Here is a 56,122-nt window from a genome sequence, read left to right as displayed (position 1 = left end):
GCGGCGGTGGGCAGCCGGTCACCCTCCTCCAGCGCGCCCATGCGCAGCGCCTGCTCGACCTGCCGGACGATCTGGAGATAGGTCGCCACTCCACTGCGCCGGTCGATGCGGAACACGACCACGGACTTCACCTTCCGCTCGATTGCGACACTTCATGTGGGGGGAGAGGTCGATGTTCACACCGGGCGGCGGGTGACCCGCCACAGGGTGAACGCCGTGAGCAGGGCCGTTCCGGCGAGCAGGATGCCTGCCGCGGTCCACTGCATCGGCGCCATCTGGCTGTAGTCGAGGTATTCGATCACGTCATTGACGATGCCGTGCTCCTTGATGCACGCGTTCTGCGCCTTCTCGGTCGCCTCGGCGCAGGTGCCCCAGCCGTACAGGGTCCCGTCGGCGCTGCCGACCCAGCGGTCCACCTCGTACGCCTCCGCGTAGCGGGCCGGGAGTTCGGTGTCCATCGGGTAGGTGAAGATCTGCGTGTCGCCGAGGCGTACGCGCAGCTCGTCCCAGACGAACATGGTGGTGATCGTCGTGAAGAGGAACGTGACCACCATGGCCGGGAGCACCCGGCGGATGAGGGTGCCGATGGTGATGCCCGCCGCGGTGAGGAAGAGCAGGAACGCGGGCAGGACGGGCCCGGTGTTGTCGAAGATGGCGCCGTCGATCCAGTCGCTGAGGAAGACCGAGCGGTACGGCTTCCACCACCAGGTGAACAGCGCCGAGAGCACCACGCCGGAGACCAGCGCGAGGGTGTAGGCCAGGACCAGCTTGGCGATCAGCCACTGGCGGCGGGTCGCCGACTGGGTGGTGACGAGCTGCGCGGTGCCGTTCTCCTGGTCGCCCGCGATCAGCGGGGCGCCGATGAAGACGGCGAGGATCAGGGGGAGGCCGCCGAGGATGGAACCGACGTACTCGTAAACGCGGTTGTTCTCCATCGGCTGACCGGCATCCTTGTCCGGCCAGCCCTTCGCGTCGAGCAGCTGGACCAGCTCGTTGCGCCCGTACAGGATCAGGAGCGCGCCCACCAGCGTGAGGCCGAGGACGCAGACCAGCGCGACCCGGTGCTGGCGTACGACGAGCCACGGCATCCCGCGCAACAGGCGGCGTCCGGAGTCGGTTTCGGCGGGCTTCTCGGTGAGGGTGGTGCTCATGCGGCCTGGGTCCCTTCGGCCTCGACGCGGGCGCCCTGGGTGTAGAGCGAGGGCGCGTCCGGGGAGCGGAGATGGGCGAGGAGGACTTCCTCCAGGGAGGGCTCGGCGCTCTCCCAGTCGGCCGGGAGCGGAGCCTTCGGCCGGATCATCGCCTGGAACTGCCGCCCCTGGAGGCGGGTTTCGACGACGGTGTGGTCGGCCAGCTCGGGCGGCAGCGAGCCGTCCCGGGCCACCCCGGTGACCAGTGCGTGGGCCGGGACCAGCGCGTCGGCGTCACCGGCCATCCGGATCCGGCCCTCGGAGACGACCAGCAGGTAGTCGCACATGTCCTCCAGCTCGGTGAGCATGTGCGAGGACATCACCACCGTGGTGCCGCGTTCGACGGCCTCCGCCATCAGCAGGGTGCTCATCTCGTCGCGGGCCAGCGGGTCGAGGTCCGACATCGGCTCGTCCAGGAGCAGCAGGTCCGGCCGCTTGCCGAAGGCGAGCGCGAAGGCCACGCGGGTGCGCTGGCCGCCGGAGAGCGTGCCGACCCTCGCGTGCAGCGGGACGTTGCCCGAGCGGACGATGCGCGTCGCCGCCGCCGCGTCCCAGCCGGGGTTCAGCTCGGCGCCCATGCGCAGGGTGTCGGCCACGGTGAACCGCTTGAACAGCGGCTTCTCCTGGCCGAGGAACGCGAAGGTGGGCATCACGGCGGGGTCGTCGACCGGCACGCCGAAGATTCGCAGTTCGCCGGTCGTCGGCTGCACCTGCCGGGTCGCCAGGTTGAGCAGGGTGCTCTTGCCCGCCCCGTTCGGGCCGACCAGACCGCAGATGCGGCCGGCCGGGATCCGGAAGGAGCAGTCGCGCAGCGCCCAGCCGCGTCGGTAGCGCTTGCCCAGGCCGCGGGCTTCCAGCGCCCAGCTGCCGGACGTCGCGTTCGGAGTGCCCGTGTCCGCCACGCGCCTCACCTCAATTCCATTAGTCAATTAATGGAATCATGGAGTCGTGGGGGAATGACTGTCAAGCCGGGGAGGTCGCCGGGTGTGGCGTGCGGGGGTGTGGGCGTGCGGGCGTGCGGGGGCGCGCCGGAGGTGACGTGCGGGGGCGGCGGATGCCGGGGGAGGTGCGGTGGGCTCAGCCGCGCAGGAACGCCAGGACCGCGAGCACCCGGCGGTTGGTGGCGTCCGAGACGTCGAGGTCGAGCTTGGCGAGGATCGACCCGAAGTGCTTGCTGACCGTGCCCTCGCCGACGTGCAGGGCCTCGGCGACGGACGCGTTGGACCGGCCCTCCGCCATCAGCGCGAGCACCTCCACCTCACGGGCGGTGAGCCGGGCGAGCGGGTCGCGGCGGCGCCGGATCAGCTGCCGTACGACCTCGGGGTCCACCACCGTGGCGCCCTCGGACACCCGGCGCAGTGCGTCGGCGAACTCCTCGACGTGGCCGATGCGCTCCTTGAGGAGGTAGCCCACCCCCGTACCGTCCGAGGCGTCCAGCAGATCCTCGGCGTAGGTGCGCTGGACGTACTGGCTGAGCACCAGCACCGGCAGCCCCGGCAGCTTCTCGCGCAGCCCGACCGCGGCCCGCAGTCCCTCGTCCGAGAAGCCGGGCGGCATCCGGACGTCGGTCACCACGATGTCCGGGCGGTGCTCCAGGGCGGCGGCCGTCAGCTCGTCGGCGGTGCCCACCGAGGCGAGGACCCGGTGCCCGAAGCGTTCCAGCAGGCCGACCAGGCCCTCGCGCAGGAGCACGCTGTCCTCGGCCAGTACGACGCGCAGCATCAGGTCCTCGAATCCGCGGGCGGGCAGGGAACCTCCAGCCGGAACACCGTCGGCCCCCCGGGCGGACTGGACAGTAGCAGGGTGCCGCCCAGCACCGAGAGCCGATCGGCGACGCCCTGGAGGCCCGTCCCGCCCCCGCTCCCGCGCTCGTCCTCCTCGGCGTCCGCCGTCCCGCCCAGCCGCGCGCCCCCGCGCCCGTCGTCCTCGACCTCCACCGTCAGCCACTTCCGTACGGTCACGCCGGTCACCGTCACACGGCTCGCCCCGCTGTGCTTCGCCACGTTCGTCAGCGCCTCGCTGACCGCGAAGTAGACGGCGGTCTCCACGGCCTCGGGCAGCCGGCCCGGTACGGCCATGAGCACCTCGACCGGGACCGGCGAGCGGTCCGCCAGATCCTCGACGGCGGCCTCCAGGCCCCGGTCGGTGAGGATGTGGGGGTGGATTCCGTGGATCAGCTCGCGGATCTCCACCAGCGCGACCGACGCCTCCTCGTGCGCCCGGTCCAGCAGCCCGCCCAGCGGTTCGGCGGGTCGCTCCAGCCGGGCGAGGCCCAGCGTCATGGAGAGGGCCACGAGCCGCTGCTGCGCCCCGTCGTGCAGATCGCGCTCGATACGGCGGCGTTCCGCCTCGAACGCGTCCACCAGCCGCGTCCGCGACCGGTCCAGCTCCGCGATCCGGGAGTCGAGCGCGGAGTCCGGCGGGGAGAGCAGCGCCCGGGTCAGTACGGCCCGGCCCCGGGCCACCACCCCCAGCGGCCAGGTCAGCAACGGCAGCAGCACCACCCCCGCCAGCAGGACCGCGAACGCCTCCGGCCAGGAGTCGGCGAGCCAGAGCTTCAGGACGCGCGCCTCCCCGTCCCCGCCCGCCGCCATCATCACCGGGGTCCCGATCAGCCCGCCGCACACCAGCAGTACGCTGCCGACGGCCAGCGCCTCCAGCGGCCACAGGACGAACGCGAAGAGCAGCGAGTACGCCAACTCCCGCCAGGTGCACCGCTCCTGGAGCCGGGTCCGCAGCCAGGACGTCAGGCCCGGCTCGGGCGGTTCGCGGTGCGGGTCGAGGAGGGGCACCGGGTCGATCAGCCGGAGCCTGCGCCGCTCCAGCGCGGCCAGCGGAATCCCGGCGAGGACGAGCGTCAGCAGCAGCGGCACCCCGATGACGAGGACGGTCAGCGCGCTGCCCACGACAGCCAGCAGGAGCAGCGCCACCAGCGTCGCGACGCCGAGGGGCACGCTGGTCAGGAGGTAGAGCGCGGCACGCCACGGCCGGCCGCCGAGGAGCCGACGGGACAGCGTCCGGGGGAGTGACCCGGGGGCGGCCCGGACGCCGGGGTCGGCCCGGGGCGGGGCCGGCCGGGGCCCGGAGGACGCGGTCGGACCGGGCTTCGGGGACGTGGGCGGTCCGGGTTCCGGCGACGGAGACGGCGGGCTGGGGGAGAGCATGCCGGGCACGCTACGAGACGGTTCCCCGGGCGGCCACCCCGTTCTCTGCCCCTCCCATGGTGGAGCTGGCTCCACCATGGGAGCCCCCTCTCGCTGCGATGTGCCGGGCGAGCGCCGCCGGTTGAGTGGACCCCATGAATCCAGCAGCAAGCACCGACCAGGTACCGGCCGTTCGGCTCCGGTCCGTGACCCGTTCCTACGGCCGCGACGGCAGCACGGTGAAAGCGCTCGACGACGTCAGCCTGACCATTCGCCGCGGCACGTTCACCGCTGTCATGGGGCCCTCCGGCTCCGGCAAGTCGACGCTCCTGCACTGCGTCGCGGGCCTGGACCGGCCGACCGGCGGCCGGGTGCTGCTGGGCGACACCGATCTGACCGGGCTGAGCGAGGCCCGGCTGACCCGGCTGCGCCGGGGGCGGATCGGCTTCGTCTTCCAGGCGTTCAACCTGCTGCCCTCCCTGACCGCAGCGCAGAACGTGGCCCTGCCCCTGAGGCTCGCCGGCCGACGGCCGCGCAAGGCCGAGGTCCTCCACGCGCTGGACCAGGTCGGCCTGCGCGGCCGGGCCGGCCACCGGCCCGGCGAGCTCTCCGGCGGCCAGCAGCAGCGGGTGGCCATCGCCCGCGCCCTGGTGACCCGGCCCGAGGTGCTCTTCGGCGACGAACCGACCGGGGCCCTGGACTCCACCGCCGGGCGCGTGGTGCTCGGCCTGCTCCGCGCGATGACCGACGAGGGGCGCACCGTGATCATGGTGACCCACGACCCGGTCGCCGCCTCCTTCGCCGACCGGGTCGTCTTCCTCGCCGACGGCCGCATCAGGGACGAGCTGGACGCGCCCACGGCGGAGCGGGTCGCCGCCCGCATGGCGGCGGGCGCGGCCCCGGCTTCCCCGACAGCCCCGTCGGCCCTCTCCGCCTCCCCGGCGGTGGTCCCGTGCTGATGCTGGCACTGAGCGGGATGCGCACGCGCTGGATCACCTTCGTCGGTTCGTTCGTCGCCCTGGCCCTGGGAGCGGGCCTGATCGCGGCCACCGGACTCGCCCTCGCCGCGACGTTCGACGCCCCGGAGCGGGGACCCGAACGGTTCGCCGCCGCTCCCGTCGTCGTCCGGGCCGCCGATCACCTCCGGGTCGACACCCCGACCGGGACCCGGACCAAGCCGCTCGACCACCCCGGACCGGTCGGCCCGCGGACCGCCGACCGGCTGGCCGCCCTCGGCCGCACGGTGGAGGACCGGACGTTCCCGGCGGACGTCACGGCTGCTCGTACCGGTGCGGACACGAAGGCTGCTCGTTCCGGCGCGGACGCGAAGCAGCCGCGCACCGGCCCCGATGTCACGGCCGCCCGTACCGGCGCCGACGCCGGGAAGTCCCGTCCCGGCCAGGACGCCGAGGCCCGGGTCGGGCACCCGTGGCCGGTCGCCGCCGCGGCCCCGTACCGCCTCACCTCGGGCCGGGCCCCCGCCGCCCCCGGCGAGGTCGTCGTCACCACCCGGCCCGGCGGCGCCCCGCTCCGTACCGGTGACCGTGTCCTGGTCCGCACCCCGGCCGGGAACGCCCCCCGGACCGTCGTCGGCACCGTGGCCGGCCGGGGCTTCGAGGACGCCGTCTTCTTCACCGACGACGAGGCCGCCCGGATCTCCCCGGACATCGACGCCCTCGTCGTGCACGCCGACGCCACCGCCGTACGCAGGGCGCTCGGGCCGGACAGCGGCATGGACGTCCTCACCGGCCACGACCGCCGCCGCGCCGACCCCGACCCCGACCGCGACGCCCGGGCCCTGGTCTCCGTCAACGCACTGCTCGGCACCGCCGCGGGCATCACCCTGTTCGTCTCCGCCGCCGTCGTCGCCTCGACGTTCTCCTTCGCCGTGGCCCAACGGCGGCGGGAGTTCGGCCTGTTGCGCACGGCCGGAGCGACGCCCGGCCAGATCCGCCGTACGGTGTGCGCCGAAGCGGTCCTCGTCGGCGTCCTCGCATCGGCCGCGGGCGTGTGGCTCGGAGCCGGGGGCGCGCCCCTGCTCGTCGGCCGGATGACCGGAGCGGGCCTCGCACCGCCCTGGTTCGCCCTCGGCGACGCCTCCTGGCCGCTGCACACCGCCTTCTGGACCGGAGTGTTCGTCGCCACGGCCGGGGCGCTCGTCTCCTGCCACCGGGCCGGGCGGACCGCCCCGACCGAGGCGCTGCGCGAGGCGGCCGTCGACAGCCGCGTCATGCCGGCGAGCCGCTGGGCGGCCGCCGTCCTGGTCTTGCTCGCCGGACTGGGCCTGCCCGCACTGGCGTTGGCCGTCGACCCCGGCGATCTCCTGGGCCGCAAGTCCTACATCACCCGGCCCATGCTCCTCGTCGTCGGCTTCGCGCTCCTGGCCCCCGTCCTGGTGCGCCCCGTCGGCCGGCTGCTGACCTGGCTGCCCGCGCGGCTGCCCGGCGCCACCGGCGTACTCGTCCGGGAGAACACCGCCGCCGGGGTGCGCAGGACCGCGGCCGTCGCCGCGCCCGTCCTCATCACCGTCGCCCTCGCCGCCACCCTGACGGGCACCGTCGCCACCCTGGAGGAGGCCAGGGCCGCCGAGGCGCGCACCGCCACGACCGCCGATTTCGTGGTGACGTCGGGGCAGGAGGGCCGGCCGATGGCGCCCGCCTTCGTGGAGCGGGCGCGGGCCGTCGAGGGGGCCGTGGTCAGCGTCTCGCGGTCCACGGCCGTCACCGTCCTCGAAGAGGACACGGCCCTCGTGACCTCGGAGGCGCGCGCGGTCGACCCCGCCCGGCTGGCCGCCGTGTCGGAGCTGCCCGTGACGGCCGGCCGGCTCTCCGACCTCGACGACGGCGCGATCGTCGTCAACGAGGAGTGGCTGACCACGCGGGTCGGCGACCGGGTCACCGTCTGGCTGGGCGACGGCCGTAAGGCCTCGCTGCGGATCGCCGCCGTCCTGGCCACCGGAACCGGCGACAACGGCGTCTACGTCACCCGGCGCAACGCCGGGGGCGCGGGCGTCGACCGGATCGACGTCAAGGTCGCCGAGGGTGCCGACCGGCGTGCCGTCGCCGCCGCGCTGCAGTCCGCCGGGGCGGCCACCGGTACGCGGGTGACGACCCGTGCGGAGTGGCTGGCCGCGACCGGCCCGGGGACGAACGACCAGACCAGGACCGGGCTCCGGATGATCCTCGGCATCGCTCTTCTCTGTACGGCGACGGCCCTGGCCAACACCTTGGTCATGGCCACCTCCGACCGGGTCCGCGATCTCGCCGTGCTCCGTCTCGCCGGAGCCACCGCCCCCCAGGTCCTGCGGCTCGTCGCGGCCGAGGCGGTGGTGGCGGTCGGGGTGGGCGCCGTCCTCGGGGGCGTGGTCGCGGCGGTGAACCTGCTGGTGGTGTGGGGTGCGCTGGTGCTGCTGGGCGTCATGTCCGCCGTCGTGGTGCCGTGGGGAACGCTCGGCCTCGTCGTCGCGGCCGCCGCGCTCCTGGCCGCCGTCTCCGCCGTCCTGCCCGCCTCGCTCGCCCTGCGGACCCGGCCGGTCGAACTCGCGGGCGCCCGGGAGTAGTCGTCGTCGGCTGTTCACCGGCCCCGGGATCAGTCGTCGTCGGCTGTTCACCGGCCCCGGGATCAGTCGTCGTCGGCTGTTCACCGGCCCCGGGAGTAGTCGTCGTCGGCTGCTCACCGGCGCTCGTGAGCAGCCGACGACGCGTCCACAAGGCTCGTGATCAACCCGTTCAGGGCATAGGCTCGGCCCATGGGCAGCCACTCCGCACATCTGCCGAACCCGACCACCCCGGCCGGCCGCGAGGGGCTCGACGCCGTTCTCGCCCGGCCCGACCGCGCGGTCGTCGCCCTCGACTTCGACGGCACGCTCGCCGACATCGTCCCGGACCCCGAGCAGGCCCGCGCCCACCCCGGCACGGTGGCCGCGCTCGCGGCGCTCGCGCCGAAGGTCGCCGCCGTCGCCGTGATCACCGGCCGCCCGGCGGGCGTCGCGGTGCGCTACGGAGGCTTCGCGGGCGTCCCCGGACTTGAGCACCTCGTCGTGCTCGGGCACTACGGCGCCGAACGCTGGGACGCCGTGACCGGCACCGTGAACGCCCCCGCCCCGCACCCCGGCGTCGCCGCCGTCCGGGCCGAACTCCCGGGTGTGCTGCACGAGTTCGACTCCTGGCGAGGCACCTGGATCGAGGAGAAGGGGCAGGCCGTCGCCGTCCACACCCGGCGCGCCCAGGACCCGCAGGCGGCCTTCGAGACGCTGCGCGGCCCCCTCGGCGAGCTGGCCGCGAAACACGGGCTGATCGTCGAACCGGGTCGCCTGGTGCTGGAGTTGCGTCCGCCCGGCATGGACAAGGGCGTCGCGCTCGCCACGTTCGTCGCGGAACTGGACGCCGAGTCCGTGATCTACGCGGGCGACGACCTCGGGGACCTCGCCGCGTTCGCCGCGGTGGAGAAGCTGCGGACCGAGGGCCCGGACGGCATCCCCGGCCTCCTGGTGTGCAGCGGCAGCGCCGAAGTGCCCGAACTGGCCGAGCGCGCGGACCTGTCGGTGCCGGGCCCGGCCGCCGTGGTCGCGTTCCTGGCGGCGTTGGCCGAACGGCTGTAGGCGGCGGGGCCCCGGCGGACAGCCTCTGGGGCCCTTCGTCCGGATCAGGCCGGGCCCGTCAGCCGATCGGGCCGGGCGCGTGAGCCCTCACTCCTGCCGCAGTGCCTCCAGCTGGTCCAGGAACCACTGCTGGGGCGGCAGCGCGGTCGCCGCCTCGGCCAGCCGCTTCGTGCGGCCGGACCGCTCGTCCCCGCTCATCGTCAGCGCCTCGTGCAGGGCCTCGGCCGTGCCCGTCACGTCGTACGGGTTCACCACGATCGCGTCCTCGCCCAGCTCCTCGTACGCCCCCGCCTCCCGCGACAGCACCAGCGCGCAGCCGCGGTCGGAGACGACCGGGACCTCCTTGGCGACCAGGTTCATCCCGTCGCGGATCGGGTTGACCAGGGCCACGTCCGCCAGCCGGTACGCGGCCAGCGAGCGTGCGAAGTCGTCCTTGACGTGGAGCACGACCGGTGTCCAACTCTCCGTGCCGTACGCCCCGTTGATCTCCGTGGCCAGGGTCTGCACCGCCGCCGTGTAGTCCCGGTAGACGGCGAGGTCCTGCCGGGAGGGGTAGGCGAAGGCGATGTGCACGACGCGCTCGCGCCACTCGGGGTGGGCGTCCAGCAGGGCCCGGTACGCGTGCAGGCCGCGCACGATGTTCTTGGACAGCTCGGTGCGGTCCACCCGGACGATGGTCTTCCGGCCCTCGCCCACCTGCTCGCGCAGGGCCGCCATCCGCTCGTCCACGTCCGCCTCGTGCGAGCGCCGGCGCAGGAAGTCCGCGTCGGCCCCGAGGCCGTGCACCCCGATCCTGGTCCGGCCGGTGCCGCCGAGGATCTCCGTGCAGCAGCCGATGAACGCGTCCGCCCAGCGCCGGGTCAGGAACGCGGCCCGGTCCGCACCGAGGATGCCGCGCAGCAACTGCTCCGCGATGTCGTCGGGCAGCAGCCGGAAGTAGTCGACGGGCGCCCATGGGGTGTGCGAGAAGTGGCCGATCCTGAGGTCCGGGCGCAGCTCACGGAGCATGCCGGGGACCAGGGCCAGGTGGTAGTCCTGGACGAGGACCGACGCCCCGGGGCCGGCCTCCTCGGCGAGCGCCTCGGCGAAGGCCCGGTTGTACGTCTCGTACGAGGCCCACTGACGGCGGAACTCCGCGTCGAAGACCGGTTCCACGGGCGTCTGGTAGAGCAGATGGTGGACGAACCACAGCACCGAGTTGGCGATGCCGTTGTACGCGTCGGCGTGGACCTCGGCGTCGATGTCGAGCATCCGCACGCCCGCCTCGCCGACCCCGCGTCGCACCGCCTCGCGGTCCCCGTCGCCGAGGGCCGCGCAGACCCACAGTTTGTCGTCGACGGCGCTCAGCCCCGAGACGAGGCCACCGCCCCCGCGCTTGGCGTCGAGCGTCCCGTCCTCACCGAGCGTGTACGAGACCGGGCCGCGGTTGGACGCGACGAGGACCTGGGCGGTGGAGGCGGGTGCGGGTGCGGGTGCGGCGTGCTCGGAGACCATGTAGCGGAACCTAGCCCGTTCGGGAAGCCCCCAAACGCCTCCCGGACCGCCGCCCCGCACGCCGTACGGCGCGCACCGGCCGCCCGCAGCCCCCGCACGCCGTACGGCGCACACCGGCCGCCCGCCGCCCTCAGGCCGCGTGGCGCTCCGCGTACTCCGCGATCTCCCGCATCGGCGGCCGTTCCTCCGTGTCCACCGCATGGGTGCGGGGCACGAAGCCGTCCTCGCCGCGCTCGAACTGGGTCAGCGCGGGCCGCACCAGATGGCCCCGGGAGAGCCGCAGCTGCGCCGTGCGGTAGATCGCCGCCGCCATCCGGCCCAGCGCCTGCCCGTCCTGGTGGCGGTGGATGCGTACGCCGACGTCGACCTGGCCCAGGGCGTCCAGGCCCACCGTGTGCAGCGCGTCCACCAGCAGCCCCAGCTCCACTCCGTAACCGACCGGGAACGGCAGCCGCTCCAGCAGGGACCGCCGCACCGCGTACTCGCCGCCCAGGGGCTGCACGAACCCGGCCAGCTGGGGCCAGTGCAGATTGAGCAGCGGGCGCGCCACCAGCTCGGTGACCCGGCCGCCCTGACCTGCGGCGTCGCCGAGCGGGCGGTCGTACATCGCCTTGACGAACTGGACGCCCGGGTCGGTGAGCAGCGGCCCGACCGTGCCCGAGACGAAGTCCGCCGAGAAGTCCCTGAGGTCGGCGTCCACGAAGCAGACGATCTCACCGCTGGTCACCAGGAGTGACCGCCACAGCACCTCGCCCTTGCCCGGCAGGGCCGGAATCCGGGGCAGGATCGCGTCCCGGTGGACCACCCGGGCGCCCGCCGCCCGGGCCACGGCGGCGGTGGCGTCGGTGGAGCCGGAGTCGATCACCACGAGTTCGTCGACGAGCCGGACCTTCTCCATCAGCTCCCGGCGGATCGTCGCCACGATCGCACCGACCGTGGCCTCCTCGTTCAGCGCGGGCAGCACCACGCTCACGGACGTACGGTGCGGATCGGCGTCCCGGGCGTCGGTGAGCCGGTTCAGCGGGCGGTCGCCGGACGACCAGGAACGCCTGGTCAGCCAGCGTTCCACCTCTTCGAGCACGGTCGGCACTCCCTGTGTGTGATCCATCTCGCGGTTCGGACGACTATCTCAACGGTCCGGTGCTTCGGTTACAGTCTTGAACAACGCGGATGGCCGTCGCATGTCGGGGTCGGACCGCAGATAAACGCCTGGATCGAAGATCCAGCGCCATAGAGCTCATCCAGAGGGACTGAGGGAACGGCCCGTTGAAGTCCCGGCAACCCTCCTGCCGACCGCGAGGTCACGGTGGGGAAGGTGCCAATTCCGTCTTGCGGCGAAATGCGTCGCAGGGAAGATGAGGAGAAAGGGACCTCCGCCATCATGGCTGTTCAGACCGTTGCAGGTAACACCACTTCTTCCGCCCCGGCCGTCGATCTCGGTCCCGCCGCGGCGCTTTCCTGCCGCGAGTGCGGCGAGCGTTTCGAGCTCGGCCCCCTTTTCGCCTGTGCGTCCTGTTTCGGGCCGCTGGAAGTGGCCTACGACCTGCCCACCGGCTCCCCGGAGGAGCTGCGGAAGCGCATCGAGGCCGGCCCGGACAACATCTGGCGCTACGCCCCGCTGCTGCCGGTGCCCGCCGACGTCGCGGAGAAGCCCAACCTCAACCCCGGCTTCACCAAGCTCGTCCAGGCCGACAACCTCGCCCGTGAGCTGGGCGTCACCGGCGGCCTGTACGTGAAGGACGACTCCGGCAACCCGACGCACTCCTTCAAGGACCGCGTCGTCGCCATCGCCGTCGAGGCCGCCCGCGCCTTCGGCTTCACCACCCTCTCCTGCTCCTCCACGGGCAACCTGGCCGGAGCCGTCGGCGCCGCCGCCGCCCGGGCCGGCCTGCGCTCCTGCGTGTTCATCCCGCACGACCTGGAGCAGGGCAAGGTCGTCATGGCCGCGGTGTACGGCGGTGAGCTGGTCGGCATCGAGGGCAACTACGACGACGTCAACCGCTTCTGCTCCGAGCTCATCGGCGACCCGCTCGGCGAGGGCTGGGGCTTCGTCAACGTCAACCTGCGCCCGTACTACGGCGAGGGTTCCAAGACGCTGGCGTACGAGATCTGCGAGCAGCTCGGCTGGCGGCTGCCCGACCAGATCGTCATCCCGATCGCGTCCGGCTCCCAGCTCACGAAGATCGACAAGGGGTTCCAGGAGCTGATCAAGCTCGGCCTCGTCGAGGACAGGCCGTACAAGATCTTCGGCGCCCAGGCCGAGGGCTGCTCCCCGGTCTCCGCCGCCTTCAAGGCGGGCCACGACGTGGTGCGCCCGCAGAAGCCGAACACCATCGCCAAGTCGCTGGCCATCGGCAACCCGGCGGACGGCCCGTACGTCCTGGACATCGCCCGCCGCACCGGTGGCGCGGTGGAGGACGTGACCGACGAGCAGGTCGTCGACGCGATCAAGCTGCTGGCGCGCACCGAGGGCATCTTCGGCGAGACGGCGGGCGGCGTGACGCTCGGCGTGACGAAGAAGCTCATCGAGGCGGGCGTCATCGACCCGGCGCTCACCACGGTCGTCCTGAACACCGGCGACGGGCTCAAGACGCTCGACGCGGTCTCCGCGACCTCGCAGGCCACGGCGACCATCAAGCCGAGCCTGGACGCGTTCCGCGCCGCGGGCCTCGTCGCCGGCTGACCACCCGAGACTTCAGAAAGGCACCCACCATGAGCGTCAAGGTCCGCATCCCCACCATCCTCCGCACGTACACGGGCGGCCAGGCCGAGGTCCCGGCGGAGGGCGCCAAGCTCTCCGAGGTCATCGAGTCCCTGGAGAAGGACCACCCGGGCATCGCGGCCCGCGTCCTGGACGACCAGGGCAAGCTGCGCCGCTTCGTGAACGTGTACGTCAACGACGACGACGTGCGCTTCGAGGGCGGGCTGGACGCGGTCACGCCGGACGGCGCGGGCGTCTCGATCATCCCCGCGGTCGCCGGCGGCTGCTGAACCGCCGGGGGCCGCTTCCCGGCGGCCCCACCGCACCTCTGTGTGACCACAGTTGCCCCCTCCGCGAGAGAAGCGGAGGGGGCAATTCTGTATGGTTGAGCACGGTACAGTTGGGGAAGCCCCGTCCGCTGCCCGTGCCGCCCGCATATGAGAATGCGCCCGGCCCCGATAAGAAGCAGCCAAAGTACGTGAACCTCTTGCGGCATAAGTTCCCTTTGCCTGGCCCGACTTGCCCGCAAATTTCACCAAACCCGCATATTCGCGTGTTCTTCTGTGCCCAGAATTCTCGTCCGATTGACCTGTTGCAGAGGGCAGTTGGGCGGATACATTCGGCCGCGGTCGACGCGCTGCGGCGCCGCACACCCTCTCCTGTCGGAGGGTGAGTTCCGACCCGGGCCCGCGAAGTGCGGTCCCGTGCAAGGGCCAGTAATAGGGGAGTTAGGCATGGCTCAGGGCACCGTCAAGTGGTTCAACGCGGAGAAGGGGTACGGCTTCATCGCGGTCGACGGTGGTGCGGATGTTTTCGTCCACTACAGCGCGATCCAGATGGACGGGTACCGCACCCTCGAAGAGGGTCAGCGAGTTGAATTCGAGATCTCGCAGGGCCAGAAGGGGCCCCAGGCCGACATGGTCAAGCTCGCCGTCGGCTGAGCTCGGCGCGGTCGTCCGACGACACTACTCACGCACGCAGGGCCCGGCCCCCGGATCAGGGGACCGGGCCCTACGTGCGTCCCGGCGGCCCGGCCGGGGGGCGCGCCGCTGTCCACATCCGATGCGCGCCGCTGTCCACATCCGACGGGGGACGCTTGCACTCGCAGGGGTCGAGTGCTAATCATTGGCGTTAGCACTCTCCAGGTGAGAGTGACAGAAACTTGGACCGGGCCGGTGAGGCCCGCAGGCGCGGTGGGGCAAGGAACCACCACGCACGCAGGCCGTCCGTCGCGGGCGCCTCTCGGTCCGGAGAAATCCACCCCTGTCCGGGAGGACCACTTCACATGGCCAAGATCATCGCGTTCGACGAGGAGGCACGGCGCGGTCTCGAGCGCGGGATGAACCAGCTCGCCGACGCCGTCAAGGTCACCCTCGGCCCCAAGGGCCGTAACGTCGTCCTCGAGAAGAAGTGGGGCGCGCCCACGATCACCAACGATGGTGTTTCCATCGCCAAGGAGATCGAGCTCGAGGACCCGTACGAGAAGATCGGTGCGGAGCTGGTCAAGGAGGTCGCCAAGAAGACGGACGACGTCGCCGGCGACGGTACGACCACCGCCACCGTTCTGGCTCAGGCTCTCGTTCGCGAGGGTCTGCGCAACGTCGCCGCAGGCGCCAACCCGATGGCCCTCAAGCGGGGCATCGAGAAGGCCGTCGAGGCCGTCTCCGCCGCGCTGCTGGAGCAGGCCAAGGACGTGGAGACCAAGGAGCAGATCGCTTCGACCGCCTCCATCTCCGCCGCCGACACCGAGATCGGCGCCAAGATCGCCGAGGCGATGGACAAGGTCGGCAAGGAAGGCGTCATCACCGTCGAGGAGTCCCAGACCTTCGGTCTGGAGCTCGAGCTCACCGAGGGTATGCGCTTCGACAAGGGCTACATCTCGGCGTACTTCGCGACCGACATGGAGCGTATGGAGGCGTCGCTCGACGACCCGTACATCCTGATCGTCAACTCGAAGATCGGCAGCGTCAAGGACCTCATCCCGCTGCTGGAGAAGGTCATGCAGTCGGGCAAGCCCCTGCTGATCATCGCCGAGGACGTCGAGGGCGAGGCGCTCTCCACCCTGGTCGTCAACAAGATCAAGGGCACGTTCAAGTCCGTCGCCGTCAAGGCTCCGGGCTTCGGCGACCGCCGCAAGGCCATGCTCGCGGACATCGCCATCCTCACCGGTGGCACCGTGATCTCCGAGGAGGTCGGTCTCAAGCTGGAGAACGCCGGCCTGGACCTGCTCGGCCGTGCCCGCAAGGTCGTCATCACCAAGGACGAGACCACGATCGTCGACGGTGCCGGTGACAGCGACCAGGTTCAGGGTCGCGTCAACCAGATCCGTGCCGAGATCGAGAACTCCGACTCGGACTACGACCGCGAGAAGCTCCAGGAGCGTCTGGCGAAGCTGGCCGGCGGCGTGGCCGTCATCAAGGCCGGCGCCGCCACCGAGGTGGAGCTCAAGGAGCGCAAGCACCGCATCGAGGACGCGGTGCGCAACGCCAAGGCCGCCGTCGAGGAGGGCATCGTCGCCGGTGGTGGCGTGGCTCTGCTCCAGGCCTCGGCCGTCTTCGAGAAGCTCGACCTCACGGGTGACGAGGCGACCGGCGCCAACGCCGTGAAGCTCGCGCTGGAGGCCCCGCTCAAGCAGATCGCCGTCAACGGTGGTCTTGAGGGTGGCGTCGTCGTGGAGAAGGTCCGCAACCTGCCGATCGGTCACGGCCTCAACGCCGCGACCGGCGAGTACGTCGACATGATCGCCGAGGGCATTCTCGACCCGGCGAAGGTCACGCGCTCCGCTCTGCAGAACGCCGCGTCCATCGCCGCGCTCTTCCTCACCACCGAGGCCGTCATCGCCGACAAGCCCGAGAAGGCCGGCGCGGCCGCTCCGGGCGGCATGCCGGGCGGTGACATGGACTTCTGATCCGCCGCGGAGTCCCGGGACCTCCCGGGTGCCTCCGGCTGATCGAAGTTCCTCGCACGTCCCACAGGGGCGGTACCTCCTTCACGGAGGTGCCGCCCCTGTGGCGTTTCCCGACGGGCCGGTGCGTGCCGCCCGGCCTGCGCGCCTGTGCCGCCGCGGTGTGCGGGGAGGCTCCGAGGCTCCGCCGTTCGCCCCGCATGCTTGGGTGCAGGCGGGGGGCGTACGGCCGGGGAGCAGGCGGAACCGGCGGATCTGCGTCCCTTGATGGTGGTGACGGCAGACGAGGGGGTCCGGGTGAGCGCGGTGGCGGGAACGAAGGAAGCACACGAGGGCGAGGGGGAGGGCGAGAGCAGGGGGACTGTGGAGCGGTCGGCCGGCGCATCCGTGGAGCAGGCTGGTGGGCAGGCCGCGGGGCGTGTCGTACAGCAGGCAGGTGGGCAAGCCGCAGGGCAAGCCGCAGAGCAGGTCACGGGCCTGCCCGGTGGGCAGTCCGCCCGGAAGCCCACCGGGCAGGCCGCCGGAGAACCCGATGGCGGGCCCGGCGAGGCGGGCGCGGGCGGTCCTTCCCCGCTCCGGCTCCTCCTCTCCCGGGTCCGTCCGCACCGGGGCGTTCTCGTCCGCGCGGGCCTGCTCTCGCTCGCCGGATCCGGGGCGGGGCTCGCGATGCCGCTGATGGCGAAGCACGCGGTCGACGCGTTCGCCGCGGACCGCTCGCCCGCGGGACCGCTCGTCGCGCTGACCGTGCTCGTGCTGGCCGGAGCCTGCCTCTCCGCGTACGGGCGCTATCTCATGTCCCGTACGGGAGAAGGCGTCGTCCTCCGCGCACGCGACCAACTCGTGGGCCGCATCATGCGGTTGAAGGTCCCGGCGGTGGACCGGCTGACCCCGGGCGACCTCCAGTCACGGGTCACCAGCGACACGACCCTCCTGCGGACGGTCCTCTCCAGCGGCCTGGTCGAGTCATTCAACAGCGTGCTGATGCTGCTGGGGACGATCGGCTTCATGGCGTACATGGACCTGACGCTGCTCGGCGTGACGCTGGTGGTGATCGTCGGCATCGGAGCCGTGACCTCCCTGCTGATGCCGCGCATCCAGCGGGCCCAGCTCCGCGCCCAGGAGTCCGTGGGCGCGATGGGCGCGGCACTGGACCGGGTGCTCCAGGCGTTCCGCACGGTCAAGGCGAGCCGGGACGCTGCGGGAGAACCTCGTCTTCGCCGCCCCGGACGCCGAGGAGAAGGCCCTGACGGAGGCGGTGTCCCGGACCCGCCTGGACACCCTGGTCGCCCGGCTGCCGGAGGGCCTGGACACGGCGGTGGGCCACCGGGGCGTCACCCTCTCCGGCGGCGAACGCCAGCGGATAGCCATCGCCCGGGCCCTGTTGCGCCGCCCCCGCCTGCTGCTGCTCGACGAGGTGACCTCGCAGCTGGACGCGGTCAACGAGCAGGCGCTGCGCGACGTGATCCTCGAACTGGCGGAGCAGACCACGGTGCTGGTCATCGCGCACCGCCTCTCCACCGTCCGGCACGCGGACCGCATCGTGGTCCTGGAGGACGGCCGGGTCCGCACGGCGGGCACGCACGAGGAGCTGATCGCCGGGGACGACCTGTACCGCGAGTTGGCGACGACGCAGCTCGCGGCGGACGCGCGGTGAGGCTTCAGCGGGCGTAGTTCTTGAGCTCCTCGGTGTCCAGGGTGATGTCGACGGGGCCGGGGAGGGGAACGGCGTCGCCGTAGTCGTACGAGTGCTGCTGCCGGTAGCGGCCCTTGTCGGGCTCGCTGTGGACGACGAGGGTGCCCGACTCGCGGTCGATCAGGAGGTACACCGGGATGTTCGACGCCGCGTATCCGTCACGCTTCTCCGTGCGATCACGGCTGTCGGTGTCGTGGTCGTGCGACGTCACCTCGACGGTCATGAGGATGCGGTCCGGGCTCGACCACTCGCCGTCACCCGCGAACCGGCCCGCGTGGGCCAGGGTGCCGTCCGGGCGGGCGCGGCCGTTGCGGTATCCGCCGATCCGCAGGCCGCGTTCGCGGTACAGGCGCAGTTCCGGCTGCTGCCGCATGCACTGCATCGCGACCCACATGATGATTTCGTCGTGGTCCCCGTCCGGCACGGGCTTGACCTCCAGCTTTCCGTTGATGAGCTCAAGCGTCACGGTCTCGGGGGACGTGCGGGCGAGCTGCTCGAAGTCCTCGACGGACAGCTGAGCGTGCGGGACGTGATCGGCGGTGCTGGGGGTCATGGCGTCGCCTCCTCCCCTCCATCGTGCCCTGTCCGGTCTGTGGGTGAGCTGCACGCTCATCGGTATGTCCTCTCGGATCGGGGGGTCAGGCCCGCCCGGACCGCGTTCATCCGGTCGCGTACGCCCGGCGGCTGCACGGCCCCCGGCGGGCCGACCGGCGGTTGTGGGGACGGCCCCCGGCACGGCCGGCAGAGGCCGCCGAGCAGCGCTTCGGGTGTGCCGGGGGCCCCGCACTCGCCGCACTCCAGGGTGCGCAGGACCGTACGGGGGCCGGGCAGGACCCGCTCGGGCGGCAGCTTGTCGCGCAGTCGCCGTTCGACGAGGCGGGCGGCGCAGTGGACGGGCGACGGCAGCCCGCCGGTGAGCGCGTGCAGCAGCTCCGCCTCCGTGGCACCCCGCGCGAACCACTCGCTGACCTGCGGTTCCAGATGTACGCAGTCGGCGGCGGACAGCGTCAGCGCGGGGGCGGTCCGGCCGAGCGCCGCCAGCAGGATGAACGCCCGCGAGCGGGTGGGGCGTTGGGGCGCGTCGGGCGGGGCGTCACCACGGGTGTAGGCGTTCCACCAGTCGTCCTCGCGTGCGGTGCGGGAGAAGAAGGTGCGGGTCACCCAGAGCATGACCTCGTCGGTCATCACGCACTCGCTGCCGCGCCGCAGGTGCCCCGCGTCCTGGAGCCGGTTGAGGGTCGTGCGCAGGGCGCACTGGCCGTACGGCAGGTGCTTGGCCAGGGTCTTCACGGAGATGTCGGAACCGTCGGGCAGCCGGTCGATGTAGGCGGCGACGGCGGCGTCGCGGGGGAGGAGGGGGGCGAAGTCCCGTTCGGTGCGGGGGCGTTCACCGGGCGCGGAGCGCTTGCCGTAGCCGGGGTTGGCCAGAGGGTGAGGGTTCGCGGAGGGGCTCGTGGGCGGGGTCTCGCGCGGGGCGCGATGGGCATCACTAAGCTGGCTGGCAGCCATGGGGATCGGTTTCTTTCCAGGTAGTTCGATCTTCGGTGGTCAGACCCCTGTCGGTGTTGGAGCACCGGCGGGGGTCGACTCTTTTGGTCAAGGTCCTCCGCACGCTAGAGCCTGGCGACCGTGTGTCGCAACTCGATCACAAATTGTCAACTTCGCAGTCAGGGAGGGTGGGTGGGTCAACTGACCCATCCACCCCATCCTTGTTAAGAGGGCTCGGAACTCACGGCTTGAGCTTCGGGAGGCCGAGGCGGAACGGGGGGCGGCATGAAGGACACGGAGGGCGCGGATGCGGGCACGGGTGCAGAGCTGACGGCCAGGTTCGCCACGGAGGTCGACTGGACGAAGGTGGTCGACCCCTACATCCCCGGGCCGGACGGGCGGTACGGGCCGGACCTGCTGGAGCGGCTCTGGTCGCCCGACCTGCGAACGGCCGACGACGCCCACGCCGCACTTCACTTCGCGTGTTGCGGCGACGGCGGTTCGGTGCGGCTCGCGGCGCCCGAGGTGCTTCCGTTCCTCGTCGAGGCCGTCCGGGACCCGGCCGTGGCCGTGATGGTGCGTAAGCAGATCCTGGAGACGCTCGCCGTTCTTGCCCGAGCCGGGAACGACGCCCGCACCGCCAGCACCGCCCCCGCCGCCTGGCCTGCCGCCTGGGAGCGAGCGGTCGACGCGCTGCTTCCGCTCCTCGCCGACGACGTGGAAGGCGACGAGGACGTCCGGGCCGGAGTGGCCGCCGTACTCGCACGGGCCACCCACCGGGCGGACGAACTCATCGGCCACTTCCTGGCCCGGTTCGAGAACGAGCCCCACCTGTCGGCGGCGGAGCAACTCGTGCTGGCCGTGGGCGAGCTGGCCCCTCACGCGGTGGAGCGGCGCGAGGGCGCTTTCGTGTGGCTGCGGCAGCGGACGACCGACGCCGGGAAGGGCGAGGAGCCCGACATGGACGACGACATCGACGCGTGGCTCGCCTGGATGGAACAGCACGGGCACGATGTCCGGACGGCCGCGGTCGTCGCGCTGCGCCGCGCCCTTCGACCGCTGTGACGCTGTGACGACCGTCACCCCCGATTCCTCCTGGGTAGTGTCGACCGGATGACCTGCGGCGGGCGTATACCCGGTGAAGCGAAAGATCCGGGAGCAACTGTTGACCGTCGAGGAGTTCGAAGAGTTCTACGCCCAGGCGGTCGCACGTCTCACAGGCCAGCTGTACGTGATGACCGGTGACCTCCAGGAGGCGCAGGACGTCGTGCAGGAAGCGTTCGTCAAGGCGTGGGTCCGGCGCGGCCGGCTGGACCGCGAGGGGCAGCCCGAGGCGTGGATCCGTACGGTCGCCTGGCGGCTGGCGGTGAGCCGTTGGCGCTTCCGGCGGCGTTCGGCGGACGCCTGGAGCCGGGGGAGCGCCGCGCCCGGACACGTGGAACCGCCGGACCCGGGCCATGTGGTCCTGGTCGACGCGCTCAGGGAACTGCCCCCGCAGCAGCGGCGGACGCTGACCCTGCACTACATGTGCGACCTCACGGTCGAGCAGATCGCCGGGGAGACCGGGCTTTCCGGCAGCACCATCAAGACGCATCTGGTTCGTGGACGGGCGGCGCTCGCCCACCGTCTGCGGGACCCCCGCATCGAGGAGGCTCCTGATGTCTGACCTGCGGGATCCGTTGCGGTCCCTGTTCCGGGAAGCCGGTGAGTTCGGGCAGACCCGCTCCGACGCGGACGACGCGTCGAGCATCACGCGACGCGGAATGCGCGCGCAGCGACGCCGGATGGCCGTGGTCGCGGTGGGTGTGTGCCTGGTGGTCGGCGGTGGCGGCGCGGTGGCGGTGGGTCTGCTGCCGGTGCGGCCGAACCCGGTCGCCCCGGCCACGGGCCCGTCGCCCAGCTACCCGTCGCCCGTACCGTCGGACCGGCTGCCGAAGCAGTCGCCGTCCCTGCCGCCGACGCCGAGCACCACGCTGCCGGGGGGAGCGGGGGCCTCGGGGACGGAGGTGCCGGAGGGCCGGTCCACCGGACCGGGCGGAGCGCCCACGAGGACGAGTACGACGAGTACGGGGACGGCAGCGAGTACGACGCAACCGCCGCCGACGTCCACGCCGTCGGCGACGACCGTTGGGGCGACGTCGATGCCCTGATACCGACCGGCGGTGCGGTGCGGGTGCCGCGGTGCCCAACGCTGCCGCTGCCGCTGCCGCTGCCGCTGCCGCCCGCTTCCCGCTCTCCCTCTCACCCCGATCCCTCTATCTCCCTCCCTCCCCCTCCCCCTTCCCTTACGTTCCCGGCGACTTCACCGGGCGATCCCGTACGCCTCGACGTATCCGCTCCGCGAGGCGCGCCCGAAAGGTGCCTGAGTTGTCCACGCTTTCCCCCGGGCTGCGGTCTCCTGCCGACCGCCCCGTACCGCCCGAGCCCCGGGCGTCCGAGCGTCCCGCGCCCCGGATCGCGGCCCCGCCCGAGCCCCGGGCGGGCCGGTTCCGCCGGGCGGCGGCCCGCCTGACCCCTGCCGACCGGGCCGTGCTGTGGCTCTACCTCCTGACCCGAATATCCCTGTGGATCACGGCCCACTTCGCCCGCTGGCTGTTCCCTGCCCGCCCCGGTACGCGGGAGACGGCGCCCGTCCTCGCGCCCTTCCAGCGGTGGGACGCGAACCACTACCTCCACATAGCGCGCGACGGCTACTTCCCCGCCGGTGCGGGTCCGTGGACGAGCGGCTGGGACAACCGGGAGGCGTTCTTCCCCGGCTACCCCTTCCTTCTCCGCGTCGTGCACACGGTGGTGCCCGACTGGACGGCGGCCGGGCTGCTGATCTCGTTCGTCGCCGGGGCGGTGGCCGTACTGGCCCTGGCCCGTATAGCGCGGGCGTACCTGCCGGAGGGCGCGGCGGGCCGCCGTACGAACGCTCTCTTCCTGCTCTCGCCCTGCGCGGTGTTCCTGGCCGTCGGCTACACGGAGGCACTGTTCCTCGCGTTCGCCCTGCCCGCCTGGCTCGCCGCTGTGCGGCACCGCTGGGCGCTCGCCGCCGTACTGACGGCGCTGGCGACGACGGTGCGCGTCAGCGGCCTGTTCCTCGCCGCCGCCATCGCGCTGCTCTTCGTGCTGACCGCCCGGGAGAAGCGGGACCGGCGGAGTTGGCGAGCGGCGGGCTGGACGCTGCTTCCGGCGCTGCCCCCGGCCGCGTACAGCTGGTACCTACACGTGTACACCGGTGACTGGATGGCCTGGAAGCACGCGCAGGAACGCGGTTGGTACCGGACGTTCCACACCCCGTGGGAGGCGTGGGCGAACACCTGGAACGGGGCGTTCGGCCACACGCAGACGACCGGCTACGCGCTGATGTTCCAGGCGGAACTCGTGGCGATGCTGGTGGGGCTCGCGCTGGTGGCCGTGCTCCTGTACCGCCGCCGCTGGCCCGAGGCGCTGTACGTGGCCCTCAGCCTCTGGGCCCTGGGCACCTCGTACTGGTACACGTCGATCCCGCGCGCGACGCTGCTGTGGTGGCCGCTGTGGATCGGCCTGGCGGCGCTGAGCCTGCGGCGGCCGTGGTTCAGGACGGCGTACCTGAGCGTGGCCGCACCGGTGACGACGCTCGTCGCGCTGACGTTCCTGACGGGGAGGTGGGCGGGGTGAGTACGTCAGCCTTCGGGATAGAAGACGAAGAGCGTGCAGCCCGACGTCGTCTGCGGGATGTGTGACGAGCCGGCGGGAGCGTGGATGAACGTGCCTGCGGGATAGTCCCGTTGGCCGTCGTTGAAGACGCCGGAGACCACGAAGACCTCCTCCGGCCCCGGTTCGTGGACGTCGATGCCCTCCCAGCACGTGTGCGGATCCATTTCCAGCAACTGGGCCTTCGCGCCGTTCCCGCCGCTCCACAGGGGGCGCAGACGGATGCCGGGGAAGAGTTCCTGCGTCGGCGCGTCGTGTGCGGCGGACCAGACATAGCCGGGCAGCTGTCCGCTCGCCCGCACCGAAGAGTCTTCTGCCGATGTCTTCTGTGCCTGTGCCTGTCCCTCTGCCTGTGCCTCTCGGGGCTTCTGATTCGTCATGGGGCAAGCCTCGTCGACCGCCGACGCCCCGCCCAGTGTCTCGATTGACGTTCTCCGGTACTTTCCTGCCATGCACCGTGTAGCGGCACTCGCCCACGCGCCCCAGTCGACCTTCGAACTCGCCTGTGCCGCCGAGGTGTTCGGCATCGAGCGGCGGGAGCTGGCCACCCGGTACAGCTTCGGCGTCTGCACCGAGAACCCGGGCCCCGTCGCCACGCGCGCCGGATACGACATGCTCGTCACCGAGAGCCTCGACGCCCTGGACCGGGCGGACACCGTGATCGTCCCCGGCTGGCTGCCCACCGACGAACCCCCGTCGCCCGCCGTCGTACGGGCCCTGCGCCGCGCGCACGGGCGCGGCGCACGCGTGGTCAGCATCTGCTCCGGAGCCTTCGCCCTGGCACACGCCGGTCTGCTGGACGGCCGCTCGGCGACCACGCATTGGGCGCTCGCGGACGAGTTCGCCGCGCGTTTCCCGGCCGTCCGCCTCGATCCGGACGTGCTGTACGTGGACCACGGCGACGTCGCCACGAGTGCGGGCGCCGGGGCCGCGATCGATCTGTGCCTGCACCTCGTACGGGCCGATCAGGGCGCCGAGTACGCCGCTCACGTCTCCCGGAACATGGTGATGCCGCCGCACCGCGAAGGCGGTCAGTTGCAGTACGCCGCACCGCCCCATCCCTCCCAGATCGACGGCTCGCTCGCGCCGCTCGTCGAGTGGGCGACGGGCCGCCTCGACGAACCGCTGACCGTCGAGGACCTGGCCGCGCACGCCGGTTGCTCCGCTCGGACCCTGGCCCGTCGCTTCACCGAGCAGCTCGGCACCAGCCCGGGACGGTGGCTGCTCGCACAGCGGGTCATCGCGGCCCGGGAGCTGTTGGAATCCTCCGAACTCCCGGTGGACACTGTTGCCCGCCGCGTCGGGCTCTCCTCGGCCACCAACCTCCGCAGGCGCTTCCTCGACGCCCTGGGCACGACGCCGGGCGCCTACCGCCGGACGTTCCGGGCCGGGCCGAGCTGACAGTCCCCGGAGGCGAACGCCTCCCAACTGGGGGAGCCTTGCTCCTTGAACGTCTGGCCACGCTCGATCTTGGCGAGCAGGCTGATGCCGCTCTTGTGGACCCGGTTGAAATCAGCGAGGTAGTCGGCCCGTGCGAGGACCTCGCCGGCACCGCCGCGGAAGCACTCAAACATCAGGGATGTCCGCCTTCGCTGCGATGAGCATCCTGCGGGGAATGACCACGAGACGCTCATCGGGGCTGATGGAGACTCCGTCCGGCAGGCGCGTTCCCAGGGAGTCGGTGAGATCGCGGCCGATCACAGCGATGTCGCCGTTCTCCAGCTCCCAGATATCCGGGCATTCGGGCCCGGTGCTGGTGGCGCCCAGCTCCAGTGCCGACTTTCCGAGGCGTCTCGTGAAGCCGGTCTCAGGATCAGCTTCCCAGGGTCTGTCCATGCTGCCGCCCTCCCCTCCTGAGTGGGGGTCAACCTACCAGGGGCATCGCGGTCAATCCCGGTGTCAAGTACGCTATTTGGCCTGTTCGGGTGAGCCTGTGGGGCGCCGGCGTTCTGTCGGGGGACGGATGTTCACTCCGGTGCTTGATGGAGCCGGTCCAGCTCCAGACCCGCGGGTGGCGGGAGAGGGCGGGCACCGGGCGTGGCCCGGAACGATTCCAGCAGGTAGCCGACCAGTCGGCGGGACGCGGCGGCGGACTCCGGGCCCGCGCCGTTCGCCACGCCGCTGTTGGCCAGCAGCACCAGCACCACGTCGGAGGGGTCGAAGTCCGGGCGCAGCGCCCCTGCCGCCTTCGCCCGCCGCACCAGCAGCGCGAGCCCTTCCTCCGCTCGGTCGCGTTCTCCGGCGTAGGCCGTCTCGCCCGGGAAGCGGGACAGGAAGGCGTGGGTGAAGCCCCGGTCGGCGGCCTGCATCGCGCAGATCTTCCGGAACACCGTGCAGAAGCCGCGCCAGGAGTCCGGGTCCTCCAGCGCCTCGTCCAGAACGCCCGCGCACTCGGCGAGCTGCTCGGAGAACGCTTCGGTGATCAGCGAGGCCCGGGTGGGGAAGCGCCGGTAGAGGGTGGCGACACCGACCCCTGCCCGTCGTGCGATGGCGCTGATCGGCACGTCGATGCCGTGCCGTGCGTATGCCTCGCGGGCGGCCCGCAGGATGCGCTCCCGGTTCTCCCGCGCGTCCGCCCGGAGGGCGTCGGTGGCGGGGCCCGATCCGGTCGGTGGAGGGTTGTGAGAAGGCTGAGCCAGCATGTCTCTCACTTTACGGTAAATGGAGGGGGCCTTCCGCTTAGTCGCCTACCGTGGACGTGAGGAACGAGAACAGGACGTACCTCCTCTCGACGGACCAGAACAGGACCCACCATCGTGAACGACATGCGCGCGGCGCTCTACGACCGCTACGGACCGCCCGAGGTCCTCTACGAGGGCCGGGTTCCCGTGCCGGTCCGCAAGCCCGGCGAGGTACTCGTGAGAGTTCACGCGGCGAGCGTCAACGGCGGCGAGCTGTACGGCCGCGCCGGGAAGGTCCGCCTGGTCACCGGCCGCCGCTTCCCGCAGCGGACCGGCCTCGACTTCGTGGGCGAGGTCGCCGAGGTGGACCCGACCGTCACCGGACTGCGGGCGGGCGACCGGGTGTGGGGCCTCCTGGGACGCACCTTCGGCAGCGCGGCCGAGTACGTCTCGGTCCGCCCGCGCCGGATCGCGTACGCCCCCGGGAACATCACTCCCACCGAGGCCGTCTCGCTGCTCGCCGGCGGTACCACTTCCCTCACCGCCCTGCGCGACAAGGCCGGTCTCCGGGCGGGCGAACGCCTCCTCGTGCGCGGGGCGTCCGGCGGTGTCGGCAGCGTCGCCGTCCAGCTCGGCAAGGCCCTCGGCGCACACGTCACCGGTCTCGCGAGCGCGAAGAACCTCGACTTCGTCCGTGACCTGGGCGCGGACGAGGCCCTGGACCACCGGGCGACGCCCCTGTCCGACCTGGACCGCTACGACGTCATCCTGGACACGGTCGGAACGGAGCACCGGGCGCTGCGGCAGCGATTGACCGCCGGCGGCCGGCTCGTCTCCATCGCGTTCGACATCGACCATCCGGTCCGGAGCGTCGGCTACCTGCTGGGCTCGGCCGTGCACGGCCGTCGGCGCGTCCGATTCTTCAGCGGAAACCCGAAACACGACCTGCTCGCCGAGGTGACCGCGTACGTGGAACGCGAGGACCTGCGCCCCGTCGTCGACACGGTCCGTCCGCTGGCGGAGATCGCCGCCGCCCACCGCGCCCTGGAGGCGGGCGGGGTGCGGGGCAAGCACGTGATTCACCTGGTGTGACTGGTGTGACACGGAGCTCGGCGTACGGGTGCCGGCTGCGCGCGGGGGCCGTACGGGCCGTCAGATGACGCGCGGGATCGTCTCGTCGCGCTCGGTCGACCAGTTGGTGACGATCGGCTTGTCCACGGTGGGCGCGTCGGGGAGCTCGACCTGGGCGGGGTCGGGGTCCTCCTCGGTGGTGGCGATGATGACGTGCTCGAACTGCTTCCCGCCCTCGCCCTCCGTGGTCTTGACGTTGATACCGGCGTACGCGACGGAGGAACCGGAGAGCTTGATCGGGTCCTCGCCGCCCTGCCCGACGGGCGAAGCGACGCCGTCGGCGCCGGATCCGAAGGAGACGCTGGGCGTGTTGACGTCCAGGTAGCAGGTGATGCCGGACTTGGCCTTGGCGGTGATCCGATAGTGGCTGATCGGCTGGGCTTCCCACGTCACCGTGAAGTCGAGGTCGTTGGTGCCGCAGGACTGGCCGTAGCCGCTCTTGTCGCCGGTGCCGGACTCGCCCTGGTCGCCGCTGCCACCACCGGACTTGGAGCCGCTCGCCGACGTGCTCCCGCCGGTGGCGCTGTCACCGGCAGGGGCTTCGCCCTTCCCGTCCTCGGCGGCGGAGGAGGAAGCGGCGGTGGGGGCGGCCGCCCCGTTCTCCGCGGGGTCCTCGGGGCCGCAGGCGGTGGTGGCGGCGAGGGCTGTCACGGCTGCTGCGGCCAGGACGAGACGGGTGGAACGGGCGGCGAGACGCGAGCGCATCATGATCTCCAGCGGGTGGTCGGGTGCGGTGCTTCCTGCTGACAACCACGACGTTAGGGCCGGCCCGTCCTCGAAATGATCCTGCGCATGTCCAGGTTCTGTCTCAGCAATTCGGTTCCATGGGAGAGCTAATTCATTGCGCCAAATACCGGGTCGCGGGGCTTGTTCGGGACCCGGGGACAGGGAAAGGGGCGATAGGACGAGGGCGGTCCCCCGCGCGGGGGATGCGGTTCGCTCTGACGGTTGATGCCGCACCGTTCCGCCGGTGCGATGTTCGGTTCATGAAGGACGGGACTGGAGCTGGGGCAGGGGCAGGGGCAGGGGCCGGGACTGGGGCCGGGTCAGGGAACGGGACAGGGGCCGGAACCGGGACGCGGGCGCTTCGGCGAGCGTGGTGGCGGCGGTGGCGCAGCCGGGTGGACCGGGCCACGACCGTATGGGCGGTGGCGTACACGGGCTTCGGCCTGGTGTGCGCGCTGAGTGGAACACCGTTGTTCCACATGGGCGGCGCCCCGGCCTCCCCGGTGCTGAGCTGGGCGGTCGTGGGGGTGGGGGTGTCGGCCGCTGCGGCATCCGGCGCGGTGACGCGGTACGGGCGGCTGCCGGCCGTGCGCGTACTGCTCTGGATTGCCTGCGTACTGGCCGGGTTCGCCGCGTTCGGCCTGCTGATGGACGTCGTCACGCTGATGTTCGGCCAGGGGGTGGACAGCGCGCCGACCGCCGCGAACCACGCCCTGGCGGCGATCGGGTGTCTGCTGCTGGCGACCACGGCCCGGGTTGCCCGCGGCCCGGGCGCCGCGACCGTCGCGGCCGCTCCACCGGCCCCGTCCGCCGCCACCCGATCGGTGCAACTCGCCGCCTGTGCGGGCACGGTGGCCTTTCTGCCGTACGTGGCGATGAAGGTCGTATGGGTGTCCGGCGGCACCTTCGCCGGGGTCTCCGGCGAGCAGATGCTCGCGGTCTCCGAGCGCAACGGAGCGTCGGGGATCTGGCTCACCCTGGAGTCCTGGGGCCTGGACGGCACCGTGCTGCTGGCCGCGCTCGGCGTCTTCCTGCTGTGGGGTCTGGTCCGGCCGTGGGGCCAGGTCTACCCGCGCTGGACGCCGTGGCTGCGCGGCAGGCGCGTCCCCCGCGGGTTCCCGCTCGTCCCGGCCCTGGTCGGCGCCGCCACCCTGGCCCCGTACGGGGTGCTCGGGGCCGGCTACCTGGCCCTGGCCACGGCCGGCGTGGTCACGATGGGACCGGGGGACTTCCCCTCGACCGGCGATGCGCTGCTGGTCGGTTGGATCGGCATGGTCGCCTTCGGCGTCTACGGATTCGCGCTGATCGCCGCCATCCGCTCGTACTGGATCCGCACCCGCCCCGTCCCTGCGGCGTGACCGGTTCCGAGGGGGCATGAGGTAGGTTCACCGGTCCGGTCGGGCCTTTCCATCGCCCGGCCCGCCCGTGGCCGGGCCGGGTACGGCTGCGATCGGGCGGTGGGTGTGCGGAACCGGAGGGGGCGGAACATGGCCGGCACGGTGGGTATCGGACGACGCGGGGTGCTCGCGGCCGGCGCGCTGGCGGCGGTCGCGGCGTGTGCACCGGCTCCGCGAAAGGCGGACAGCGAGAAGGGCCGTAAGAAGGAGGACAGCGGTCAGGGCGGTGAGAAGGACAAGGTGCGCACGGATCCTGTGCCGTTGGAGCGTCGTTTCACTCTGCTCGGCCCGCTGTCCGACGTGCACTGGCTCGGTATCTCGTTGGGCGAGGATTCGAGGATGTCCGCGCCGGGGCCCATCGATGTCCGTGTGGTGGGGGTGGCGCGACTGGAAGCGGGCACCGGTGCTGCCGTCGTCGCGGTGCCGCAGCGGGACTTCCGGCCCGGGCAGCCGGCCCGGGTGCCCAAGAAGCTCGCCGCCTTCCTGCCCGAGGGGGCGGCATGGGTCCGGAGCGAAGCCTTCAACCAGGAAGTGACGGGCGGCAGGTACACCGGCGAGTTCTATGTCGACGCCGGCGCGGACCGCGTCTACTTCGACACGGTCGATCCGAGCGTCGCGGCCAGTACCGGGCCGTGACGGACCGGTGCGGCTTCGCCGCCGGACGGGCGCACATCGTTCGTCTCGGGCCGCACCGGCACGGCCGCACGACGCGGGCGACGGCTCCGAGGAAGCGTGCGCACGGGACGGACCGCCCGACCGCCGCCGCCCTGTGAGCCGGATCACGGGCCTCCGTGGCGCGGAGCGGGCTGCGAACGGTGGTTAGGATGGTTGGGCTCGGCCCCGTGGTCGAGGTGGTCAGACCCGGCCGTCCGGTGTCTGGTCCGAGGCTTGAAACCTCCGGCGCTCGTTAGACAGAACCCCGGAGGTTTTTTCGTGTCTGTCCTCCTGCCGTCCCAGCCCACCGCCCCCGATCCCCGCCGATGGTGGGCGCTCGCGGTGATCGCCCTGACGCAGCTGGTCGTCGTGCTCGACGCGACGATCGTCAACGTGGCCCTGCCCCAGGCCCAGCTCGAACTGGAGCTGAGCGACACCGAGCGGCAGTGGGTCATCACCGCCTACGTCCTGGCGTTCGGCGCGCTGCTGCTGCTCGGCGGACGCGTCGCCGACTACTGGGGGCGCAAGCGCAGCTACATGGTGGGGATGCTCGGGTTCGGCGGCGCCTCCGTGTGGGGCGGTCTCGCGCAGAGCGGGACCGAGCTGATCGCGGCGCGCGGCCTGCAGGGCGTCTTCGCGGCACTGCTGGCGCCTGCGGCACTCGCGCTGCTGACGGTCACGTTCCCGGCCGGGCGCGAGCGCGGAACGGCGTTCGCGGTCTTCGGCACCGTCGCCGGCACCGGCGCCGCGGTGGGCCTTGCGCTCGGCGGCGTCCTGACCGAGTTCGCCGACTGGCGGTGGTGCCTGCTGGTCAACATCGTCTTCGCCGTCGTCGGCCTGGTCGGCGCGCTGCTGTTCGTCTCCGAGAGCCGGGTCGAGGGCGACAACCGCTACGACATCTGGGGCACCCTGACCGTCACCCTCGGCCTGGCCGCCCTGGTCTACGGGTTCACCCTGGCCGAGTCCGGCTGGACCGAGCCGGACACCATCGGCTTCCTCGCCGCCGGCCTGGTGCTGCTGGCGGTGTTCGTGTGGATCGAGGCCCGCGTCGCGCAGCCGTTGCTGCCGCTGCGGATCGTGCGTGACCGCGCCCGCGCCGGAGCGTTCCTCATCCAGGCGGCCATCGGCGCCGTCTACATCGGGATGACGCTGTACCTGATGTTCCACCTGCAGATCGTGCTCGGGCTCTCCCCCCTGTCGGCCGGACTCGCGAGCCTCGCGATGACCTTCGCGACCATGATCACCGCACCCGTGGCCGCCCGGCTGCTGCCGACCCGGGGGCCGCGTGTCCTGATGACCGGCGGGCCGTTGATCGCTGCGGCCGGGATGCTGTGGCTGACCTTCATCACGGCCGACGGAAGCTACTGGACGGAGGTCTTCGGCGGCCTCGTGGTCGTGGGCATCGGGATCGCGTTCGTGATCATCCCGGTGCAGAACGTCGCTCTCGCAGGAGTGGACCACCACGACGCCGGCGCGGCATCGGCCCTGGTCAACTCCGCCATGCAGATCGGTGGATGCGTGGGCCTGTCGGTGTTCACCACGATCTACCTCGGCGCCGTCGAACGGTCCGCCACGGCCGGCTCCGGCCGGGGAGCCGCCCTCACCGAGGGCTACTCCGCGGTGTTCCTCGCCACCGCCGTCACCCTGGTGGTCGCGGCGGTCGTCGCCGCGACCATGCTCCGTGGCCCACGTCCCGCGGCCACCCCGCAGCAGCTCGCCGAGGTGCCGCTCCACGTCGGCTGATCGCCGCCCGACGTCACCTCACCGCTGCCGCCACCGCAGGGGCCGGGGCCGGGGCACTCCGAGGGCGGCCCCGCTGCCTTCAGCCCGACGTCGTGCGGTCGGTCCCGTCAGGCCGTCGCGACGACCTGGACCCGCTTCCCCAGGCGTCGGCGGCCACGACCAGGCACACGGCGACCAGGACGACGTTCTTGACGACGTACTGCCCTTCCATGGTCGGCGCGGGGGAGTGGGGCTGCCACATCGCGTCGGGGAGGAGGAGAAGGGTCGAGAACACGCCGCCCATGTGGAGGAAGAACGCGACGAGGGTGGGACGCAGCAGGCGGCCGCCGGCGATGAGGCCGATCCCGATGACCGTCTCCAGCGCGGCCAGGGAGAGCAGCAGCACCGTCTCCGGTACGAGGCCCAGGGTCATCTTCGTGGCGGCGTCGACGGCCAGTTGCTCCGCCGGGCTGGCCGAGGGGAACAGCTTCAGGATGCCGAAGCCGAGAAAGACGATCCCGACCGTCGCCCTCAGCAGGACGAGGGCGCGCGTGTTGACGTGGTCGGCCAGCCGCTGAAGGGCTCGTGCGCCGGCTGTCGCCGGAGATCCGTGGCCGAACCCGGGCTTGTGGGGCGGAGGTTCAGGTGCGCTGCTGCCGGGCGGGGGAAGGCTCGGCTCGGCGGTGTGGCTCCTCATGTGCGATCTCCCGCTGTGTCCGTGGGGGTGGGAAAGCGTGCATGGGCGGCCCGCGCGGGTACGTGGGCGCCTGTGGGGCGTTTGCGGGAAGCGTCGGCTCTGGCGCTTCGGCGCACGGGGTGACGGGCCTTTCGCCCGGGCCCTTCCCCCCGGGGTCTGTTGTCGGCCACCGGCGGCGGTCCGGGCGTGCGGCACGCCGACTGCGATGCGGTACGTGGGCGAGGCAGGGGCGGCGCGTGACCACCACCGCCGACTGCCTCTCACTGCTTGGTCTAGACCATACGGATGGGGGTCCGGAGGTCAAGAGGCGTACGGAGAGGCCCCTGCCGAAGGCAACGCATTCGCGCCAAGTTGCATCAGGGCGGCGGGCGTTGGGTGCGTACCCGTGCGACGCCCGACGATCGGCCGCACGGATGATCGGGGCCGGTCGTGCCGACGGGGCCGTCGCCCGGCTCACCGGTCCGGACGGGCTCCGGTCCACCGCTCCGCTGATCAGCCTCGTTCCCCCGGCGCCGGGCCCCGACGGGTTCCGGCGGGCCGCGGGCCGGGCCGTACCCCCGCGGCCGCTTCGGGCCACGCGAGCACTCCGCCGCCGGCCGGACCCGCTACCCGCCGGTGCGCGGGACTTCACCGGTGATTCATCCGGCCGAAAGTAGCCCGGCCGATTCCGGGAGAAAACTCTCATCGCCCGTACCGTGCGGCCGGGCATACGCCGGCAGGCCCCCGGGCGCACCCCGAGAGACCCCCGGACACGCGTCGGGGCTCGGGGTGCGCGTGCCACCCCGAGCCCCGACGGAACCCGTAACCCGTAACCCGGAACCCGCGTGTCCCGTAACCCGGTACGCGTGACCGGCAGGCGGCAATCAGCCGCCCCGCCGCCCCCGGTTCAGCGCTCCAGGCCGCCCCGCGCGATCACCTCCGCGTACCACCGCGCGCTGTCCTTCGCCGTACGGCGCTGGGACGCGAAGTCCACGTGCACGATGCCGAACCGCTTGCTGTAGCCGTACGCCCACTCGAAGTTGTCCAGCAGCGACCACAGGAAGTACCCGCGTACGTCCACCCCGTCCGCGATCGCCCGGTGCACGGCCGCCAGATGGGCGTCCAGGTACGCCACCCGCTCCGGGTCGTGGACCTCGCCCTCCGGGTCCGCGTAGTCGTCGTACGCCGCCCCGTTCTCCGTCACCAGCAGCGGTACGGAGGGGAGTTCGTCCCGGAGGCGGGTCAGCAGTTCGTACAGGCCGTTCGCGTCGACCGGCCAGTCCATCGCGGTGCGCGGGCCCGCCGCCGGGGTGAACGCCACACGCTGTTCCGCGCCCGCCCACGGCGACGGGGACTCCGACGTGCCCGCCGAAACCACGCTGGGGGAGTAGTAGTTGATGCCCAGCGAGTTGATCGGGGCCGACGCCACCTCCAGGTCGCCGTCCCGGACGAACGACCAGTCCGTCACCTCCGCCGTGTCCTCGACCAGGTCCTGCGGCAGCCGGCCGTGGAAGACCGGGTCCAGGAAGATCCGGTTCGCCACCGCGTCGATCCGGCGCACCGCGTCCCGGTCCGCCTCCGTGTCCGTCAGCGGGCGCAGCGCGTGGAGGTTCAGGGTGAGGGAGATCTCGGCGGTGTCCGGCAGGAGGTCGCGCAGGACGCGGGCGCCCGCGCCGTGGGCCAGGTTCAGGTGGTGGGCGGCGCGCAGGGCCGCGAGGTCGCTGGTCCGGCCGGGGGCGTGGACCCCGTTCCCGTACCCGAGGAACGCCGCGCACCAGGGCTCGTTGAGCGTCGTCCAGGTCGGCACCCGGTCGCCCAGCGCCCCGGCCACCAGGCCCGCGTACTCCGCGAACCGGTGCGCCGTGTCCCGCTCGGGCCAGCCGCCCGCGTCCTCCAGCTCCTGCGGCAGGTCCCAGTGGTAGAGCGTGGCGACCGGTCTGATGCCGGCCGCCAGCAGCTCGTCGACCAGGCGGCGGTAGAAGTCCAGGCCGCGCTCCACGGCCGGGCCCCGGCCGGTCGGCTGGACCCGGGGCCAGGAGACGGAGAACCGGTAGTCGGTGACGCCCAGTTCCTTCATCAGGCGTACGTCGTCCGGCATCCGGTGCAGATGGTCGGCGGCGATGTCGCCGGTGTCGCCGTTGCGCACCTTGCCGGGCGTCCGGCTGAAGGTGTCCCAGATCGACGGCGTACGGCCGTCCTCGGTGGCTCCGCCCTCGATCTGATAGGCGGCGGTGGCGGTCCCCCAGCGGAATGCGGTGGGGAAGCGGAGTCCCGCCACGGTCTCGGGGCGGGACTCCGCGGAGGTCGCCGGACGGGCATCGACAGCGGTCATGGGACTGTCACTCCAGAGGTGAGGGAGGAGGGGGGGAAGAGCGGGCAGCGGGAGGGCGCGGGTCAGCCCTTCACCGCGCCCTGCATGATGCCGCCGACGATCTGCCGGCCCAGCAGGCCGAAGACCAGCAGCACGGGCAGCGTGCCGAGCAGCGTGCCGGCCATGATCACCGACTGGTCGTTGACGTAGCCGCCGCCGAGCTGCCGCAGCGCGACCTGCACCGTCGGCTCCTGCGAGGACAGCGCGATGATCGGCCAGAAGAAGTCGTTCCACGCCGTCATGAACGTGAGCATCCCGAGCACGGCCATCCCCGGCCGCGCGATCGGGATCACGATCGACCAGAAGATGCGCGCGGTGGAGGCCCCGTCCACCCGGGCCGCCTCGATCAGCTCGTCCGGCAGCGACTGCACCAGGTACTGGCGCATGAAGAACACCCCGAACGCCGAGACCAGACCCGGCAGGATCACCGCCTGGAGCTGGTTCACCCACTGGAGTTCGGCGATCAGCATGAAGAGCGGGATCACGCCGAGCTGCGGCGGGATCATCATCGTCCCGATCGTCAGCGTCAGCAGCGCGCCCCGGCCCCGGAACTTCAGCTTGGCGAAGGCGAATCCGGCCAGCGTGCAGCACAGGACCGTGCCGAGCGTGATCGAACCGGACACGATCAGCGAGTTCAGCAGCGCCTTGCCGATGTCGGCCTCTTCGAGGACCGCGTCGAAGTTCTTGATCAGGTTCGGTCCCGGCAGCAGACTCGGCGGCACCTGCGCCAGGTCCGCGTTGGACCGGCTGGCCGCGACGATCGTCCAGTAGAACGGGAACGCGGAGATCAGCAGCGCGAAGCCGAGGATGAGGTAGGAGAGCCAGCCGCCCTTCATCGTCTGCCCCGCCCCGCCGCCGCCCTTGCGGAACCGGGAGCGCTTCTCGGGCGGGTCCTGCGGCGGGCGGCCCTTTCCGGGCGCGGTCGGCGGTGCGGCGAGCGCGGTCATCGGCCGGCCTCCTTGCGTGCGCGGCGGCGCACGAGCAGGGCGTTGGCCCCGACGAGCACCACGATCAGGACGAACATCACCCAGGCGATGGCCGCGGCCCGGCCCAGGTGGAAGAAGCCCCAGCCCTGCTCGTACATGTACAGGCCGAGGGTCTGGTACTGGTGCGAGATGCCGCCGGAGATCGACCCCTCGAACAGCAGCGGCTCGCCGAAGAGCTGGGTCGCGCCGATCGTGGAGATGATGACGGTGAAGACGATCGTGGGGCGCAGGCCGGGCAGCGTCACGTGGATGAACTGCCGCCAGCGCGACGCCCCGTCCATCTCCGCCGCCTCGTACAGCTCGTGCGGGATCGACTGCATGCCCGCCAGGTAGATCAGTGCGTTGTAGCCGGTCCACCGCCAGATCACGATCGACGACACCGCGATCTGCGAGGCGACCGTGCCGGTCTGCCAGTCCACCGGGTCGAAGCCGACCAGCCCGATCACATAGTTGATCAGCCCGAAGTCGCGGCCGAAGAGCTGCGCGAAGACGAGCGTGGCCGCCGCCACCGAGGTCGCGTACGGGAGCAGGATCGCCGTCCGGATGAAGGTCCGGCCGCGCAGCTTGTAGTTGAGCAGGTGGGCGAGGCCGAGTGCCATCGCGAGCTGCGGGACCGTGGACAGCACGCCGATCGTGAACGTGTTGCGCAGCGAGATCCAGAAGTACTCGTCGGTGAACAGCGCCGTGTAGTTGGCGATGCCCCGCCACTCCATCTCGCCGCTCGTCTGGAGCTCGACCCGGTAGAGGGAGACGAACGCCGTGTAGAGGAGCGGGAAGAGCCCGAAGGCCAGGAACAGGGTGAAGAAGGGGGCGATATAGGCGTACGGGGAGGCCTTGCGCCAGGTGCGCCGGAGGGCTGTGGCCCGGCCGTCGTCGGGGCCGGGCCCGGTTCCGGACGGGCGGGGCCCGGCCTTCGCGGTGGCGGTGAGGGACACGGTGCGGCCCTTCGGGATCGGGAGCGGGCGGGGAGGGGTACGGGGGTGGGGCCGGTCCGTCCGCCGCGGGCGGGTGGACCGGCCCCTGACCGGCGGGGTGCGGCGGTGGGGCGGTGAGCGGCGTCAGCCGATCACGTTGTCCACGCCCTTCTTCGCCGTCTGCCACGCCTTGTCCGACGACGTCCCCTTGCGCTCGACCTCGCTCAGCGCGTTCGTGATCTGCTGCATCACGTTCTGGTCGTGCACACCCAGCACCTGGACCGGGGACTCCTTGGCGGCCTCACCGAAGATCCGGCCGATCGGGGCGCCCGAGAAGTACTCGTCCTTCGCGTCGGCGATCGTCTCGATGGCGCCCGTCGAGGACGGGAAGTTGCCCTGCTTCTGGAAGACCTTCGCCTGCTGCTCGGGGGCGGTCAGCCACTCGATCAGCTTGTACGCCTCCTCCTTGTGCTTGGCCGCACGCGGGATGGAGAGGTACGAGCCGCCCCAGTTGCCCGCGCCGCCGGGGAGCTCGGCGATGTCCCACTTGCCCTTGCCCGCGTCGCCGGCCTGGCCCTTGACGTAGCCGAGCATCCAGGCCGGGCACGGGATCGTCGCGAACGAACCGGCCGCGAACGCCTGGTTCCACTGCGGGGACCACTGGTCGAGCTTGGCGCTCAGGCCCGCCTCGGCCGCCTCCACGGAGGTGTCCCAGGCTTCCTTGACCGCCGGGTTCTTCTCGTAGATCAGCTCGCCGGAGGCGTCGTAGTACCGCTCCTTCTCCTGGCCGATCATGATCCCGTAGAGCGAGCCGACGCTGTCCAGCCAGGCGCTCTTGGTGGGGGCCTTCTTCTTGTACTGCTTGCCCAGCTCCAGGTAGCCGTCCCACGTGGCCCACTTCTTCGCGAGCTCCTCGCGGTCCGTGGGCAGCCCGGCCTGCTCGAAGAGGTCGGTGCGGTAGCACATCGCCTCCGGGCCGACGTCCGTGCCGAGGCCGAGGATCTTGCCGTCCCCGGTGGTCGCCGCCGACCACTTGGCCTCGGCGAACTCGCCCTTGAGCTTGTCGGCCCCGAACTCCTTCAGGTCCTGGAACTTGTCGGCCTGCTGCTGGGTGACCGAGGCGATACGGCCCACCTCGACGCCCTGCACGTCCGCGAGACCGCCGCCGCCCGCGAGCCGGGTCTGGAGCGACTTCCAGTAGTCCGCCTCGTCCTGGGTGTCGCTCTGCTTGATCGTCACGTCCGGGTTGAGCTTCTGGTACTCCTCGTACAGCCCGGCCTCCTTGAAGCCGAAGGAGCCGAAGAGGTCGACGTTGAGCGTGACCTTTCCGCCCGCGCTGTCGGAGGAGTCCGACGAGTCGCCGGACCCACAGGCGGCGAGGAGGGCCCCGGCGAGGACGACCGCGCCGAGGCGGACGGTGGCTCTCTTGGCGGCTCGGGCGATGGGCATGGGAAGCCTCCCTTGGCTTCGGGATGAACCGAGCGCCTTGAGAGCGCTCTCAAAACCTGCGATTGGAGCGTCCCCCACCACCCCCGCCCCGTCAAGACTCGAACGCATAACAGCTTGGGGTTACACCCGATGGCCGTCCAACTGCCTTCTGTGTGCGTTCTCTTGACACTTACGTTTCAGGAGTTTTACGTTCCTTGGCACTTGAGAGCGCTCTCGAACGCGCTCTTCGCCCCCCATGATCGAGGTGCTGCTCGTGCGAACCTCCCTCTCCAGACTCGCCCCCGGACTCGCCTCCAGACCCGCTGCGGCGACGCTCCTGGCCATCGCCGTGGCCGCCGTGGGCCTGGGCCCCGCCGCATCGCCCGCTGCCGCCGCCACCATCCCCGCCGGCGCCGGCAGCTATACCGACTCCCGCCCCGCCGGTACCTCGGGCCCGACCACCAACACCGGCGCGCCCGTCACCCCCAAGCTCACCACCGCCGCGCGGGACAAGCCGGTCCCGACCAACGACTGGTGGTCCTCGCTCGCCTACCAGCGCTACGGCGACAACCCGTACAGCACGCCCATGTACGGCCACCCGCTCACGTACCAGGCCAAGGCCTCCGGACTGGAGGTCGGCTATCCGACCACGCCCGCGATCGTCGGCGACGGCCGCCAGTACGAGTACGCCCACAAGGCCGACCTCACCGTCGGCCTCAGCGGCCTGAACTCGCCCGACACCAAGGCCGACGCCTGGTCCGACTGGACGGTGACGCCCTACTGGGCCGACGGCTCCCGCACCTTCCGGGCCACCATCGGCCACGGCATGCCCTTCGTGTACGCCAAGGGCTCCGGCGGCGACGCCCGCATCACCACCGCCTCCACGCCCACGGTCTTCTCGGACGACGGCAACGTCCTCGGCATCACCGTCGCCGGGCACCACTACGCCCTCTTCGCCCCGACCGGCAGCGACTGGAACGTCTCCGGCACCGCGATCACCGCCGGGCTGGGCTCCAAGGACTACTTCTCGCTCGCGGTGCTGCCCTCCACGGACGCGCTCGCCACCTACCGGAAGTACGCCTTCAGCTTCGTCACCGGCTCACAGGTGGCCTGGCAGTCCACCGGCGGCACGGTGAAGGCGACCTACAGCCTGACGACCGAGGCCAAGGAGGGCACCGAACGCGGCACCCTCCAGGCCCTCTACCGTCACCAGTGGCTGCACACGACCGACGCGCTGACCCCGTACACGTACGTGTCGCCGCGCGGCACGATGAAGGTGCGCGAGTCCGCCTCCTTCACCACCAGCCAGAAGAACAACGGCGTCGTGCCCGCGCTGCCCGCGTCCAGCGGCGTCGACAAGGCCCGGCTGGCCGGCTATCTCAACGAGGTCGCGAACGCCTCCGACCCGTTCTCGGGGGCCGCGGACACCTACTGGACCGGCAAGGCGCTCGGCCGCCTCGCCCAGCTGGTGCCCGTCGCCGACCAGATCGGCGAGACCGCCACCCGCGACAAGCTCCTCGGCCTGATGAAGGGCCGGCTCCAGGAGTGGTTCACGGCGGGCGGGGCCAGTGAGTTCAGCTACGACAAGGACTGGAAGACCCTCACCGGCTACCCGGCCTCGTACGGCAGCGACACCGAGCTGAACGACCACCACTTCCACTACAGCTACTACGTCTACGCGGCGGCGATCATCGCCCAGTACGACCAGGCCTGGGCCGCCGACTCCGCCTGGGGCACGATGATCAAGCACCTGATCCGTGACACCGCCAACCCCAGCCGCACCGACTCCGCCTACCCGTTCCTGCGCGGCTTCGACGTGTACGCGGGCCACAGCTGGGCCTCCGGCCACCAGGGCTTCGCGGCGGGCAACAACCAGGAGTCCTCCTCCGAGTCCATCAACCTCAGCGCGGGACTCGTCCTGTGGGGCGCGGCCACCGGTGACAACAACCTCCGCGACCTCGGCAGCTTCCTGCTGACCACCGAGTCCGAGGCGATCACCCAGTACTGGTTCGACGCCTCGCAGCAGGTCTTCCCCGCCTCCTTCGGCCACGACACGGTCGGCATGGTCTGGGGCAGCGGCGGCGCGTACTCCACCTGGTGGACGGCCAACCCGGAGGAGATCCACGGCATCAACGTCCTTCCGGTGACCGGTGGTTCACTCCACCTGGCCCGCGAGAAGGCCGCCATCAAGCGGAACATCGCCGAGATGGAGCGCGAGAACGGCGGGCCCGCCCAGGAGTGGCGCGACCTGCTCTGGCAGTTCGAGTCGCTGTCGGACCCGGCGGCGGCGAAGGCCAAGTGGGACGGGGTGAACGGGAACTACACCCCGGAACAGGGCGAGTCCAAGGCGCACACCTACCACTGGATCAACACCCTGAACACGGTCGGCGCGCCCGACATGACCGTCAGCGGCGACCTGCCCACCTCCGCCGTCTTCTCGAAGGACGGCGCCCGCACCTACACCGCCCACAACCACGGCTCCACCGCCCGGACGGTCACCTTCTCCGACGGCAAGACGCTGTCCGTACCGGCCCGTTCGACGGCCACGAGCACGGGCCCCGGGGGGCCCGGCCCCGACCCGGAGGAGCCCGGCCCGTCCACCGGCAACACCTTCCGCCTCAAGACCGGCGGCGTCCTCACCACCGCCACCACCGACCCGGCGGGCGCGGACACCGTGGCCTCGGCCGACGGCGTCAACCGGGACGGCACCCCGTACCGGCCGACCGTCTACGAGGTGAAGAAGGTCAACGGCAAGGTCGCCTCCGGCGCGGCCACCGCGTTCCGTCTCCGGGTGGACGCGGGCACGAAGGTCGGGCTCGCCCCGCAGGTCCGGGTCAGCTACGACCTCACCGGCGACGGCACGTTCGACCGGGCCGAGACCTTCCGCTACTTCGCGACCGACCCGGTCAACGGGTGGGAGGAGTACACGCAGGCCTCCGGCGCGCAGGCGACCACCGGGAGCCTGGGCGAACTGAAGAACGGCACCGTCCGCCTGGAGATCTGGAACGCGCTCGGCAACGGCACGTCCCAGGTGCAGACGGGCACGGACGCGGCCGTTCTGAAGATCCCGTACGTGTAGGTCGCGCGTGATCCTGTGCGTGCAGGTCCCGCGATGCCGCACGCGCAGGTCCCGTGATCCTCTACGTGCAGGTCCCGCGATCCGTGCGGATAAGTGGCGGGATCCGCACGTGTAGGACGTGACCGTACGGGCACGATTCGTGCGGCGGGTCTCCGGCTCCTCAGGGCGGAGGCTCGCCGCACTCCCGCAGCTCCCGCATTCCCACAGCTCCCGCACCCCCCGCTCGTGTGGCGATCAGGCCGAGGCCCGTCGCACCAGTGTCGTCGGGGTGATCACCGAGTCGGGCGCCGGTCCGTTCCCCGTACGGTCCCGGTCCAGGCCGCGCAGCAGCAGGCGGGCCATCAGCCGGCCCTGCCCCTCGATGTCCTGGTTGACCGTGGTCAGCGGCGGATCGGTGGTCTCGGCCACCGAGTCCATGTCGTCGAACCCGACGATCGCCACCTGTTCCGGCACGGCCACTCCGCGCTCCCGCAGCACGCGCAACGCACCCGACGCCATCAGGTCGTTGGCGACGAACACCGCGTCCAGGTCGGGCCGCCGCTCCAGCAGCTCCGCCATCGCCCGCGCCCCGCTCTCCACGGTGAACGCGCCCTCGGCGACGAGCGTCGGGTCCACGTCCAGCAGGATGTCCCGGTAGCCGTCCAGACGGTCCATCGCCGAGGTCTGGTCGGGCGGTCCGCCGATGTGCGCGATCCGCTCCCGCCCGAGGTCCTTGAGATACCGCACGGCCACCCGCGCGCCGCCCCGGTTGTCCGCGTCCACATACGGGACGGCCTGGTCCCCGGGGTCGGCCGTCCAGCTGGGCCGGCCCCCGTACACCGTGGGAATCCCCGCCCGCCGGGTGATCGCCGGCAGCGGGTCGTCGGTGTGCAGCGAGAACGCCAGCGCTCCGTCGACGTGTCCGCCGGACAGATACCGTGCGATCCGGTCGAAGTCGCCGGGCCCCTCCACCAGCAGCAGCACGAGCTGGGTGTCGTGGGCGGTCAGCTCCTTGCTGATGCCCCGGATCTGCTGGGAGAAGAAGGGGTCGGAGAAGATCCGTATCTCCGGCTCCGCGATGACGACGGCCACCGCTCCCGTCCGCCGGGTCACCAGGGTCCTGGCCGCGTGGTTCGGGATGTAGCCCAGCTCGTCGACCGCCTTGAGCACCTTGTCCACGAGCGGCTTGCGGACTCCGTCGCCCCCGTTGACGACCCGCGAGGCGGTGGCCCGCGACACCCCCGCACGTGCCGCGACGGCTTCCAGGGTGGGCCGGGACCCGGGGGACTGCTCGGGCAAGGCGGTCGCTCCTCGTCGACGGGGGCGGCGATATGCGGGCTGGTGCGTGGGGGTGCGCGTGGTGCTGTGCGCGTGCTCGGTGTCGCCGCCGGATCGTCTACAGCCTAGCGCCGGGCGCCGACAGCCCTGAGAGCGCTTCCAGGAGCGTGCCGGGAACGGCGGCGGATCCGGCTGCGGAGGGGGCGGGGGAGAGCCCGGCGGCGGCCGGGCCAAGGTAACCGTCGGTAGTGGTGACGCGGTTGCCCGAACTGCGCCTCTTCCGGGCCAACTGCGCGTTGGACACGCTGGGTATGCATGGCCATCACTCAGAGTGGAAGGTGTGCGGCATGGAAGCGATGGAGCGGCGCAGGGCGGCGGCGGACCGTGTGCGGGTGGCGGAGGGCGTTGTGGAGCAGCTGAGGGAAGGGCTTGCGGAGTTCGGGGTGAAGCTGCCGTCCTTGCGGATCGATCCGGTCTCGTGTGCGGGTGACGAACCGGCGCCCCTGGTCGACCTGGGCCGCTGCAACATCGACACCGCGTTGCGGCTGTGCGAGGTGCTGGCGGAGAAGGAGAGCGGTCATGACGGGTGAGGGATGTGAGCCGGGTGCGCCCGGGGCGGGCGGGTTCGCGGTGGACGCGCGGGACGGCCGGGTCGGCCGGGTGACGGGCCGGTCCGGGCCGAACGTCCGGCTGCGGCCGCCCGGCGGCGGGCCGGAGTGGGACTGCCCGCCGGAGGCCGTGCGGCCGGCGTCACCGGGAGTGGTGCTGCGGGCCCGGGTGACGGAGATCAACAGGGAGGGGCAGCTGCCGCGTTGAGGCCGGACGGGGCGGGGGGGCTGCGCACGCGGGGCGACGGGGCCGACCCCTCCTCGGGGTCGGGCCCGCCGCCGTTCGGGGGGCGTACGCCGGGTCACATGATGCGGTACGCCAGGTAGTACGCGGACAGCTGCTCGTGGTAGCCCGGGTCGTCCGCCTGCCGGTGGCGGTCGAACTCCGGGGATTCCTTGACCTGTTCCTTGGTGAGGTCGACGTAGACCTTCCGGTCCTCGGTGTCGATGCGCTTCACCGTGCCCGCGGGCAGCAGGACGTCCTTGCCGAACACCCAGACTCCGGTGTCGACGAGCAGATAGGCCGAACCCACCTCGTCGGAGTGCTTGTCGACCTTTCCGATACTTCCGTCGGTGGCCTCGACCGAATAGCCGGTCAGATCGGCGCCCGCGGTGTGACCGCTCGACGGCTGATATCCCCACAGGGAGTCGCTCATGGTGGCTCCTTTCGTGAAGGTCGCCTGTTTCGTTCCTGTAGCGGATTGTCGATGCTTTATTGATATGCCCGCTGAACGATATTTCCGCTGAACTTCGTGTGCCCGGGGAGAGGTGCCGTACACCTGGGCGGTGCGGATGTCTTCCTGTCCGTCTTCCGGTCCGTGTTCCGGGTCGGCAGAACGGGGGCGGGGCCGGGCAAGTACCCGGTCCCGCCCCCATTTCCGCCGGTCAGCGGCGGATGCTGGTTCCCGCTTACGTTTTTCTACACGCGAAGGGTGTCAATGCATTTCCCTTCGACCGGACAGGGAATGTTGAGCGACCGGTTCGTCTAGAAGGTGTCCGCCGACGTGCGGGTGACCACCTTGATGTTGAAGGTGTGGGACCCCACCCCGCCCGCGATCCCCATGAAGAGGAACGCGAAGTGCTCCTGGCCGCGCGCCGTGGTGATGCCGCCGATGTCGAGCTGGGAGGACTCCGGCCAGCCGAGGTCCGTGAGCAGGCGGCCGGTGGTGCGCTTGGCCTCGGCGTCGTCGCCGGAGAGGAAGACCGTGCCCGGCTCGGTGAGTTCGCCCGGGGCGGTCATGGTGGTGGAGTCCATCGTGCAGAGCGTCTTGACGACGGGGGTCAGCGGGAACGCCTCCTGGATCAGTTCGCCCAGGCTGCTGTTGGGGTGGGTGAGCGCGCTGAAGTCGTCGGAGAGGCCGACGCCGACGTCGATCAGTAACGTGCCGGCCAGTGCCGGGGCTCCGATGGACCGCAGCAGATCCACGGAGACGCCGCCGGGCGTGGCGTTGACCAGTACCTCCGCGTGCGCGGCCGTCTCGTCGAGACCGGCGACGGGCAGGCCGAGGCCGGTGCGTTCTTCGGGTCGACGGGATCCGAGGAGGACATCGTGTCCTGCGGCGCGCCAGCCGTGGGCCAGGGCGCGGGCGACATTTCCGGTACCGAGAAGTCCTATACGCATGGGACCGACGCTAGCCAGCGGGGCCCCGGGGCGTATCGGGCCGGAGACCGGGGCGGGGCGGTACTTGAGGCGTAGTCCGCAGGACGCCCCCGGCCCGCCCGCCGGGACGGGCGGGGAGGACCGGGGGCGTGCTGGGAGGACCGGAGCCGGGTCAGACCCTCGCGGGATCCTTGGCCGGGGAGGCTCCGGGGTCCGTGCCGTCGGAGCCGGGGCCGTCGGGGGCGGCCGGAGGTGTGGCGGGGTGGACGTTGCCCGTGGCGGCGACCGTGGACGGGGCCGGTTCCTGGGAGACGTTGAACTCGGCCAGCAGGTCCTTGCCGAAGCCGAAGAAGTACGTCGCGACGAACCCGGCCACGTAGCCGACGAGCAGGCCGCCCGCGTAGATCGCGATCGTCGAGCCCAGGCCGTGGTTGCCGTCGAGGAGGGGGAACAGGGCCCAGCCGGACGGGCCGATGGCCGTCGAGCCGACCGTGTCGCCGAGCTGGTTGAACAGGCCGACGAAGCCGGCGCCGAAAGCGCCGCCGAAGCACGCCGTGATGAACGGGCGGCCGAGGGGGAGCGAGACGCCGTAGATCAGGGGTTCGCCCACGCCCAGCAGGCCGGCCGGGAGCGCGGACTTGATGGTGCGGCGGATCGACTCGTTGCGGGGGAGGCGGAAGTAGACGGCCACGGCCGCGCCCACCTGGCCCGCTCCGGCCATCGCGAGGATCGGGAGCAGGACCGTGTAGCCCTGCTGCTCGATGAGCGTGGTGTGGATCGGGATCAGGGCCTGGTGCAGGCCCAGCATCACCAGGGGCAGGAACAGGCCGCCGAGCACGAAGCCCGCGCCCGCGCCGCCGTTGGACAGCAGCCAGTCGGCGAACGTGCCGATCGCGGAGGAGACCTCGCCGGCCACGTACATCAGGCCGAAGATCGTCACCAGGCCGGAGATCAGCACCGTCAGGGTCGGGGTGACCAGGACGTCCAGCGCCTCGGGCACCCACCTGCGGCACCACTTCTCCACGTACACCGCGAGGACCGCCGCGCCCAGCGCGCCGAGCACACCGCCCTGGCCGGGGGAGAGCGTCTGGCCGAAGGCGTCGATGTTCGCGACGCCCGGGAAGACGATGATCGCCGCCACCGCACCGCCCAGGATCGGCGTGCCGCCGAACTCCTTCGCCGTGTTGTAGCCCACGAACACCGCGATCAGCGCCATGAAGCCGGACGCCATCGCCGCCAGCGCGGGCGTCACGGCGGGCAGCCACTCCAGGTTCACCAGCAGGCCGTTGAGGCCCGCGATGATCCCGCAGCCGATGAGCGCCGGGATCAGCGGCACGAAGATGTTGGCGATCTTGCGCAGGAACAGCTTGAACGGGGTGGCGTTCTTCGCCTTCCGCTGCGCCTTGATCGCCGCGCCCTGTGCGGCCAGTTCCTCCGCCGAGACGGCGGTGACAGCGGGGGTGTCCCCCGGGGCCGGCGCGGCCTCGCGGGCCTCGTCGACCAGCTGCTCGAACTCCGGGGTGACCCGGGCGACCGTGCCCGGACCCAGCACGATCTGGTACGTGTCGTCGTCGACGACGCCCATCACGGCGGGCAGGGCCTTGAGGGCCTCGTCGTCGACGAGGGAACGGTCGTGCAGACCGAGGCGGAGCCGGGTCATGCAGTGGGCGATGGAGGCGACGTTCGCGGCACCGCCGACGAGCGGCAGGATCGCGGCGGCGGTGGCGCGGTTCTTGTCTTCTGTGGCCATGGTGCTCGGTGCCTTGCTGTGCGGGGGGTGGGGCGGATTACCCGGGTGGGTCAGGTGGTGTGTACGGCCGCGAGGGCGGCGCGGAGGTGGCCGTCCGCCTCGGTGAGGCGGGTGGCGGCGGTGGGGCCGTCGACCTGGCCGAGGATGACCAGGATCGCGTTCTTGACCTCGCCGTCGGTGGCGGCGAGTGCGGCCTCGATCTCGGCGTCGGACGCGCCGGTGGCCAGGGAGACGATGTGCCGGGAGCGGGCCCGCAGCTTCTCGTTGGAAGCGCGGACGTCGACCATGAGATTCCCGTACGTCTTGCCGAGCCGGATCATCGTGATCGTCGAGATCATGTTGAGGACGAGCTTCTGGGCCGTGCCCGCCTTCAGCCGGGTCGAGCCGGTGAGCAGCTCGGGGCCGACGACGACCTCCAGGCCGTGTTCGGCGGCGGCGCCGAGCGCGGAGCCGGCGTTGCAGGAGAGCCCGATGGTCAGGGCGCCCCGCTCGCGGGCGTGTTCGACCGCGCCGATCGCGTACGGCGTGCGGCCGGAGGCGGAGATGCCGACCACCGTGTCGTCGGCGGTCAGCTTCAGCCCGTCCAGGTCGGCGGCGGCCAGCTCCTTGCTGTCCTCCGCGCCCTCGACGGCCGTGACCATGGCGGAGGGGCCGCCCGCGATCAGGCCGATGACCTCGGACGGGTCGGTGTTGAAGGTGGGCGGGCACTCGCTGGCGTCCAGCACTCCGAGGCGGCCCGCGGTGCCCGCGCCCGCGTAGATCAGCCGGCCGCCGCGGGCCATGCGCTCGGCGGTGGCGTCGATGGCCGCGGCGATCTGCGGCAGCCGCTCGGCGACCGCGGCCGGGACGGTGGCGTCCTCGCCGTTCATGATCCGCGCGATCTCCCGCGTGGACTGCCGGTCGATCTCGGCCAGCTCGGGGCGGAACGCCTCGGTGGTGAGGGTGGCCAGCTGGGCGCGGAGTTCGCCGTAGGTCCCGGTGGAGCCGGTGGGGCCGGTGTGGCCGGGGGTGTCGGTGTTCGCGTCGGTGGTGGAGGTCATGAGGTGCGGCTCAGCTTTCTCGGTGTGCTCGGTCTCGAACGCGTACGGGTGGTGCGTGGCCCGTTTCCGGGCGGTCAGCGGGTGCGCGGGTTGTGGCGGTGGGCAAGTGCCTCGTAGGAGGCGGCCAGGGCGGGCGCGGCGGTCTCGTACGTCCGCTGCGCGACGCCTATGAACAGGCAGTCCACGACGAGCAGCTGGCTGGTGCGGCTCGACATGGCGGCGGGGCGCAGCTCGCTCTCGCGCGCGGTGGACGTGGTCAGCACGTGGTCCGCGTACTGCGTCACGGGCCCGTCGGGCCGTCCGGTGATCGCGATCGTGGTCGCCCCTCGGTCGAACGCGACCCGCAGCGGCTCGATGACGTCGCCGGTGGAGCCGGAGTGCGTGATCGCGATGGCCACGTCGCCGCTGCGCAGCTGCACGGCGTTGGTCACCGCGAGGTGCGGGTCCATGTGGGCGTGGGCGATCAACCCGATCCGGAGCAGCTTCTGCGCCAGGTCCTGGCCGACGAGGGAGGACGCCCCGACGCCGTAGACGTCGATGCGGCGGGCGGTCGACGCGGCGGCGACGGCGGCACCCAGCTGTACGGTGTCGAGCCCGGCGGCGGTGTCGGCGAGGGTCTGCTGCTCGTCGTAGGCGAGCTTGGCGACCACGTCGGCGATCGGGTCGTCCACCGCGATGTCGGCGGTGACGGCGGGGGCCCGGCCGGACTCCTGGTGCGCGGCGAGGCCGGCCAGCGCGAGGCGCAGATCCCGGTAGCCGGGGTAGCCGAGGAGGCGTGCGGTGCGGACGACGGTGGCTTCACTGGTGCCGGTGAGCTCGGCGAGACCGGTGACGGTGAGGGCGGCGCAGCCGGCCGGGTCGCCCGCCACGGCTTCGGCGACCAGCTGCATCGAGCGGGTCATGGAGGGGGCGAGGGTCCGGACCTTGGCGGCGAGGGCCGCGGGGGCCGGCGGGGACTCGCCGCTGAAAATTTCCTTCACGTCTTGGGTCACATCTGAAAGATATTTTCAACCCGGGGGTCCGTCAAGCCCCCTTTGGTCCCTACCTCTGGCGGGGCCGCCGCGGGCGCCGCCGGGATTGCCCCGGGCGGGCCCTTTCCCGCGCGGGCGCACAATGGGGGCATGGAGTTGAACCCCCTGGAGCAGGCCCTGCACACCGCCCGCGCGCTCGTCATGGCCGACCTGGCGGCGGCCGACGTCGCCGAGGCGGACATCGTCTCGCTGGTCGAGGACGCGGTGGCCCACCGCCGGTGGTGGGTGGAGCAGTGGCCCGAGGGCGTGGATTTCGTGGCCGGGCTGGTCGCCCAGGACGTGCAGGACGCACTGCTGGAGCGGTACGGGCGGTGGCCGCTGTGCCCCGCGTGCGCCGAGGAGGAGCCGCACGCGCTGGACGTGGAGCCGGAGCTCGGGCCCGACCCGCACTGGGTGTGCACCAAGGCGGCCGTGGCGGTGGCGCCGGTGGGGGCGCTGGAAGAGGTGCTGCGGCGGTGACGCTGTACATCGACCCGCCCACCTGGCCCGGACACGGCCGCCTCTGGTCGCACCTGGTCAGCGACGTGTCATTCGAGGAGCTGCACGCCTTCGCCGCCGCGATCGGCTGCCCGCCGCGCGCCTTCGAGCGCGATCACTACGACGTGCCGGAGGCGCACTACGCGGACGCCGTACGGGCCGGGGCGCGGGAGATCGGCTCGAAGGAGCTGGTCAGGCGCCTTACGGACGCGGGGTTGAGGAGGCCGAAGGGGCGGCCGGCGCCGGGCGGCCGCCCTTAGGGGCCTTCGCGCTCTTCGCGATCAGCCGCGAACGCGACCGGCCGCCCTCACCGCCGCGCTGGAGGTGCAGCGCGACCCCCACGGCCGCCAGGGCCAGGGCCGTCATCGCCGCGCCCGCCCAGGCTGTGGACGCGAAGCCGAAGTCCAGGTCGATCACGGTGCCGCCGAGCCACGGGCCGCTCGTGTTGCCCAGGTTGAACGCCGCCGTCGTGGTGGCCCCGGCCAGCGTCGGGGCGGCCCCGGCCACGTTGAACATCCGGGCGTTCAGCGCGGGGGCCGTGAAGAAGGCGGACAGGCCCAGCAGGAACGCCAGCGCGATGACCGCGACCTGGCTGGAGGCGAACAGGGCCAGCGCCACCAGGAACACCGTGGACGCCGTGATGCCGCTCAGCAGCACCCCGAACAGGTGCGCGTCCGCGACCCGGCCGCCGATCATCGTGCCGATCAGCGCGCCCACCCCGAACAGGCCGAGGATCCACGGCACCCAGCCCGAGTCGAGGCCCGCCACGTCCGTGAGCAGCGGCGCCAGGTAGCTGAACGCGCAGAACACCCCGCCCGCCGCGAGCGCGGTGATCACGATGGCCAGCCAGACCTGCCGGTCCCGGTAGATCGCCAGCTCCCGCTTCAGCTCGGGCTTCTTCTCGGGCAGCGGGATGTGCGGGATGCGGGTGGCGACGCCGACCAGGGCCACCGCCGAGGCCGCGCCGACCGCCCAGAACGCCGAACGCCAGCCGAAGTGCTCGCCGAGGAAGGCCCCCAGCGGCACGCCCAGCACGTTCGCGACGGACAGGCCGCCGATCATCACGGCCATCGCCCGCGCCCGCGAGTTCACCGGGACCATCGCGATGGCCACGGCCGCGCCGACCGCCCAGAAGCCCGCACAGGCGAGCGCGCTCAGCACCCGGGAGACGAAGAGGATCTCGTACGTCGGGGCCAGCGCACCGGCAATCTGGCCGAGGCCGAACACCGAGATCAGCGCGATCAGCGTGGTGCGGCGCGGCAGCCGGAGCGTGGCGACGGCCAGCAGCGGGGCGCCGACCACCATGCCTATCGCGAACGCGGATATGAGGAGTCCGGCCTGCGGGATCGACACGTTCATGTCGTCGGCGATCGGCGGGAGCAGGCCCGACAGCATGAACTCGCTGGTGCCGAGTGCGAAGACCGAGAGGCCGAGAATGTATACGGCCAGCGGCATAGGAGCGCGGCGGGAGGGAGAGTCGGGCATGACTCGTCCCAACGCCGGAGAACGCTTCCGCATTCCCGGCGCCGGGACGGGGACGCGCCTGTTCACGTCCCCGTTACGTCGACGTCCCTGGATCCGTCACGCGGGAAGGGCGTGCAGCTTCTTGCCGTGCAGGGCGTAGACGCGCTTGCCGTCGGTGGCCACCAGCCAGGAGTGGTAGTCGCCGGACTTGTCGTTGAACGTCCAGCGCAGGCCGCCGGTCTTCGCGTCGAAGGCGTGGATGCCGCCCTGCTTGTCGAGGTCGGTGGCTCCGTAGAGCGTGCCGCCCACCTTGACGAACTGCCGGGGCACCTGCGCGCTCGCGTCCTTGAGGGCCGTGGACTGCCAGATCTTCTTGCCCGTCCCCGGCTCGACGGCCCACAGCGTCCGGGCGCTGTCCGCGATGTAGAGCACGTCCTCCAGGAGGCTCGGCTCCCGGAAGCCGGTGAACTCCTCGGTCCGCACGGACCACTTCTCGGACCCGTCGGACAGGGCGAAGGCCTGGAGCCGCTGCCCCTGCGGCACGATCACCAGATCCTGGTGGACGACGAACGGTCCGTAACTCGTCTTCGTCGTCTTCTGTGTCCACACCTGCTTGCCGGTCGCGGTGTCGCGGACCGTGAGGTTGTTCTTGAAGTCGGTGTAGACGAGGTAGCGGCCCTGTACAGCGGCGTGGATGCCGTTCTGCTGGGTGCCGAGGTCGCGCTGTTCCTTCCAGGCGACCTTGCCCGTGCCGCTGTTCAGCGCGGCGATCACATTGGTGTGGGACGAGCCGTCGGCCTCCAGGATCTCGGCGATGACGTAGACCTGCTCCGCGTCCACCGCGACCGGCCTCGGCTGCCGGTACTCCTTGCCGAGGCGGCTGCGCCACGCCTCCTTGCCGGACCCCGGGACGTAGCCGGCGACGCTGCCGTCGTACTTGCCGCTCTCCAGGTACAGGGTGCCGTCGCCGAGCAGCAGCGGCGCACCGGGCACCGCGCCGTCCGGCAGCGACCACCGCTCCTCGCCGGTCGCGCCGTCGAAGGCGGCCAGCGGATCGCCGCTCGCGATCACCACGCCGTCCACGGCCACGAGCTCGTCGTTGTCCCCGTAGGTCTGCGCCGACGTCGACTTCGTCCACAGCGGCTCGGGGGCCTTGCCGTCGGCGGGCGCCTTCCCGTCCTCGGGGGAAGCGCTGCGCGGCGGCGGCGTGCTGCCTTCGCCGCCCGTCGCGAGCTCGTCCTCGCAGCCGGTCAGTCCGGCTCCGAGCGCTGCCATCGTGATCCCGCCTCCGGCCAGGCGCAGTATGCGCCGCCGGGAGGATCTGCCGACCGTCGTGCCGAGTCCCTTGGACATTTCGCTGTACCCCCGGGGAGTTGTCTGAGCGGAAAGATGAGCGGGCCGCGATGCCGACCTGTGTGTGCATCTGCGATGCGAGACGTTAGCGGTCGCCGGGCTTCACCGGTCGTGCGCGGGCGCGACCGGGACGACACCGTGAACGAACCGGAACATTCACCGGGCGGTCGTCACCGGGCGGCGGGCCCGGACGATGTCAGCAGTTCCAGCTCCGTCGCCAGGTTGTGCCGGGCCCGCGCCTCCCACACGGCCGCGCCGTGCGGGGTACGGAACAGCCGCGGCAGGTCGAGAAGTTGCCGCAGCACCGCCGCCCGGCCCTCCCGGAACGCTCCGTCCGGGACGAAGCCGTACTCCTCCCGGACCCGGGCCGCGTACGCCCCGTACTCCTGCGGGCCGCCCGCCAGGACCGCGAGGTCGGCGTCGCACAGCGCCTCGCCGTTGCGGTCGCCGTCCGCCGGGTCGTGCGTGACGGTGAGGCGGACCAGCCGGGCGACCTCCGCCACCACCGCCTCCGGCACGCCCGCCTCGGACAGCGCCCGCTCGGCGAGGGCGGCGCTGCGCTCCTCGTTCTCCGTCCGGTCGGGCCGGTACACCGCGTCGTGGAACCAGGCGGCGAGGCGTACCGCGTGCACATCGTCGGCGTGCCCGGCCAGGGTGTCGATGCCGTCCAGGACGGCGGCCAGGTGGGCGGTCGTGTGATAGCGGCGCTGCGGCTCGGCCCAGCGGGCGAGGAGGTTCTCGGCGTACGGGAGCGGATCGGGGCCGTCCGCCCCGGCGCGCGCGGCCAGCAGCGTCTCGTGCCACCGGTCGCGGAGGCCGGCGTCGGGGAGGTCGATGTCGCGGGAGGAGACGTCGGCGGGGCCGGTGCCTCGGGGATCGGCGTCGCGGGAAGTGGCGTCGTGCGGGCGGGGACTGTCCGTCATGCGACGACTCTAGGACGGGCCGCTCCAGGACGCGGGGCCGCGCCCGTCCGGCCCCCGGACCGCCCCTTGTCGCCCCGCCGGACTGTCATTACCGTGCGCCCGTGATGATGGATCTCAACGCGGACCTCGGCGAGGGCTTCGGCAACTGGACCCTGACCGACGACGACGCGCTCCTCGCCTGTGTCACGAGCGCCAACGTGGCCTGCGGCTTCCACGCGGGCGACGCCTCCGTGATGCGGCGGGTCTGCGACGCGGCGGCGGCCGGCGGGGTACGGATCGGGGCGCAGGTCTCCTACCGGGACCTGGCCGGGTTCGGGCGCCGGTCGATGGACGTGCCGGCCGCCGAGCTGACCGCCGAGATCGCCTACCAGATAGGCGCGCTGCGGGTCTTCGCGGAGGCCGCCGGTTCCGCCGTCTCGTACGTCAAGCCGCACGGCGCGCTCTACAACCGGGCGGTCTGGGACGACGACCAGGCCGCCGCCGTCGTCGCGGGCATCCGGCTCGCGGGCGGACGCCCGGCCGTGCTCGGGCTGCCCGGGTCACGGCTGCTCGCCCACGCGGCCGACGCCGGACTGCCCGCCGTGGAGGAGGCCTTCGCCGACCGCGCGTACACCCCGCAGGGCACCCTCGTCCCGCGCGGCGAGCCGGGCGCGGTGGTGCACGACCCGGACGACGTCGTACGCCGGAGCGTCGGCATGGCCGTCGAGCGGACGGTGACCGGGGCGGACGGCAGCCGGATCCCCGTCTCGGCACGCTCGCTCTGCGTCCACGGGGACACCCCGGGCGCGGCGGCCCTCGCCCGCCGGGTGCGGGCCGCGCTGGAGGAAGCGGGCGTCACGGTACGGGCGTTCGCGTGAGCGCCCCCGGGGCGGGCGGCGGCGACGGCGCCCCCGGCGCGCACGACGCCCGCGGCGCCCGCGATGCCTCCAGTGCCTCCAGTGCCCCCAGTGCCCCCAGTGCCCCCAGCGCCCCCAGTGCGTGCGGCGGCGGCCCCGGCTTCGCACCGGTACGCGTCCTTCCCGCCGGGCCGCACGCGCTTCTCGTCGAGCTGGCCGACGGCGAGCACGCCGAGGCCTTCCACGCCGAGCTGCTCCGCCGCCGCGAACGCGGTGAGCTGCCCGCCGTACGCGAAATCGTCCCGGCCGCCCGCACGGTCCTGCTCGACGGGATCCTCGACGGGATTCACGACGGGACCGGGGAGCGCACGCCTGGGGCCCGGGAGCGGTTCGCCCGCGATCTCGCCTCGTGGCGGGTGGAGCCGCCGCAGCGCGAGGGCCGCGAACCGGTGGAGATCCCCGTCGTCTACGACGGCCCCGACCTCGACGAGGTCGCCGCGCTCTGGGGCGTCCCGGCCGGGGAGGTGGCCGCCCTTCACTCCCGTACCGCGTTCCGGGTGGCGTTCTGCGGGTTCGCCCCCGGGTTCGGCTATCTCACCGGACTGCCCGAGAGGTTGCACGTGCCCCGGCGCACGACCCCGCGCACCCGGGTCCCGGCCGGGGCGGTGGCCCTCGCCGGGCCCTACACCGGGGTGTACCCGCGCCCCTCGCCCGGCGGCTGGCAGATCGTCGGGCGGATGCCGGACCCGGGAGCCCTGTGGGACCCGGCCCGGGAACCGGCGGCGCTGCTCGCGCCGGGGACGCCGGTCAGATTCGTGGCGGTGGGGGCGGGGAACGGCGGGGCGGGCGCGCTGCCGGCTCCCCGGGCGGGCGATTTCCCGGCGGGCCGTGCCCGGGCCGGCGACTCCCCGACGGGTGACTCCCTCTTGGGTGACTCCCCGGTGGGATCGTGACGCCGCCCGCCGCCTCCCGGCTGTATGTCGTCCGGGCCGGGGCGCTGACCACCGTGCAGGACGCGGGCCGTCCCGGCTGGGCGCACCTCGGGGTCGGGCGCGCCGGGGCGCTGGACGCGCCCGCCGCCCGGCTCGCCAACCGGCTGGTCGGCAACCCGCCGGACGCCGCCGTCCTGGAGACCACGCTCACCGGGTGCGCGGTCCGCCCGGACCGGCCGGTCGTGGCCGTCGTCGGCGGGGCGGGCTGCCGGGTGACGGTCGACGGGAGGCCGGTGGCGTGGGGCGCGCCGGTGCGGGTCCCCTCGGGCGCGGTGCTGGAGGCGGGCCCCGCCGTCAACGGTCTGCGCGGTTACCTGGCGTTCGCGGGCGGGCTGGTGCCGGAGCCGGTGCTGGGCAGCCGTTCGGCGGACCTCCTCTCGGGGCTCGGGCCCGCCCCGCTGAGCGAGGGCGACGTACTCCCGCTGGGCGATCCGGCGGGGTGCGGTCCGCCGCCGCCCGGGGATCCCGTCCCGTGGCCGGGGACCCCCGCCGAGCTGGTGCTCCCGGTCCATCCCGGCCCCCGCCACGACTGGTTCACAGAGGCCGCGTTCCGTACGCTCCTCACCGCCGCCTACCGGGTCTCGCCGCACAGCAACCGCATCGGCCTGCGCACGGAGGGCCCGGCGCTGGAGCGGTCCCGTCACGGTGAACTGCCCAGCGAGGGCATGGTCCTGGGCGCGGTCCAGGTGCCGCCGGACGGCCGGCCCGTCGTCTTCCTCAACGACCATCCGACGACCGGCGGCTACCCGGTCGTCGGCGTCGTCCCCGAACGGGCCCTCGCCGCGGCGGCGCAGGCGGTGCCGGGAACCCCGCTGCGTTTCGTACGCGCCTAGGGGGTGTCTTGCCGGTCATGCCGGTCATGCCGGGCTCGCGGGGTCCGGCCTGACCGACATGAAACCCCCTGAGCGCGGCGGGACCGAGAGGTCCCGCCGCGCTCAGGTGTCGGGCTTCGGGCCTCACGCCCCCTTGAAGGTGCGCAGGCGCAGGGAGTTGCCGACCACGAAGACGGAGGAGAAGGCCATCGCGGCACCGGCGATCATCGGGTTGAGGAGTCCGGCGGCGGCCAGCGGCAGGGCGCCGACGTTGTAGGCGAAGGCCCAGAACAGGTTGGTGCGGATGGTGGAGAGGGTGCGGCGGGAGAGGCGGATCGCGTCGGCGGCGGCGTTGAGGTCGCCTCGGACGAGCGTGAGGTCGCCGGCCTCGATGGCGGCGTCGGTGCCGGTGCCCATCGCGAGGCCGAGATCGGCCTGGGCGAGGGCGGCGGCGTCGTTGACCCCGTCCCCGACCATCGCGACCGAACGGCCCTCGGCCTGGAGGCGCTTGACCACGTCGACCTTGTCCTGCGGCATGACCTCCGCGTAGACCTCGTCGATGCCGACCTCGGCCGCGACCGACTCCGCCACGGCCCGGTTGTCGCCGGTGAGGAGGATCGGGGTCAGGCCGAGGGCGCGGAGCCGGCGGATGGCCTCGGCGCTGGTGTCCTTCACCGCGTCGGCGACCTCCAGCACCGCGCGTGCCTCGCCGTCCCAGGCCACGGTGATCGCGGTGCGGCCGGCGGCCTCCGCGGCCTTCTTCGCCTCGGCGAGGTGGGCCGGGAGACGGATCTCCCACTCGGCCAGGAGCTGTTCGCGCCCGACGAGGACGGCGTGGCCCTCGACGATGCCCTGGACGCCGAGTCCGGGGACGTTCTGGAAGTCCTCGGGGGTGGGCAGCGGCCCGGTGGCGTCGGTGGCTGCGGTGGCGACGGCCTGGGCGATGGGGTGTTCGGAGGCGTTCTCCAGTGCTCCGGCGATGCGGAGGACTTCGGTTGTGGTGGTGGTGTCGGTGGTGTGGGTGGTCTGGAGGGTCATGCGGCCGGTGGTGACGGTGCCGGTCTTGTCGAGGACGATGGTGTCGGCGCGGCGGGTGGTTTCGAGGACTTCGGGGCCCTTGATGAGGATGCCGAGCTGGGCGCCTCGGCCGGTGCCGACCATGAGGGCGGTGGGTGTGGCGAGGCCGAGGGCGCAGGGGCAGGCGATGATGAGGACGGCGACCGCTGCGGTGAAGGCGGCGGTGAGTCCGGCGCCGTTGCCGAGCCAGAAGCCGAGGGTTCCCAGGGCGAGGGCGATGACGATGGGGACGAAGACGGCGGAGATACGGTCGGCGAGGCGTTGTGCGGAGGCTTTGCCGTTCTGGGCGTCCTCGACGAGGCGGG

At 72.3% G+C, this 56,122-nt stretch carries 53 protein-coding genes, 1 pseudogene and 1 riboswitch (1 of these 55 cut by a window edge); of the genes and pseudogenes, 25 read left to right on the top strand and 29 right to left on the bottom strand.

Going from position 1 to position 56,122, the window contains the following annotated elements; all coding sequences use genetic code 11:
• From IE272_RS27490 to IE272_RS27470, 5 genes are all read right to left on the bottom strand, one after another.
• Positions 1 to 131, bottom strand: the start of a protein-coding gene (locus IE272_RS27490; RefSeq protein WP_050362526.1) for a GntR family transcriptional regulator. The gene continues 274 nt to the left of window position 1, outside the view; the window shows 131 of its 405 coding nt (coding positions 1-131); it begins with the start codon at positions 129 to 131; its stop codon lies off the left edge, out of view.
• Between the two features lie 45 nt (positions 132 to 176).
• Positions 177 to 1,151, bottom strand: coding sequence for an ABC-2 membrane transporter-related protein (locus tag IE272_RS27485; RefSeq protein ID WP_057664927.1), 975 nt, complete (start codon positions 1,149 to 1,151; stop codon positions 177 to 179).
• On the bottom strand, positions 1,148 to 2,092 hold the full coding sequence (locus tag IE272_RS27480; RefSeq protein ID WP_056701594.1) for an ABC transporter ATP-binding protein: 945 nt from the start codon (positions 2,090 to 2,092) through the stop codon (positions 1,148 to 1,150). Before IE272_RS27480 ends, IE272_RS27485 begins: the two co-directional genes overlap by 4 nt.
• 175 nt (positions 2,093 to 2,267) lie before the next feature.
• Positions 2,268 to 2,912: a LuxR C-terminal-related transcriptional regulator gene (locus IE272_RS27475; RefSeq protein WP_057664930.1), complete on the bottom strand. Its 645-nt coding sequence runs from the start codon at positions 2,910 to 2,912 to the stop codon at positions 2,268 to 2,270.
• Positions 2,912 to 4,354 carry a sensor histidine kinase gene (locus IE272_RS27470; RefSeq protein WP_229897752.1) on the bottom strand — a complete coding sequence of 481 codons (1,443 nt, stop codon included), beginning with the start codon at positions 4,352 to 4,354 and terminating at the stop codon, positions 2,912 to 2,914. Before IE272_RS27470 ends, IE272_RS27475 begins: the two co-directional genes overlap by 1 nt.
• A gap of 134 nt (positions 4,355 to 4,488) precedes the next feature.
• Here IE272_RS27470 and IE272_RS27465 point away from each other — a divergent pair, with 134 nt between their 5' ends.
• From IE272_RS27465 to otsB, 3 genes are all read left to right on the top strand, one after another.
• Positions 4,489 to 5,292, top strand: coding sequence for an ABC transporter ATP-binding protein (locus IE272_RS27465; RefSeq protein WP_050362530.1), 804 nt, complete (start codon positions 4,489 to 4,491; stop codon positions 5,290 to 5,292).
• Positions 5,286 to 7,892, top strand: a complete 2,607-nt coding sequence (locus IE272_RS27460; protein ID WP_190008507.1) for an ABC transporter permease — start codon at positions 5,286 to 5,288, stop codon at positions 7,890 to 7,892. The genes IE272_RS27465 and IE272_RS27460 overlap by 7 nt, the downstream gene beginning before the upstream one ends.
• Before the next feature lie 189 nt (positions 7,893 to 8,081).
• Positions 8,082 to 8,933: a trehalose-phosphatase gene (otsB, locus tag IE272_RS27455; protein ID WP_050362531.1), complete on the top strand. Its 852-nt coding sequence runs from the start codon at positions 8,082 to 8,084 to the stop codon at positions 8,931 to 8,933.
• Positions 8,934 to 9,020: 87 nt separating this feature from the next.
• Here the strand turns inward: otsB and IE272_RS27450 are convergent, their stop codons facing one another.
• Entirely contained in the window at positions 9,021 to 10,427 is a 1,407-nt protein-coding gene (locus IE272_RS27450; protein ID WP_190008504.1) for an alpha,alpha-trehalose-phosphate synthase (UDP-forming), read from the bottom strand.
• A 130-nt stretch (positions 10,428 to 10,557) separates the two neighbouring features.
• Positions 10,558 to 11,508, bottom strand: coding sequence for a glucosyl-3-phosphoglycerate synthase (locus IE272_RS27445; RefSeq protein ID WP_050362579.1), 951 nt, complete (start codon positions 11,506 to 11,508; stop codon positions 10,558 to 10,560).
• 153 nt (positions 11,509 to 11,661) lie between these two features.
• Positions 11,662 to 11,789: riboswitch (SAM riboswitch) on the top strand.
• A 19-nt stretch (positions 11,790 to 11,808) separates the two neighbouring features.
• On the opposite strand from IE272_RS27445, the gene thrC reads away from it, so the two are divergent.
• The 5 genes and pseudogenes from thrC (at position 11,809) to IE272_RS27420 (ending at position 17,687) form a co-directional block, all read left to right on the top strand.
• On the top strand, positions 11,809 to 13,110 hold the full coding sequence (thrC, locus tag IE272_RS27440) for a threonine synthase (RefSeq protein WP_073740705.1): 1,302 nt from the start codon (positions 11,809 to 11,811) through the stop codon (positions 13,108 to 13,110).
• Between the two features lie 29 nt (positions 13,111 to 13,139).
• Positions 13,140 to 13,418 (top strand): MoaD/ThiS family protein, encoded by a 279-nt coding sequence (locus tag IE272_RS27435; protein WP_018958809.1) that lies wholly within the window; start codon positions 13,140 to 13,142, stop codon positions 13,416 to 13,418.
• Positions 13,419 to 13,862: 444 nt separating this feature from the next.
• Entirely contained in the window at positions 13,863 to 14,069 is a 207-nt protein-coding gene (locus IE272_RS27430) for a cold-shock protein (protein ID WP_003967346.1), read from the top strand.
• A gap of 344 nt (positions 14,070 to 14,413) precedes the next feature.
• A complete protein-coding gene (groL, locus tag IE272_RS27425; RefSeq protein WP_003967345.1) occupies positions 14,414 to 16,036 on the top strand; it encodes a chaperonin GroEL in 1,623 nt (540 codons plus the stop codon).
• Positions 16,037 to 16,330: 294 nt separating this feature from the next.
• A pseudogene (locus tag IE272_RS27420) lies at positions 16,331 to 17,687 on the top strand (ABC transporter ATP-binding protein).
• 4 nt (positions 17,688 to 17,691) lie between these two features.
• Here the strand turns inward: IE272_RS27420 and IE272_RS27415 are convergent.
• Entirely contained in the window at positions 17,692 to 18,279 is a 588-nt protein-coding gene (locus IE272_RS27415; RefSeq protein WP_050362534.1) for a Uma2 family endonuclease, read from the bottom strand.
• 56 nt (positions 18,280 to 18,335) lie between these two features.
• Positions 18,336 to 19,154 carry a hypothetical protein gene (locus IE272_RS27410; RefSeq protein ID WP_098891157.1) on the bottom strand — a complete coding sequence of 273 codons (819 nt, stop codon included), beginning with the start codon at positions 19,152 to 19,154 and terminating at the stop codon, positions 18,336 to 18,338.
• 345 nt (positions 19,155 to 19,499) lie between these two features.
• Between IE272_RS27410 and IE272_RS27405 the strand changes: the two genes are divergently transcribed.
• The 4 genes from IE272_RS27405 (at position 19,500) to IE272_RS27390 (ending at position 22,856) form a co-directional block, all read left to right on the top strand.
• On the top strand, positions 19,500 to 20,279 hold the full coding sequence (locus IE272_RS27405; protein ID WP_057664936.1) for a hypothetical protein: 780 nt from the start codon (positions 19,500 to 19,502) through the stop codon (positions 20,277 to 20,279).
• 100 nt (positions 20,280 to 20,379) lie between these two features.
• Positions 20,380 to 20,880, top strand: coding sequence for a SigE family RNA polymerase sigma factor (locus IE272_RS27400; RefSeq protein ID WP_190008659.1), 501 nt, complete (start codon positions 20,380 to 20,382; stop codon positions 20,878 to 20,880).
• Complete coding sequence (locus tag IE272_RS27395; RefSeq protein WP_190008502.1) at positions 20,873 to 21,364, top strand: hypothetical protein; 492 nt, start codon at positions 20,873 to 20,875, stop codon at positions 21,362 to 21,364. Before IE272_RS27400 ends, IE272_RS27395 begins: the two co-directional genes overlap by 8 nt.
• A 217-nt stretch (positions 21,365 to 21,581) precedes the next feature.
• Positions 21,582 to 22,856: a mannosyltransferase family protein gene (locus tag IE272_RS27390; RefSeq protein WP_190008500.1), complete on the top strand. Its 1,275-nt coding sequence runs from the start codon at positions 21,582 to 21,584 to the stop codon at positions 22,854 to 22,856.
• A 5-nt stretch (positions 22,857 to 22,861) separates the two neighbouring features.
• On the opposite strand, the gene IE272_RS27385 is transcribed toward IE272_RS27390, so the two are convergent.
• On the bottom strand, positions 22,862 to 23,194 hold the full coding sequence (locus IE272_RS27385; RefSeq protein ID WP_050362538.1) for a cupin domain-containing protein: 333 nt from the start codon (positions 23,192 to 23,194) through the stop codon (positions 22,862 to 22,864).
• Between the two features lie 148 nt (positions 23,195 to 23,342).
• Here IE272_RS27385 and IE272_RS27380 point away from each other — a divergent pair, with 148 nt between their 5' ends.
• Positions 23,343 to 24,293 (top strand): GlxA family transcriptional regulator, encoded by a 951-nt coding sequence (locus IE272_RS27380; RefSeq protein ID WP_190008498.1) that lies wholly within the window; start codon positions 23,343 to 23,345, stop codon positions 24,291 to 24,293.
• Here IE272_RS27380 and IE272_RS27375 read toward each other — a convergent pair.
• From IE272_RS27375 to IE272_RS27365, 3 genes are all read right to left on the bottom strand, one after another.
• A complete protein-coding gene (locus IE272_RS27375; RefSeq protein WP_050362540.1) occupies positions 24,260 to 24,466 on the bottom strand; it encodes a hypothetical protein in 207 nt (68 codons plus the stop codon). The two genes, IE272_RS27380 and IE272_RS27375, sit on opposite strands and share 34 nt — an antisense overlap.
• Positions 24,459 to 24,728, bottom strand: a complete 270-nt coding sequence (locus tag IE272_RS27370; RefSeq protein ID WP_050362541.1) for a hypothetical protein — start codon at positions 24,726 to 24,728, stop codon at positions 24,459 to 24,461. The genes IE272_RS27375 and IE272_RS27370 overlap by 8 nt, the downstream gene beginning before the upstream one ends.
• 131 nt (positions 24,729 to 24,859) lie before the next feature.
• Positions 24,860 to 25,534: a TetR/AcrR family transcriptional regulator gene (locus tag IE272_RS27365; protein WP_190008495.1), complete on the bottom strand. Its 675-nt coding sequence runs from the start codon at positions 25,532 to 25,534 to the stop codon at positions 24,860 to 24,862.
• Positions 25,535 to 25,648: 114 nt separating this feature from the next.
• Here IE272_RS27365 and IE272_RS27360 point away from each other — a divergent pair, with 114 nt between their 5' ends.
• Positions 25,649 to 26,605, top strand: coding sequence for an NAD(P)-dependent alcohol dehydrogenase (locus IE272_RS27360; protein WP_190008493.1), 957 nt, complete (start codon positions 25,649 to 25,651; stop codon positions 26,603 to 26,605).
• A gap of 60 nt (positions 26,606 to 26,665) precedes the next feature.
• On the opposite strand, the gene IE272_RS27355 is transcribed toward IE272_RS27360, so the two are convergent.
• Positions 26,666 to 27,349 (bottom strand): DUF4232 domain-containing protein, encoded by a 684-nt coding sequence (locus IE272_RS27355; protein WP_190008657.1) that lies wholly within the window; start codon positions 27,347 to 27,349, stop codon positions 26,666 to 26,668.
• Between the two features lie 443 nt (positions 27,350 to 27,792).
• Here IE272_RS27355 and IE272_RS27350 point away from each other — a divergent pair, with 443 nt between their 5' ends.
• From IE272_RS27350 to IE272_RS27340, 3 genes are all read left to right on the top strand, one after another.
• Complete coding sequence (locus IE272_RS27350) at positions 27,793 to 28,728, top strand: hypothetical protein (RefSeq protein WP_229897750.1); 936 nt, start codon at positions 27,793 to 27,795, stop codon at positions 28,726 to 28,728.
• A 129-nt stretch (positions 28,729 to 28,857) separates the two neighbouring features.
• Entirely contained in the window at positions 28,858 to 29,403 is a 546-nt protein-coding gene (locus tag IE272_RS27345; protein ID WP_056701564.1) for a hypothetical protein, read from the top strand.
• Between the two features lie 297 nt (positions 29,404 to 29,700).
• Entirely contained in the window at positions 29,701 to 31,164 is a 1,464-nt protein-coding gene (locus IE272_RS27340; RefSeq protein WP_229897748.1) for an MFS transporter, read from the top strand.
• A gap of 79 nt (positions 31,165 to 31,243) precedes the next feature.
• On the opposite strand, the gene IE272_RS27335 is transcribed toward IE272_RS27340, so the two are convergent.
• From IE272_RS27335 to IE272_RS27315, 5 genes are all read right to left on the bottom strand, one after another.
• On the bottom strand, positions 31,244 to 31,840 hold the full coding sequence (locus tag IE272_RS27335; RefSeq protein WP_057664944.1) for a DoxX family protein: 597 nt from the start codon (positions 31,838 to 31,840) through the stop codon (positions 31,244 to 31,246).
• A gap of 886 nt (positions 31,841 to 32,726) precedes the next feature.
• Complete coding sequence (locus IE272_RS27330) at positions 32,727 to 34,151, bottom strand: GH1 family beta-glucosidase (protein WP_190008489.1); 1,425 nt, start codon at positions 34,149 to 34,151, stop codon at positions 32,727 to 32,729.
• A 62-nt stretch (positions 34,152 to 34,213) separates the two neighbouring features.
• Positions 34,214 to 35,137, bottom strand: coding sequence for a carbohydrate ABC transporter permease (locus IE272_RS27325; RefSeq protein WP_056701560.1), 924 nt, complete (start codon positions 35,135 to 35,137; stop codon positions 34,214 to 34,216).
• Positions 35,134 to 36,111: a carbohydrate ABC transporter permease gene (locus IE272_RS27320; RefSeq protein WP_050362549.1), complete on the bottom strand. Its 978-nt coding sequence runs from the start codon at positions 36,109 to 36,111 to the stop codon at positions 35,134 to 35,136. Before IE272_RS27320 ends, IE272_RS27325 begins: the two co-directional genes overlap by 4 nt.
• Positions 36,112 to 36,234: 123 nt before the next feature.
• Positions 36,235 to 37,539: an ABC transporter substrate-binding protein gene (locus tag IE272_RS27315; protein WP_050362550.1), complete on the bottom strand. Its 1,305-nt coding sequence runs from the start codon at positions 37,537 to 37,539 to the stop codon at positions 36,235 to 36,237.
• A 235-nt stretch (positions 37,540 to 37,774) separates the two neighbouring features.
• On the opposite strand from IE272_RS27315, the gene IE272_RS27310 reads away from it, so the two are divergent.
• Entirely contained in the window at positions 37,775 to 40,597 is a 2,823-nt protein-coding gene (locus IE272_RS27310; RefSeq protein ID WP_190008487.1) for a glycosyl hydrolase, read from the top strand.
• Positions 40,598 to 40,831: 234 nt separating this feature from the next.
• Here the strand turns inward: IE272_RS27310 and IE272_RS27305 are convergent, their stop codons facing one another.
• Positions 40,832 to 41,875: a LacI family DNA-binding transcriptional regulator gene (locus IE272_RS27305; RefSeq protein WP_047177999.1), complete on the bottom strand. Its 1,044-nt coding sequence runs from the start codon at positions 41,873 to 41,875 to the stop codon at positions 40,832 to 40,834.
• Positions 41,876 to 42,201: 326 nt separating this feature from the next.
• On the opposite strand from IE272_RS27305, the gene IE272_RS27300 reads away from it, so the two are divergent.
• Positions 42,202 to 42,444, top strand: a complete 243-nt coding sequence (locus tag IE272_RS27300; RefSeq protein WP_032792147.1) for a hypothetical protein — start codon at positions 42,202 to 42,204, stop codon at positions 42,442 to 42,444.
• Positions 42,434 to 42,670, top strand: coding sequence for a hypothetical protein (locus IE272_RS27295; RefSeq protein WP_050362552.1), 237 nt, complete (start codon positions 42,434 to 42,436; stop codon positions 42,668 to 42,670). The genes IE272_RS27300 and IE272_RS27295 overlap by 11 nt, the downstream gene beginning before the upstream one ends.
• A 94-nt stretch (positions 42,671 to 42,764) precedes the next feature.
• On the opposite strand, the gene IE272_RS27290 is transcribed toward IE272_RS27295, so the two are convergent.
• The 5 genes from IE272_RS27290 to IE272_RS27270 form a co-directional block, all read right to left on the bottom strand.
• Positions 42,765 to 43,118, bottom strand: a complete 354-nt coding sequence (locus IE272_RS27290; protein WP_050362553.1) for a PRC-barrel domain-containing protein — start codon at positions 43,116 to 43,118, stop codon at positions 42,765 to 42,767.
• A gap of 329 nt (positions 43,119 to 43,447) precedes the next feature.
• A complete protein-coding gene (locus tag IE272_RS27285) occupies positions 43,448 to 44,083 on the bottom strand; it encodes an NADPH-dependent F420 reductase (RefSeq protein ID WP_056701554.1) in 636 nt (211 codons plus the stop codon).
• A 151-nt stretch (positions 44,084 to 44,234) separates the two neighbouring features.
• Positions 44,235 to 45,812: a PTS transporter subunit EIIC gene (locus IE272_RS27280; protein ID WP_057664953.1), complete on the bottom strand. Its 1,578-nt coding sequence runs from the start codon at positions 45,810 to 45,812 to the stop codon at positions 44,235 to 44,237.
• Positions 45,813 to 45,862: 50 nt separating this feature from the next.
• Entirely contained in the window at positions 45,863 to 46,852 is a 990-nt protein-coding gene (gene murQ / locus IE272_RS27275) for an N-acetylmuramic acid 6-phosphate etherase (RefSeq protein WP_190008485.1), read from the bottom strand.
• 74 nt (positions 46,853 to 46,926) lie between these two features.
• Positions 46,927 to 47,844 (bottom strand): MurR/RpiR family transcriptional regulator, encoded by a 918-nt coding sequence (locus IE272_RS27270; RefSeq protein ID WP_050362556.1) that lies wholly within the window; start codon positions 47,842 to 47,844, stop codon positions 46,927 to 46,929.
• A 129-nt stretch (positions 47,845 to 47,973) separates the two neighbouring features.
• On the opposite strand from IE272_RS27270, the gene IE272_RS27265 reads away from it, so the two are divergent.
• Both IE272_RS27265 and IE272_RS27260 read left to right on the top strand, forming a co-directional pair.
• Positions 47,974 to 48,342: a DUF8819 family protein gene (locus tag IE272_RS27265; protein WP_056701550.1), complete on the top strand. Its 369-nt coding sequence runs from the start codon at positions 47,974 to 47,976 to the stop codon at positions 48,340 to 48,342.
• Entirely contained in the window at positions 48,339 to 48,620 is a 282-nt protein-coding gene (locus IE272_RS27260) for a DUF4031 domain-containing protein (protein ID WP_057664955.1), read from the top strand. The genes IE272_RS27265 and IE272_RS27260 overlap by 4 nt, the downstream gene beginning before the upstream one ends.
• On the opposite strand, the gene IE272_RS27255 is transcribed toward IE272_RS27260, so the two are convergent.
• The 3 genes from IE272_RS27255 to IE272_RS27245 all read right to left on the bottom strand — a co-directional run bounded on the left by IE272_RS27255 (position 48,562) and on the right by IE272_RS27245 (position 52,100).
• Positions 48,562 to 49,815, bottom strand: coding sequence for a Cmx/CmrA family chloramphenicol efflux MFS transporter (locus tag IE272_RS27255; protein WP_190008655.1), 1,254 nt, complete (start codon positions 49,813 to 49,815; stop codon positions 48,562 to 48,564). The genes IE272_RS27260 and IE272_RS27255 overlap by 59 nt on opposite strands.
• 126 nt (positions 49,816 to 49,941) lie before the next feature.
• Entirely contained in the window at positions 49,942 to 51,177 is a 1,236-nt protein-coding gene (locus tag IE272_RS27250; RefSeq protein ID WP_050362560.1) for an outer membrane protein assembly factor BamB family protein, read from the bottom strand.
• 170 nt (positions 51,178 to 51,347) lie between these two features.
• Positions 51,348 to 52,100, bottom strand: a complete 753-nt coding sequence (locus IE272_RS27245; RefSeq protein ID WP_190008483.1) for an HD domain-containing protein — start codon at positions 52,098 to 52,100, stop codon at positions 51,348 to 51,350.
• Between the two features lie 107 nt (positions 52,101 to 52,207).
• On the opposite strand from IE272_RS27245, the gene IE272_RS27240 reads away from it, so the two are divergent.
• From IE272_RS27240 to IE272_RS27230, 3 genes are all read left to right on the top strand, one after another.
• Positions 52,208 to 52,957, top strand: a complete 750-nt coding sequence (locus IE272_RS27240; RefSeq protein ID WP_050362587.1) for a LamB/YcsF family protein — start codon at positions 52,208 to 52,210, stop codon at positions 52,955 to 52,957.
• Between the two features lie 191 nt (positions 52,958 to 53,148).
• Positions 53,149 to 53,889 (top strand): 5-oxoprolinase subunit B family protein, encoded by a 741-nt coding sequence (locus tag IE272_RS27235; RefSeq protein ID WP_056702636.1) that lies wholly within the window; start codon positions 53,149 to 53,151, stop codon positions 53,887 to 53,889.
• On the top strand, positions 53,886 to 54,761 hold the full coding sequence (locus IE272_RS27230; protein ID WP_190008481.1) for a 5-oxoprolinase subunit C family protein: 876 nt from the start codon (positions 53,886 to 53,888) through the stop codon (positions 54,759 to 54,761). Before IE272_RS27235 ends, IE272_RS27230 begins: the two co-directional genes overlap by 4 nt.
• A gap of 123 nt (positions 54,762 to 54,884) precedes the next feature.
• On the opposite strand, the gene IE272_RS27225 is transcribed toward IE272_RS27230, so the two are convergent.
• Positions 54,885 to 56,122 (bottom strand): heavy metal translocating P-type ATPase (locus tag IE272_RS27225; RefSeq protein WP_190008479.1); only part of this gene is annotated, 1,238 nt, incomplete at its 5' end.

Origin of the sequence: Streptomyces anulatus, from assembly GCF_014650675.1 — a bacterium.
Classification (GTDB): Bacteria; Actinomycetota; Actinomycetes; order Streptomycetales; family Streptomycetaceae; genus Streptomyces; species Streptomyces anulatus.
Note: the sequence above shows the minus strand (reverse complement) of the source record. Positions and strands in the feature narration are given on the sequence as shown.

Bases quoted from the DNA above. Each gene is read 5' to 3' on its own strand.
- IE272_RS27485 (WP_057664927.1), bottom strand. From the start codon at position 1,151: ATGAGCACCACCCTCACCGAGAAGCCCGCCGAAACCGACTCCGGACGC.
- IE272_RS27475 (WP_057664930.1), bottom strand. From the start codon at position 2,912: ATGCTGCGCGTCGTACTGGCCGAGGACAGCGTGCTCCTGCGCGAGGGC.
- IE272_RS27470 (WP_229897752.1), bottom strand. From the start codon at position 4,354: ATGCTCTCCCCCAGCCCGCCGTCTCCGTCGCCGGAACCCGGACCGCCC.
- IE272_RS27465 (WP_050362530.1), top strand. From the start codon at position 4,489: ATGAATCCAGCAGCAAGCACCGACCAGGTACCGGCCGTTCGGCTCCGG.
- otsB (WP_050362531.1), top strand. From the start codon at position 8,082: ATGGGCAGCCACTCCGCACATCTGCCGAACCCGACCACCCCGGCCGGC.
- IE272_RS27450 (WP_190008504.1), bottom strand. From the start codon at position 10,427: ATGGTCTCCGAGCACGCCGCACCCGCACCCGCACCCGCCTCCACCGCC.
- thrC (WP_073740705.1), top strand. From the start codon at position 11,809: ATGGCTGTTCAGACCGTTGCAGGTAACACCACTTCTTCCGCCCCGGCC.
- IE272_RS27435 (WP_018958809.1), top strand. From the start codon at position 13,140: ATGAGCGTCAAGGTCCGCATCCCCACCATCCTCCGCACGTACACGGGC.
- IE272_RS27430 (WP_003967346.1), top strand. From the start codon at position 13,863: ATGGCTCAGGGCACCGTCAAGTGGTTCAACGCGGAGAAGGGGTACGGC.
- groL (WP_003967345.1), top strand. From the start codon at position 14,414: ATGGCCAAGATCATCGCGTTCGACGAGGAGGCACGGCGCGGTCTCGAG.
- IE272_RS27415 (WP_050362534.1), bottom strand. From the start codon at position 18,279: ATGACCCCCAGCACCGCCGATCACGTCCCGCACGCTCAGCTGTCCGTC.
- IE272_RS27405 (WP_057664936.1), top strand. From the start codon at position 19,500: ATGAAGGACACGGAGGGCGCGGATGCGGGCACGGGTGCAGAGCTGACG.
- IE272_RS27395 (WP_190008502.1), top strand. From the start codon at position 20,873: ATGTCTGACCTGCGGGATCCGTTGCGGTCCCTGTTCCGGGAAGCCGGT.
- IE272_RS27380 (WP_190008498.1), top strand. From the start codon at position 23,343: ATGCACCGTGTAGCGGCACTCGCCCACGCGCCCCAGTCGACCTTCGAA.
- IE272_RS27375 (WP_050362540.1), bottom strand. From the start codon at position 24,466: ATGTTTGAGTGCTTCCGCGGCGGTGCCGGCGAGGTCCTCGCACGGGCC.
- IE272_RS27370 (WP_050362541.1), bottom strand. From the start codon at position 24,728: ATGGACAGACCCTGGGAAGCTGATCCTGAGACCGGCTTCACGAGACGC.
- IE272_RS27365 (WP_190008495.1), bottom strand. From the start codon at position 25,534: ATGCTGGCTCAGCCTTCTCACAACCCTCCACCGACCGGATCGGGCCCC.
- IE272_RS27355 (WP_190008657.1), bottom strand. From the start codon at position 27,349: ATGCGCTCGCGTCTCGCCGCCCGTTCCACCCGTCTCGTCCTGGCCGCA.
- IE272_RS27345 (WP_056701564.1), top strand. From the start codon at position 28,858: ATGGCCGGCACGGTGGGTATCGGACGACGCGGGGTGCTCGCGGCCGGC.
- IE272_RS27335 (WP_057664944.1), bottom strand. From the start codon at position 31,840: ATGAGGAGCCACACCGCCGAGCCGAGCCTTCCCCCGCCCGGCAGCAGC.
- IE272_RS27330 (WP_190008489.1), bottom strand. From the start codon at position 34,151: ATGACCGCTGTCGATGCCCGTCCGGCGACCTCCGCGGAGTCCCGCCCC.
- IE272_RS27325 (WP_056701560.1), bottom strand. From the start codon at position 35,137: ATGACCGCGCTCGCCGCACCGCCGACCGCGCCCGGAAAGGGCCGCCCG.
- IE272_RS27315 (WP_050362550.1), bottom strand. From the start codon at position 37,539: ATGCCCATCGCCCGAGCCGCCAAGAGAGCCACCGTCCGCCTCGGCGCG.
- IE272_RS27310 (WP_190008487.1), top strand. From the start codon at position 37,775: ATGATCGAGGTGCTGCTCGTGCGAACCTCCCTCTCCAGACTCGCCCCC.
- IE272_RS27300 (WP_032792147.1), top strand. From the start codon at position 42,202: ATGGAAGCGATGGAGCGGCGCAGGGCGGCGGCGGACCGTGTGCGGGTG.
- IE272_RS27295 (WP_050362552.1), top strand. From the start codon at position 42,434: ATGACGGGTGAGGGATGTGAGCCGGGTGCGCCCGGGGCGGGCGGGTTC.
- IE272_RS27290 (WP_050362553.1), bottom strand. From the start codon at position 43,118: ATGAGCGACTCCCTGTGGGGATATCAGCCGTCGAGCGGTCACACCGCG.
- IE272_RS27285 (WP_056701554.1), bottom strand. From the start codon at position 44,083: ATGCGTATAGGACTTCTCGGTACCGGAAATGTCGCCCGCGCCCTGGCC.
- IE272_RS27280 (WP_057664953.1), bottom strand. From the start codon at position 45,812: ATGGCCACAGAAGACAAGAACCGCGCCACCGCCGCCGCGATCCTGCCG.
- murQ (WP_190008485.1), bottom strand. From the start codon at position 46,852: ATGACCTCCACCACCGACGCGAACACCGACACCCCCGGCCACACCGGC.
- IE272_RS27265 (WP_056701550.1), top strand. From the start codon at position 47,974: ATGGAGTTGAACCCCCTGGAGCAGGCCCTGCACACCGCCCGCGCGCTC.
- IE272_RS27255 (WP_190008655.1), bottom strand. From the start codon at position 49,815: ATGCCGCTGGCCGTATACATTCTCGGCCTCTCGGTCTTCGCACTCGGC.
- IE272_RS27250 (WP_050362560.1), bottom strand. From the start codon at position 51,177: ATGTCCAAGGGACTCGGCACGACGGTCGGCAGATCCTCCCGGCGGCGC.
- IE272_RS27245 (WP_190008483.1), bottom strand. From the start codon at position 52,100: ATGACGGACAGTCCCCGCCCGCACGACGCCACTTCCCGCGACGCCGAT.
- IE272_RS27240 (WP_050362587.1), top strand. From the start codon at position 52,208: ATGGATCTCAACGCGGACCTCGGCGAGGGCTTCGGCAACTGGACCCTG.